General features: G+C 64.4%; 55 protein-coding genes, 1 tRNA gene and 1 pseudogene (2 of these 57 cut by a window edge). 26 read left to right on the forward strand and 31 right to left on the reverse strand.

From position 1 onward, the window contains the following. Both plsX and rpaB read right to left on the reverse strand, forming a co-directional pair. On the reverse strand, positions 1-255 hold the 5' portion of the coding sequence (gene plsX, locus ACJ0G7_RS08500) for a phosphate acyltransferase PlsX (RefSeq protein ID WP_407395729.1). It extends 1,056 nt beyond the left edge of the window; the window shows 255 of its 1,311 coding nt (coding positions 1-255); it begins with the start codon at positions 253-255; its stop codon lies off the left edge, out of view. Then, positions 236-982, reverse strand: a complete 747-nt coding sequence (gene rpaB, locus ACJ0G7_RS08505) for a response regulator transcription factor RpaB (protein ID WP_043693196.1) — start codon at positions 980-982, stop codon at positions 236-238. The genes plsX and rpaB overlap by 20 nt, the downstream gene beginning before the upstream one ends. A 90-nt stretch (positions 983-1,072) precedes the next feature. Here rpaB and radA point away from each other — a divergent pair, with 90 nt between their 5' ends. After that, positions 1,073-2,482, forward strand: coding sequence for a DNA repair protein RadA (radA, locus tag ACJ0G7_RS08510; protein WP_043693193.1), 1,410 nt, complete (start codon positions 1,073-1,075; stop codon positions 2,480-2,482). Here radA and ACJ0G7_RS08515 read toward each other — a convergent pair. Next, entirely contained in the window at positions 2,473-3,018 is a 546-nt protein-coding gene (locus tag ACJ0G7_RS08515; RefSeq protein ID WP_370594000.1) for a photosystem I assembly protein Ycf3, read from the reverse strand. The genes radA and ACJ0G7_RS08515 overlap by 10 nt on opposite strands. A gap of 92 nt (positions 3,019-3,110) precedes the next feature. Between ACJ0G7_RS08515 and ACJ0G7_RS08520 the strand changes: the two genes are divergently transcribed. From ACJ0G7_RS08520 to ACJ0G7_RS08530, 3 genes are read left to right on the forward strand one after another with little or no spacing between them, the layout of a single operon-like run. Then, positions 3,111-5,363, forward strand: coding sequence for a heavy metal translocating P-type ATPase (locus ACJ0G7_RS08520; protein ID WP_407395886.1), 2,253 nt, complete (start codon positions 3,111-3,113; stop codon positions 5,361-5,363). Then, entirely contained in the window at positions 5,363-5,992 is a 630-nt protein-coding gene (gene tmk, locus ACJ0G7_RS08525) for a dTMP kinase (RefSeq protein WP_407395733.1), read from the forward strand. Before ACJ0G7_RS08520 ends, tmk begins: the two co-directional genes overlap by 1 nt. Continuing rightward, complete coding sequence (locus tag ACJ0G7_RS08530; protein ID WP_407395735.1) at positions 5,989-6,945, forward strand: DNA polymerase III subunit delta'; 957 nt, start codon at positions 5,989-5,991, stop codon at positions 6,943-6,945. The genes tmk and ACJ0G7_RS08530 overlap by 4 nt, the downstream gene beginning before the upstream one ends. Position 6,946: 1 nt before the next feature. Here the strand turns inward: ACJ0G7_RS08530 and ACJ0G7_RS08535 are convergent, their stop codons facing one another. From ACJ0G7_RS08535 to ACJ0G7_RS08550, 4 genes are all read right to left on the reverse strand, one after another. Further along, a complete protein-coding gene (locus ACJ0G7_RS08535) occupies positions 6,947-7,735 on the reverse strand; it encodes a response regulator transcription factor (protein ID WP_043693183.1) in 789 nt (262 codons plus the stop codon). 281 nt (positions 7,736-8,016) lie between these two features. Beyond that, positions 8,017-8,088, reverse strand: a tRNA-Asn gene (locus tag ACJ0G7_RS08540). Between the two features lie 16 nt (positions 8,089-8,104). Beyond that, positions 8,105-8,794, reverse strand: a complete 690-nt coding sequence (locus tag ACJ0G7_RS08545; protein ID WP_043693180.1) for an ABC transporter ATP-binding protein — start codon at positions 8,792-8,794, stop codon at positions 8,105-8,107. Beyond that, entirely contained in the window at positions 8,784-9,047 is a 264-nt protein-coding gene (locus tag ACJ0G7_RS08550) for a hypothetical protein (RefSeq protein ID WP_043697040.1), read from the reverse strand. The genes ACJ0G7_RS08545 and ACJ0G7_RS08550 overlap by 11 nt, the downstream gene beginning before the upstream one ends. A 163-nt stretch (positions 9,048-9,210) precedes the next feature. Here ACJ0G7_RS08550 and psbD point away from each other — a divergent pair, with 163 nt between their 5' ends. Beyond that, positions 9,211-10,266, forward strand: a complete 1,056-nt coding sequence (psbD, locus tag ACJ0G7_RS08555) for a photosystem II D2 protein (photosystem q(a) protein) (RefSeq protein ID WP_043692195.1) — start codon at positions 9,211-9,213, stop codon at positions 10,264-10,266. A gap of 285 nt (positions 10,267-10,551) precedes the next feature. Then, positions 10,552-11,433, forward strand: a complete 882-nt coding sequence (locus ACJ0G7_RS08560; protein ID WP_407395738.1) for a hypothetical protein — start codon at positions 10,552-10,554, stop codon at positions 11,431-11,433. Here ACJ0G7_RS08560 and ACJ0G7_RS08565 read toward each other — a convergent pair. The 5 genes from ACJ0G7_RS08565 to ACJ0G7_RS08585 form a co-directional block, all read right to left on the reverse strand. Next, on the reverse strand, positions 11,361-12,725 hold the full coding sequence (locus ACJ0G7_RS08565; RefSeq protein WP_407395740.1) for a DUF2079 domain-containing protein: 1,365 nt from the start codon (positions 12,723-12,725) through the stop codon (positions 11,361-11,363). The two genes, ACJ0G7_RS08560 and ACJ0G7_RS08565, sit on opposite strands and share 73 nt — an antisense overlap. A gap of 46 nt (positions 12,726-12,771) precedes the next feature. Beyond that, positions 12,772-14,268: an ArnT family glycosyltransferase gene (locus ACJ0G7_RS08570; RefSeq protein ID WP_407395742.1), complete on the reverse strand. Its 1,497-nt coding sequence runs from the start codon at positions 14,266-14,268 to the stop codon at positions 12,772-12,774. Continuing rightward, a complete protein-coding gene (locus ACJ0G7_RS08575) occupies positions 14,265-15,395 on the reverse strand; it encodes a glycosyltransferase (RefSeq protein ID WP_043693174.1) in 1,131 nt (376 codons plus the stop codon). Before ACJ0G7_RS08575 ends, ACJ0G7_RS08570 begins: the two co-directional genes overlap by 4 nt. A 23-nt stretch (positions 15,396-15,418) precedes the next feature. After that, positions 15,419-16,969, reverse strand: coding sequence for an ArnT family glycosyltransferase (locus tag ACJ0G7_RS08580; RefSeq protein ID WP_407395744.1), 1,551 nt, complete (start codon positions 16,967-16,969; stop codon positions 15,419-15,421). Between the two features lie 307 nt (positions 16,970-17,276). After that, entirely contained in the window at positions 17,277-18,809 is a 1,533-nt protein-coding gene (locus tag ACJ0G7_RS08585) for a DUF2079 domain-containing protein (protein ID WP_407395746.1), read from the reverse strand. 318 nt (positions 18,810-19,127) lie between these two features. On the opposite strand from ACJ0G7_RS08585, the gene ACJ0G7_RS08590 reads away from it, so the two are divergent. From ACJ0G7_RS08590 to ACJ0G7_RS08610, 5 genes and pseudogenes are all read left to right on the forward strand, one after another. Beyond that, complete coding sequence (locus tag ACJ0G7_RS08590; RefSeq protein ID WP_407395748.1) at positions 19,128-20,699, forward strand: iron uptake porin; 1,572 nt, start codon at positions 19,128-19,130, stop codon at positions 20,697-20,699. A 207-nt stretch (positions 20,700-20,906) separates the two neighbouring features. Then, on the forward strand, positions 20,907-22,577 hold the full coding sequence (locus ACJ0G7_RS08595) for an iron uptake porin (protein WP_407395750.1): 1,671 nt from the start codon (positions 20,907-20,909) through the stop codon (positions 22,575-22,577). Positions 22,578-22,684: 107 nt separating this feature from the next. Continuing rightward, positions 22,685-23,654 (forward strand): annotated as a pseudogene (cysK, locus tag ACJ0G7_RS08600) (cysteine synthase A). After that, a complete protein-coding gene (locus ACJ0G7_RS08605) occupies positions 23,651-24,316 on the forward strand; it encodes a J domain-containing protein (RefSeq protein ID WP_043693154.1) in 666 nt (221 codons plus the stop codon). Before cysK ends, ACJ0G7_RS08605 begins: the two are co-directional and overlap by 4 nt. Further along, positions 24,313-26,382 carry a phospholipid carrier-dependent glycosyltransferase gene (locus ACJ0G7_RS08610; protein WP_407395752.1) on the forward strand — a complete coding sequence of 690 codons (2,070 nt, stop codon included), beginning with the start codon at positions 24,313-24,315 and terminating at the stop codon, positions 26,380-26,382. The genes ACJ0G7_RS08605 and ACJ0G7_RS08610 overlap by 4 nt, the downstream gene beginning before the upstream one ends. Here the strand turns inward: ACJ0G7_RS08610 and ACJ0G7_RS08615 are convergent. Beyond that, on the reverse strand, positions 26,361-26,612 hold the full coding sequence (locus ACJ0G7_RS08615; RefSeq protein ID WP_407395754.1) for an NAD(P)H-quinone oxidoreductase subunit O: 252 nt from the start codon (positions 26,610-26,612) through the stop codon (positions 26,361-26,363). The genes ACJ0G7_RS08610 and ACJ0G7_RS08615 overlap by 22 nt on opposite strands. Positions 26,613-26,708: 96 nt before the next feature. On the opposite strand from ACJ0G7_RS08615, the gene ACJ0G7_RS08620 reads away from it, so the two are divergent. Continuing rightward, complete coding sequence (locus ACJ0G7_RS08620) at positions 26,709-27,617, forward strand: TIGR01777 family oxidoreductase (RefSeq protein WP_043693148.1); 909 nt, start codon at positions 26,709-26,711, stop codon at positions 27,615-27,617. On the opposite strand, the gene ACJ0G7_RS08625 is transcribed toward ACJ0G7_RS08620, so the two are convergent. Genes ACJ0G7_RS08625 through ACJ0G7_RS08640 form a run of 4 tightly spaced genes read right to left on the reverse strand, consistent with a single transcriptional unit; the run spans position 27,565 to position 29,909 of the window. Beyond that, positions 27,565-27,837, reverse strand: coding sequence for a hypothetical protein (locus tag ACJ0G7_RS08625; protein ID WP_186484284.1), 273 nt, complete (start codon positions 27,835-27,837; stop codon positions 27,565-27,567). The genes ACJ0G7_RS08620 and ACJ0G7_RS08625 overlap by 53 nt on opposite strands. After that, the gene (locus ACJ0G7_RS08630; RefSeq protein WP_407395756.1) at positions 27,834-29,003 is read right to left on the reverse strand and encodes a lipid-A-disaccharide synthase-related protein; all 1,170 of its coding nucleotides are present in this window, start codon (positions 29,001-29,003) and stop codon (positions 27,834-27,836) included. Before ACJ0G7_RS08630 ends, ACJ0G7_RS08625 begins: the two co-directional genes overlap by 4 nt. 38 nt (positions 29,004-29,041) lie before the next feature. Further along, positions 29,042-29,461: a hypothetical protein gene (locus ACJ0G7_RS08635; protein ID WP_043693138.1), complete on the reverse strand. Its 420-nt coding sequence runs from the start codon at positions 29,459-29,461 to the stop codon at positions 29,042-29,044. Between the two features lie 55 nt (positions 29,462-29,516). Beyond that, on the reverse strand, positions 29,517-29,909 hold the full coding sequence (locus ACJ0G7_RS08640; RefSeq protein ID WP_043697030.1) for an iron-sulfur cluster assembly accessory protein: 393 nt from the start codon (positions 29,907-29,909) through the stop codon (positions 29,517-29,519). Between the two features lie 71 nt (positions 29,910-29,980). Here ACJ0G7_RS08640 and zds point away from each other — a divergent pair, with 71 nt between their 5' ends. The 3 genes from zds to ACJ0G7_RS08655 are packed head-to-tail and all read left to right on the forward strand — an operon-like array spanning position 29,981 to position 32,443. Then, entirely contained in the window at positions 29,981-31,447 is a 1,467-nt protein-coding gene (zds, locus tag ACJ0G7_RS08645) for a 9,9'-di-cis-zeta-carotene desaturase (RefSeq protein WP_043693134.1), read from the forward strand. Positions 31,448-31,449: 2 nt separating this feature from the next. After that, a complete protein-coding gene (locus ACJ0G7_RS08650) occupies positions 31,450-31,887 on the forward strand; it encodes an SRPBCC family protein (protein WP_186484281.1) in 438 nt (145 codons plus the stop codon). Between the two features lies 1 nt (position 31,888). Continuing rightward, positions 31,889-32,443, forward strand: coding sequence for a hypothetical protein (locus ACJ0G7_RS08655; protein WP_407395758.1), 555 nt, complete (start codon positions 31,889-31,891; stop codon positions 32,441-32,443). Here the strand turns inward: ACJ0G7_RS08655 and ACJ0G7_RS08660 are convergent. The 6 genes from ACJ0G7_RS08660 to ACJ0G7_RS08685 all read right to left on the reverse strand — a co-directional run bounded on the left by ACJ0G7_RS08660 (position 32,419) and on the right by ACJ0G7_RS08685 (position 37,944). Then, positions 32,419-33,216: a uroporphyrinogen-III synthase gene (locus tag ACJ0G7_RS08660; RefSeq protein ID WP_043693127.1), complete on the reverse strand. Its 798-nt coding sequence runs from the start codon at positions 33,214-33,216 to the stop codon at positions 32,419-32,421. The genes ACJ0G7_RS08655 and ACJ0G7_RS08660 overlap by 25 nt on opposite strands. Further along, positions 33,213-34,415 (reverse strand): glycosyltransferase, encoded by a 1,203-nt coding sequence (locus tag ACJ0G7_RS08665; RefSeq protein WP_407395760.1) that lies wholly within the window; start codon positions 34,413-34,415, stop codon positions 33,213-33,215. Before ACJ0G7_RS08665 ends, ACJ0G7_RS08660 begins: the two co-directional genes overlap by 4 nt. A gap of 34 nt (positions 34,416-34,449) precedes the next feature. Continuing rightward, positions 34,450-36,054, reverse strand: coding sequence for a glycoside hydrolase family 3 N-terminal domain-containing protein (locus ACJ0G7_RS08670; protein ID WP_407395761.1), 1,605 nt, complete (start codon positions 36,052-36,054; stop codon positions 34,450-34,452). Beyond that, positions 36,035-36,439 (reverse strand): 30S ribosome-binding factor RbfA, encoded by a 405-nt coding sequence (rbfA, locus tag ACJ0G7_RS08675; protein ID WP_043693119.1) that lies wholly within the window; start codon positions 36,437-36,439, stop codon positions 36,035-36,037. The genes ACJ0G7_RS08670 and rbfA overlap by 20 nt, the downstream gene beginning before the upstream one ends. Then, positions 36,439-36,645, reverse strand: a complete 207-nt coding sequence (locus ACJ0G7_RS08680; RefSeq protein ID WP_043693116.1) for a DUF751 family protein — start codon at positions 36,643-36,645, stop codon at positions 36,439-36,441. Before ACJ0G7_RS08680 ends, rbfA begins: the two co-directional genes overlap by 1 nt. Positions 36,646-36,711: 66 nt before the next feature. Next, positions 36,712-37,944, reverse strand: a complete 1,233-nt coding sequence (locus ACJ0G7_RS08685; RefSeq protein ID WP_407395762.1) for an AAA family ATPase — start codon at positions 37,942-37,944, stop codon at positions 36,712-36,714. A gap of 143 nt (positions 37,945-38,087) precedes the next feature. Here ACJ0G7_RS08685 and ACJ0G7_RS08690 point away from each other — a divergent pair, with 143 nt between their 5' ends. Next, positions 38,088-38,813, forward strand: a complete 726-nt coding sequence (locus tag ACJ0G7_RS08690; protein ID WP_043697021.1) for a glutathione S-transferase family protein — start codon at positions 38,088-38,090, stop codon at positions 38,811-38,813. Here the strand turns inward: ACJ0G7_RS08690 and ACJ0G7_RS08695 are convergent. Continuing rightward, positions 38,779-39,450, reverse strand: coding sequence for a DUF6816 family protein (locus tag ACJ0G7_RS08695; protein WP_407395763.1), 672 nt, complete (start codon positions 39,448-39,450; stop codon positions 38,779-38,781). The two genes, ACJ0G7_RS08690 and ACJ0G7_RS08695, sit on opposite strands and share 35 nt — an antisense overlap. Here ACJ0G7_RS08695 and ACJ0G7_RS08700 point away from each other — a divergent pair, their 5' ends adjacent. Next, the gene (locus ACJ0G7_RS08700) at positions 39,451-39,714 is read left to right on the forward strand and encodes a chlororespiratory reduction protein 7 (protein WP_407395764.1); all 264 of its coding nucleotides are present in this window, start codon (positions 39,451-39,453) and stop codon (positions 39,712-39,714) included. A 1-nt stretch (position 39,715) separates the two neighbouring features. Here the strand turns inward: ACJ0G7_RS08700 and ACJ0G7_RS08705 are convergent, their stop codons facing one another. Continuing rightward, positions 39,716-40,291 (reverse strand): shikimate kinase, encoded by a 576-nt coding sequence (locus ACJ0G7_RS08705; RefSeq protein ID WP_407395766.1) that lies wholly within the window; start codon positions 40,289-40,291, stop codon positions 39,716-39,718. A 52-nt stretch (positions 40,292-40,343) separates the two neighbouring features. Here ACJ0G7_RS08705 and ACJ0G7_RS08710 point away from each other — a divergent pair, with 52 nt between their 5' ends. The 4 genes from ACJ0G7_RS08710 (at position 40,344) to ACJ0G7_RS08725 (ending at position 43,648) form a co-directional block, all read left to right on the forward strand. Continuing rightward, positions 40,344-41,264 (forward strand): 6-carboxytetrahydropterin synthase, encoded by a 921-nt coding sequence (locus tag ACJ0G7_RS08710; protein ID WP_407395768.1) that lies wholly within the window; start codon positions 40,344-40,346, stop codon positions 41,262-41,264. Continuing rightward, positions 41,251-41,931 carry a RibD family protein gene (locus tag ACJ0G7_RS08715; RefSeq protein ID WP_253912842.1) on the forward strand — a complete coding sequence of 227 codons (681 nt, stop codon included), beginning with the start codon at positions 41,251-41,253 and terminating at the stop codon, positions 41,929-41,931. The genes ACJ0G7_RS08710 and ACJ0G7_RS08715 overlap by 14 nt, the downstream gene beginning before the upstream one ends. A 127-nt stretch (positions 41,932-42,058) precedes the next feature. Beyond that, positions 42,059-43,234, forward strand: coding sequence for a GNAT family N-acetyltransferase (locus tag ACJ0G7_RS08720; protein ID WP_407395769.1), 1,176 nt, complete (start codon positions 42,059-42,061; stop codon positions 43,232-43,234). Positions 43,235-43,243: 9 nt separating this feature from the next. Beyond that, complete coding sequence (locus ACJ0G7_RS08725; protein ID WP_043693097.1) at positions 43,244-43,648, forward strand: DUF4346 domain-containing protein; 405 nt, start codon at positions 43,244-43,246, stop codon at positions 43,646-43,648. A 32-nt stretch (positions 43,649-43,680) separates the two neighbouring features. Here the strand turns inward: ACJ0G7_RS08725 and ACJ0G7_RS08730 are convergent, their stop codons facing one another. Then, positions 43,681-45,255, reverse strand: coding sequence for a B12-binding domain-containing radical SAM protein (locus ACJ0G7_RS08730; protein WP_407395771.1), 1,575 nt, complete (start codon positions 45,253-45,255; stop codon positions 43,681-43,683). Positions 45,256-45,403: 148 nt separating this feature from the next. On the opposite strand from ACJ0G7_RS08730, the gene ACJ0G7_RS08735 reads away from it, so the two are divergent. Next, positions 45,404-45,496, forward strand: a complete 93-nt coding sequence (locus ACJ0G7_RS08735; protein ID WP_043693092.1) for a hypothetical protein — start codon at positions 45,404-45,406, stop codon at positions 45,494-45,496. On the opposite strand, the gene ACJ0G7_RS08740 is transcribed toward ACJ0G7_RS08735, so the two are convergent. Together ACJ0G7_RS08740 and rimO are read right to left on the reverse strand one after the other, a co-directional pair. Further along, positions 45,483-46,712, reverse strand: coding sequence for an MFS transporter (locus tag ACJ0G7_RS08740; RefSeq protein ID WP_407395773.1), 1,230 nt, complete (start codon positions 46,710-46,712; stop codon positions 45,483-45,485). The two genes, ACJ0G7_RS08735 and ACJ0G7_RS08740, sit on opposite strands and share 14 nt — an antisense overlap. Further along, positions 46,709-48,085, reverse strand: a complete 1,377-nt coding sequence (gene rimO / locus ACJ0G7_RS08745; protein ID WP_043693085.1) for a 30S ribosomal protein S12 methylthiotransferase RimO — start codon at positions 48,083-48,085, stop codon at positions 46,709-46,711. Before rimO ends, ACJ0G7_RS08740 begins: the two co-directional genes overlap by 4 nt. Before the next feature lie 85 nt (positions 48,086-48,170). Here rimO and ACJ0G7_RS08750 point away from each other — a divergent pair, with 85 nt between their 5' ends. Beyond that, complete coding sequence (locus tag ACJ0G7_RS08750) at positions 48,171-49,103, forward strand: vitamin K epoxide reductase family protein (protein WP_043693082.1); 933 nt, start codon at positions 48,171-48,173, stop codon at positions 49,101-49,103. Positions 49,104-49,110: 7 nt separating this feature from the next. On the opposite strand, the gene nadB is transcribed toward ACJ0G7_RS08750, so the two are convergent. The 3 genes from nadB to ACJ0G7_RS08765 form a co-directional block, all read right to left on the reverse strand. Further along, positions 49,111-50,772 carry an L-aspartate oxidase gene (gene nadB / locus ACJ0G7_RS08755; RefSeq protein ID WP_407395775.1) on the reverse strand — a complete coding sequence of 554 codons (1,662 nt, stop codon included), beginning with the start codon at positions 50,770-50,772 and terminating at the stop codon, positions 49,111-49,113. Positions 50,773-50,841: 69 nt separating this feature from the next. Continuing rightward, a complete protein-coding gene (gene psbU / locus ACJ0G7_RS08760; RefSeq protein ID WP_407395776.1) occupies positions 50,842-51,249 on the reverse strand; it encodes a photosystem II complex extrinsic protein PsbU in 408 nt (135 codons plus the stop codon). Between the two features lie 112 nt (positions 51,250-51,361). Continuing rightward, the gene (locus ACJ0G7_RS08765; protein ID WP_043693072.1) at positions 51,362-52,081 is read right to left on the reverse strand and encodes a DUF3120 domain-containing protein; all 720 of its coding nucleotides are present in this window, start codon (positions 52,079-52,081) and stop codon (positions 51,362-51,364) included. A gap of 97 nt (positions 52,082-52,178) precedes the next feature. Between ACJ0G7_RS08765 and ACJ0G7_RS08770 the strand changes: the two genes are divergently transcribed. The 3 genes from ACJ0G7_RS08770 to ACJ0G7_RS08780 all read left to right on the forward strand — a co-directional run. Continuing rightward, positions 52,179-53,042 (forward strand): undecaprenyl-diphosphate phosphatase, encoded by an 864-nt coding sequence (locus tag ACJ0G7_RS08770; RefSeq protein WP_043693068.1) that lies wholly within the window; start codon positions 52,179-52,181, stop codon positions 53,040-53,042. 19 nt (positions 53,043-53,061) lie between these two features. After that, a complete protein-coding gene (locus tag ACJ0G7_RS08775; RefSeq protein WP_407395778.1) occupies positions 53,062-54,459 on the forward strand; it encodes a TIGR03279 family radical SAM protein in 1,398 nt (465 codons plus the stop codon). A gap of 63 nt (positions 54,460-54,522) precedes the next feature. Next, on the forward strand, positions 54,523-55,255 hold the 5' portion of the coding sequence (locus ACJ0G7_RS08780) for a TolC family protein (RefSeq protein WP_071839698.1). It continues 1,022 nt past the right edge of the window; the window shows 733 of its 1,755 coding nt (coding positions 1-733); the start codon lies at positions 54,523-54,525; the stop codon falls past the right edge of the window.

Raw genomic sequence — 55,255 nt, forward strand, 5'->3', positions numbered from 1 at the left:
GTCTTCGATCTCCGCGGTGTCGTCGCCCCCCTGCAGGCGTCTCAGCGGATCGAACACCAGAGGTTGCAGAACGCTGCTGGCCACCGTTCCGGCGACGTTGCCGGCAGCGCTGGCGGAGCTGGTGGCTCCGTCCACAAGCGTGGTCACGGCGGCATTGCGCCGGTACCAGATCACCAGACGGCGGATTGCCCGCGGCCGGCTGTTCTTACTCCTGGGCCCTTCGGCCGGGGAGGAATCAGGACCCTTCGGAGCCAACGGAGTCGATGATGCGTTGGAACAGATACCCGGTTCCCCGAGCTGTGAGGATCAGCTCGGGATTGGCGGGATCGTCCTCCAGTTTGGAACGCAGCCGGGAGATATGAACATCCACCACCCGGGTGTCCACATGCCGCTCCGGGGTGTATCCCCACACTTCCTTGAGGATCTCGCCGCGGTTGAAGGGTTCGCCGGACCGGCTCACCAGCAGTTCCAGCAGGCTGAACTCCATGCCGGTGAGGCGGATCCGCTCGTCCCCGCGGAACACCTGCCGCTTGTTGGTGTCGATGCGCAGATCAGCCACCTGGATCACGCCCGAGTTGGGAATGCCCGCCACCTGCTCCTTTTCGACCCGGCGCAGCACGCAGCGGATGCGAGCCTCCAGCTCCTTGGGGCTGAATGGCTTCACCACGTAGTCATCGGCTCCCAGCTCAAGGCCGGTGATGCGGTCGGCCACATCACCCAGGGCCGTCAGCATCACGATGGGCACATCCGATTCCTTGCGCAGCTCCTGGCAGACGCCGTAGCCGTCCAGCTTCGGCATCATCACGTCGAGCACCACCAGGTCGGGGATGCAGTTGTGGAACAGTTCGAGAGCTTCGGTGCCGTCACAGGCTGTGACGACGTTGTACCCGATCATCGACAGACGGGTTTCCAGAATCCTGCGGATGGAAGCCTCGTCGTCGACCACGAGGATTGTTTCCTTGGTGGGGGCCGTGGTCGTCATAACGCCAGGGGCGCTTAGTGCTTCTGGACACAGATAAAAGGGCACACCCCCAATCTGTTCACCCAACAGCAACTTTCTTCATAGTTCTCAGTGCCCCGATCCAGCTCGATCTACGTCTGTCAGGCCTGTGGCGCCAAGGCGCGTCAGTTCTTCGGGCGCTGCCCGGAGTGCGGCAGCTGGAACACCCTGGTGGAGCAGAACCAGCCCAGCGGCGATGGCCGCCGCCGCCGTCAGGGTCCCGATCCGAAGCAGGCACCGGCAGCGCGGCGCTCAACCGCCATGGCCAGTCTCGACGACCAGCCTCTGCAACGGCTCGCCACGGGATCTCTCGAATTCGACCGGGTGCTCGGAGGCGGCCTTGTGCCCGGCTCTCTCGTGCTCGTGGGTGGAGATCCCGGCATCGGCAAGAGCACCCTGCTGCTTCAGAGCGCGTCGGCGATGGCCGCCCACAGCTCCGTTCTCTACGTGAGTGCCGAGGAGTCAGCTCAGCAGGTGAAGCTGCGCTGGCAGCGACTGGCCGGTGGTGCCTCCGATCTGCAGCTGCTGGCGGAGACCGATCTGGATCTGGTTCTTCAGGAGCTGGAGGCACTGCAGCCGAAGGTGGCGATCATCGACAGCATCCAGGCTCTGCATGACGCCGATCTCAGCAGTGCTCCGGGCTCGGTGGGTCAGGTGCGTGAGTGCGCCGCGGCACTGCAGCGGCTTGCCAAACGCCAGACCACGGCGCTTCTGCTGGTGGGTCATGTGACCAAGGAGGGGATGCTGGCGGGCCCGAAGGTGCTGGAGCATCTGGTGGATGCCGTGCTCACCTTCGAGGGGGATCGCTTCGCCAGTCATCGGCTGCTGCGTGCGGTGAAGAACCGCTTCGGGGCCACCCATGAACTGGGACTGTTCGAGATGCAGGCTCAGGGACTGGCGGAGGTGGGCAACCCCAGCGAGCTGTTTCTGAGTGATGCCCGCGCGTCAGGCGTGGCGACGATCGTGGCCTGCGAAGGCACCCGCTCTCTGGTGGTCGATCTGCAGGCCCTGGTGAACGTCACCAGCTATGCCAGTCCGCGTCGCACCGCCACAGGCATCGGAACCAACCGCCTCCACCAGATCCTGGCTGTGCTTGAGAAGCACATGGGCCTGCCGCTGTCGCGCTTCGACTGCTACCTGGCCGTGGCGGGCGGCTTGGATGTGGAGGAGCCGGCGGCGGATCTCGGTGTGGCCGCGGCCGTTGTGGCCAGTTTCCGGGATCTGACCCTGCCGGCCGGCACGGTGCTGATCGGGGAACTCGGCCTCGGGGGCCAGCTCAGGCCTGTCGGTCAGCTGGAGCTGCGCCTCCAGGAGGCGGCTCGTCTCGGTTTCCGGCGCGCGGTGGTGCCGAAGGGCAGCGGCCTCGGCGGCCTCGCGGCGGGTCTTGATCTGGCTCTGCTCGAGGCCGAGGGCGTCACCGAAGCGCTGGTGCTGGCTCTGGGTGACGCCGTGCAATCGGATGAGGCGCCGCCTCAGAAATAGACATCCACATTGCTGCGGCCGGTGGATTTCAGCCAGTTCTCGATGTCCAGGTAGCCACCGGGATTCAGGCGCACCGCCTGGGTCCAGACATCAGCCGCTTCATCAAACCAGCGGTCGGCCTCGTCTCTGCGGCCGTCCTCCTCGGCGATGCGGCCGCGCTTCTCGTAGATCAGGCCCATGTTCTTGAGGCAGGACGGCTGCTTCGGGTTCTCACTGAGGGCCTGGCGGTACGTGTCGATCGCCCGTTCCTCCTCACCGTTGGACATGTAGATGATCGCCATGTTCTTGAGGGTCTCTCCCCGGTCGGTGGGGTTCTCCTCCAGCTTCAGGCTCTCCTCGTAGTTCTCGAGAGCCTCGGCGTAATCACCATCGTTCTGAGCCGACAGTCCGTCCCGGTAGTAGACGTAAGCCTCCTTGGACCTGGGGTTGATCGGCAGCAGCTTGACGATCAGGTCCGCCATCACCGTGAAGCTCTTGTCGATGAAGTTGTCGTTGCGGTTGCTGCGGGGCACGGTGCACCAGCGGATGGCGTCCATCCTGACGTCGCCCGTGACGGACTTAGCGTTGACGTAACGATCGACTGACTGTGGGTACAGCACATCAGACCGTCGTTCTCGACGTGGAGGGGATGAAATGCGGTGGATGCGTGCGTTCGGTGGAGCGCACGCTTCTGGATCAGCCTGGAGTGCAGCGGGCGGATGTGAACCTTGTGAGCCGCGCCGCCTGGCTTGACCTGGCGGAGTCTGAGGGCAGTGTCGAGGCGGTGCTTCAGGCTCTGGCCGATCGGGGTTTCCCGGCGAGGGAACGCTCTCTCAACCAGCCTCTTGAAACGCCTGGTTCTGACGACTCTGCAGGTCAGAGCTGGTGGCGTCAGTGGCGGCAGCTGATGGTGGCTCTGCTGCTGCTGCTTCTCTCGGTGCTCGGCCACCTGAGTGAGGCCGGCCGACTCTCGCTGCCGGTGATCGGCAGCCTGCCGTTCCATGCCGCCCTGGCGACGGTTGCCCTGATCGGTCCGGGGCGCCCCATCCTGGTCGGTGGCGTGCTGGCGGCCCGTTCCGGAGCCCCAAGCATGGACACCCTTGTGGGTCTGGGGGTCGGCAGTGCCTATCTGGCCAGCCTCGTGGCTCTGTTCTGGCCGCAGGTGGGCTGGCCCTGCTTCTTCAATGAGCCTGTGATGCTGCTGGGCTTCGTGCTGCTGGGTCGCTTCCTTGAGGAGCGTGCCCGCTACCGCACCGGTCAGGCGTTGAAGCAACTGGCGCAACTTCAGCCTGAAACGGCCCGGCTGCTGCTGGACGATGGCGCCATCCGCGAGGTGCGTGTCGGGGCCTTGCGCCCCGGTGAACGGGTGCAGTTGCTGCCGGGGGACCGGGTGCCTGTCGATGGCGTTGTGATGCAGGGCCACTCGGCAGTGGACGTGTCCAGCCTCACCGGCGAACCGCTGCCGCTGGAGGCGGAACCGGGCACGGAGCTCGCCTCCGGCAGCCTGAATCTCGAGGCACCTCTGGCCATGGAGGTGCAGCGGGTGGGTTCGGAGACGGCTCTTGCCCGGATCATCCAGCTGGTGGAGCAGGCCCAGGCACGACGTGCCCCCATCCAGGGTCTGGCGGACCGGGTCGCCGGTCGTTTTTGCTATTTCGTCATCGGTCTCGCCCTGGCCGCCTTCCTGTTCTGGTGGCTGATCGGTGCCGACCTCTGGCCACAGGTGCTGGAGGCTTCCGCGCCGGGGATGATGGCGCATCCCATGCACCATGCCGGTCTCGGCAGCGGTGCCGAGACTCCGATCGGTCTGGCGCTGCAACTGGCGATCGCCGTGTTGGTGGTGGCCTGCCCCTGTGCTCTCGGACTGGCGACACCGACTGTGATCACGGTGGCCACGGGTCTGGCGGCCCGGCGGGGTTGGCTGTTCCGAGGCGGCGATGTGCTCGAGACGGCAGCTGGCCTGGACCAGGTGGTGTTCGACAAAACCGGCACCCTCACCCTTGGACGCCCCCTGGTGACGGCCATCCGGGCGGACGATCCCGAGCGGCTGCTTCAGCTGGCCGCGAGTCTCGAGCAGACCAGTCGTCATCCGTTGGCCCATGCGCTTCTGCAGGAGGCTCAGCGCCGGGAGATCCCCCTCCTGCCCGTGTCGCAGGTGCGCAATGTCACCGGCGAAGGCCTGATCGGCCGGCTTGAAGCCTGCGGTACGGAGGTGCGGGTCGGCAAACCCGAATGGCTGCAGGGAACGGGACTCTCCTGGGGTGAGGCGTTCACGACCTGGCAGGCCAAGACCGAGGGAACCCTCGTGGCCGTGGCCGAGGCCGACCGACTGCTCGGCCTGGTGCAGATCGAGGATCAGCTGCGTTCCGATGTGCTCACTGCGCTGCAGCAGCTCAGGAAGCAGGGCCTTCAGTTGGCGATGTTCAGCGGGGATCGGGAAGTCGCGGTCCGGCGTCTGGGCCAGCAACTCGGTTTTGCGGAGAGTGAGCTGGGTTGGCAGATGCGTCCGGAGCAGAAGCTGGCGCGACTGGAGCAGCTGGGGCGTCAGCGGCAGGTGGCGATGGTGGGGGATGGCATCAATGACGCGCCGGCCCTGGCGGCTGCGGATCTCGGCATCGCGATCGGCACCGGCACCCAGATCGCTCAGGACACGGCCGATCTGGTGCTGCTCGGAGATCGGCTCGACAATCTGCCGGAAGCACTGCGTCTGGCACGACGCACCCTGGGGAAGGTGCGTCAGAACCTGACCTGGGCCTTCGGATACAACCTGATCGCTCTGCCGATCGCGGCCGGGGCTCTGCTTCCCAGTCACGGCCTGCTGCTCTCCCCTCCGCTGGCGGCGTTGCTGATGGCCCTGAGTTCCGTCACGGTTGTGGTCAACGCTCTGGCGCTGCGTCCGTGATGCGGGGGCGTTTCATCGTCCTCGACGGCCTGGATGGCTGCGGGAAATCAACGCAGATGCAACATCTCTCGCACTGGTTGCCGGCCAGCGGGCTGATGCCACCCGGCGCCCGACTGATCGGCACCCGCGAGCCGGGTGGAACCGAGCTGGGCCGGGCGGTGCGGGAGCTGCTGCTGCAGACCTCCAGGGAGCGGGCTCCGGCTCCGACTGCGGAACTGCTGCTTTATGCGGCCGATCGTGCCCAGCATGTCGAGACTCTGATCCGACCTGCCCTCGAGCGGGGAGACTGGGTGCTCAGCGATCGCTTCAGCGGCTCGACCATGGCCTATCAGGGTTACGGCCGCGGCCTGGATCGCCGGTTGATCGAGCAACTAGAGGCGATCGCCACCACCGGCCTGCAGCCGGATCTCACGCTCTGGTTATCGCTTCCTCTGGCGCAGAGCATCCAACGACGGGAGGGATCCAGGCAGGACCGGATCGAAGCGGAAGGCCAGGCGTTTCTGGGCAGAGTCGCCGATGGATTCGCTGCGGTGGCCCGGCAGCGCGGCTGGAGTGCGGTGGCAGCCGACGGAACGGTGGAGCAGGTCAGCCGTTCCCTGGAACAGCTGTTGCAGGACCGGTTCGGGTGAGCGGGCTGTTCCAGGATCTGCTCGGACAGCCCCTGGCCGTCAACCTGCTCGCGTCAGCCCTGGCTCAGCAGCGGTTGGCGCCGGCGTACCTGTTCGCAGGCCCCGATGGGGTGGGGCGTCGCCTGGCTGCCCTGCGATTCCTGGAGGGGATGCTTTCGGAAACGGGCTCCAGTCCTCGCCAGCGCCGCCGACTGGAGGAGCGCAACCATCCCGATCTTCTCTGGGTGGAGCCCACCTTCCAGCACCAGGGACGTCTGCTCACCCGGGCGGAGGCTGAGGAGGCAGGAATCGGCCGCCGGACACCGCCGCAGTTGCGTCTGGAGCAGATCCGTGGAGTCAGCCGCTTTCTGGCTCGTCAGCCGGTGGAGGCCCGCCGGGGCATGGTGGTGATCGAAACGGCGGAGGCCATGGCCGAATCCGCCGCCAACGCCCTGCTCAAGACGCTGGAGGAACCTGGCCACGGCCTGATGATCCTCTTGTCGGCAAGTCCGGAGCGGCTGCTGAGCACCATCCGCTCACGCTGTCAGCTGATCCGGTTTCTGCGCCTCGATTCGGAGGCATTGGATCAGGTTCTCCTGCGCTGTGATGCCGTGGCGGATGATCCGCCGGAAATTACGGCGATGGCGGCAGGGTCTCCCGGAGCCCTGCTTGAGCATCGGCGGCACTGGCAAGCGCTTCCGGACGAGCTGCGACAACGGTTGCAGAACCCGCCCGATCAAGCCATGGATGCCTTGGCCCTGGCGAGGGATCTCTCAGAAGCTCTGGATGGTGAACAGCAGCTCTGGCTGATCAACTGGTGGCAGCAGCGTCTCTGGCGCGACGGCCGTGGTGCCGAGTCACTCGAGCGACTGGAGCGACTGCGGCGGCAGCTGCTGTCGTTCGTTCAGCCACGGCTCGCATGGGAGGTGGCCCTGCTGGATCTCGTCCAGCGGGGACCACAGCCTCCGGGCTGACTCAGGCGCTGGCCCGATCGCTTTCCTTCTTGCGATCCTCGCGAGCCATCGAAATCACATCCTGGAGCCCATCCAGCTGGCCACCGGTGGGAAGCTCCAGGCAATACCCGGCCCCATAAACGGTTTTGATGAACCGGGGCTTGCGGGGGTCGGGCTCGAGCTTGGTGCGCAGATGACGCACGTGCACGCGGATGGTTTCGATGTCGTCATCCGGCTCGTAGCCCCAGACCTCCTTGAGGATCAGGGAGGGAGCAACGGTCTGACCATGCCGCTGAAGCAGGCAGTGGAGCAGTTCGAATTCGAGGTGGGTGAGACGCACCGGGCTGTCGAACCAGATCGCTTCGAAGCGCTCGGGCACCAGGGTCAGGGGGCCGTAGCTGAGAATTTCGTGGTGGTTGCCGGAGCCCACCGGTGCTCTGTCGCTGCGGCGAAGCAGCGCTTTGACGCGTGCTTGCAGTTCTTCGAGGTCGAACGGCTTGGTCAGGTAGTCGTCAGCACCCGAGTTGAAACCGCTGACCTTGTCCTTGGTGCCGCCCAGGGCGGTGAGCATCAGGATCGGGATGCCGGCGGTTCGATCGTCCCGACGCAATCTCTGGCAGAGCGTCAGACCGTCCACCTTGGGGAGCATCAGATCCAGAAGGATCAGATCCGGGGTGTACTGAAGGGCAAGGGCCTGGCCCTTGATGCCATCGTCGGCCCGCTGCACATCAAAGCCGCTGTGTTCCAGATGGCCGCTGACCAGATCACGCATGTCGCGGTCGTCTTCGATCAGCAGGATGCAGGGCTTCATCGATTCGGCGGCGGCGGACGGAGGAATTGGTCGAGCGTGGGTCGTCTGGATCAACGCTGCGCCGATTCTCTCAAGGTTTTGAGGTGTGTGCAGATTTTGAGCTTTGGTGGAAGATCGCGATGAAATCCTGAAACTCTTCGCCTCTACTGGCTTTCCAGGGCTATACGGCGCATTTTTCGGTTCCGGTCTATTCAGGAAGTCTTCCGGTTCGGGCAACCCCGCGTCACGAAATTTCTCTGATTGTCAATAAAAAAGCCACAGCAGATGCTGTGGCTTCAAAGCTCCCCGGGCGGGATTCGAACCTGCGACCAATCGATTAACAGTCGACCGCTCTACCGCTGAGCTACCGAGGAATGGCTCCAGAAGAACTTACCTGCCAGACCTCCCGCCCTGCAACCGTCTGCGCAGCTCCTGGCCGGATGTCCAGGGACCGATCCGCCCTGCGTCCATGCGGGCTGCCGCATCGCAATGATCCAGCTCCTCGAGGCGGTGGGTGATCCACAGAGCCGTCAGGGGTTCGGGGCTGGATCGGCACAGATGCTCAACAGTGGTCAGCACCGTGCGCTGGCTTTCGGGGTCGAGAAGTGCCGTCGGTTCGTCCAGCAACAGCAGTCCGGCATCGCTGGCAAGGGCTCCGGCGATGGCCAGGCGCTGCTTCTGTCCGCCGCTGAGGGTGTGAATCGGGCGTGTCTCCAGTTCGCTCAGCCCCATCAGGCGAAGCAGGGAGGCCGCCCGTCGACGCTGATCGGAGACGGACGCCCCGGTCCGCATTCCCAGCAGCAGATCACTGCCGCAGCTGGGCAGCAGCAATTGATGATCCGGGTTCTGAAACACGAGGGCGGCGTGTCGACGTCGCATGATCCGACCGTCCTGCGGCTGCTGCAGCCCGGCGATCAGTCGGAACAATGTGCTCTTGCCGCTGCCGTTGCTGCCCACCAGCATCCACAGTCCCGGTCCGGGGATCGTGAGATTGCAGCTGTCAAGGGCGAGTTGTCCTCCTGGCCAGCGGTAGCTGACCTGATCGAGGACGAGTTCAGCGGTCGCCGGGTCAGGAATCAACGGAAAATCCCGGCCGTTTGCTGCCTCCGGTGGCCGACGCCTTCTCATAAAGCTGAACGGCGAGAACCTCACTGATCAGCACGGTCACTTTCTTCCCTTCCACTTTCTCGCAGGTGAGCTCCATCAAGCGGGGCTGACCCTGCTCAAGGGCCTGACGCACCTGCTGGTAGAGGGCTTCCGCATCGGCTTGTTCCTTGCGCTGCACCGAGACGGGGACGGGGCTCATGCGAAGAGCCAATTCAACGAGATACACGGGATTCGGGCAGGACGGACCGCCATCTTTGCGGACCAATGGCGCCTTGTGCTGCAACGGATTGGGTAGATCTACTCATCATTCGCGCTCTGGTTCGGAGAGCCGCCCCATTTCAGGAATCAGCCCCTAGGCTCGCTTTGTAACGCTCCATGAAGCAGATCTCATGACGATCGCTGTAGGACGCGCGCCTCAGCGGGGATGGTTTGACATCCTCGATGACTGGCTCAAGCGCGACCGCTTCGTTTTTGTCGGCTGGTCCGGCATTCTCCTCTTCCCAACGGCCTACATGGCCATCGGTGGCTGGCTGACAGGCACCACCTTCGTCACCTCCTGGTACACCCACGGCATCGCCTCCTCGTACCTGGAAGGCTGCAACTTCCTCACCGCAGCTGTCTCCACCCCCGCTGATGCGATGGGTCACAGCCTGCTGCTGCTCTGGGGCCCTGAGGCTCAGGGCGACTTCGTTCGCTGGTGTCAGCTCGGCGGCCTCTGGGCCTTCGTGGCCCTGCACGGTGCCTTCGCGCTGATCGGCTTCATGCTGCGTCAGTTCGAGATCGCCCGTCTGGTGGGCATCCGCCCCTACAACGCCATCGCCTTCTCCGGTCCGATCGCGGTGTTCGTCAGTGTCTTCCTGATGTACCCCCTCGGCCAGAGCAGCTGGTTCTTCGCGCCAAGCTTCGGCGTGGCGGCGATCTTCCGCTTCCTCCTCTTCCTTCAGGGCTTCCACAACTGGACCCTGAATCCTTTCCACATGATGGGCGTGGCCGGCATCCTCGGCGGCGCACTGCTGTGCGCCATCCATGGCGCCACCGTGGAAAACACCCTGTTTGAGGACGGCGAGCAGGCCAACACCTTCAAGGCGTTCGAGCCCACTCAGGAAGAAGAGACCTATTCCATGGTCACGGCCAACCGCTTCTGGAGTCAGATCTTCGGGATCGCCTTCTCCAACAAGCGCTGGCTGCACTTCTTCATGCTGTTCGTGCCTGTGATGGGCCTGTGGACCAGCTCCATCGGCATCATCGGCCTCGCCCTCAACCTGCGCGCCTACGACTTCGTGTCGCAGGAGATCCGCGCTGCAGAAGATCCCGAATTCGAGACCTTCTACACCAAGAACATCCTTCTGAATGAAGGTCTGCGTGCCTGGATGGCACCGGCTGACCAGCCGCACGAAAACTTCGTCTTCCCTGAAGAGGTTCTGCCCCGCGGCAACGCTCTCTGATTCGGTCAGGGTTGAAATCAAATCAAGTCAAAGGCGCCGCAAGGCGCCTTTTTTTGTGGGTGTGTCGTGCGTGCTGCCGCTGTGGAACTGGCTGCGCAAGCCGACTCGGAAGGTAAAAGAATGGTTAAATCTGGCTTAACGATTGATTAGGCCCTCTGCTTGGCAGTTTCCTTCTCTCGAGCGTCTGTTCGCCAGGCAGCGTCGAACTCAGCGGTGCCGTCGTCGCTCAGGGTGGAGGTCCTGTCTCGTGGGGCTGACGTTTTCGGTGGGCTGATCGGTGCGGTCTTGACCGTTCTTGGCCTTGTCAGCGCGGTTCAAGTTGTTCTTGGGCAGTCGTCGTTCTCTGGGCCGCAGTCCATGCAGGGATTGCTGGGGGTGGTTCTGTTGATGTCGGCGCTCCGGCGAGGCCTGTCGTCGTGGTTGCGCGATTTCAATCTTGATCCAAGTCGCTTCAGGAAGGTGTTCATGCTTCCGCTGGTGATGGCGCCTTGTTTGTTTGCCTATCGGGTGATTGTGCTGGATACAAAAAAAGAATTCCAGTCTTATCTCCGTACGATTTCTGAAGGAAGTGTTGTTGAGTGGGCTGGTTTTCTTCTGTTGATCGCATCGGCGTTCCTTGTGTGGAGAACGGCTTTGGCATGGGAACGCTCAACTGCGAAATGGGTCCTCTCGTCGCTGGCGGCAGGGTTGTTCTTGGTTGGAATGGAAGAGATGAGTTGGGGGCAGATGATCTTTAACTGGCAAACGCCGAAGCTCATGAGTGACGTCAATGTTCAGGGTGAAAGCAGCATCCATAATCTTTGGTTCATTCACCACCACACATGGTCGATCGCGGCTGTTGTGATGTCAGTGCTCTTCTGCCTTGCGATCATTGGGGCATGGGGGCGTCATTCCGGCTGGGTGCGTTCCCGCTCGCTGGCTGACATCCTGCTTCCTGTCTGGTGCACGGCCAGTTATTTCCTGATGGCTGCGATCATTTACTGGTGTGTTGTTGCTGCCAAGGCTGGGGTCGATTTCGAGTTTTTTCATACCCGTGAGCAGGAGCTGGGGGAATTGCTGTTCTATTCCGGGATCTTTGTTCATTCGGTGTATCTCTATCTCAAGCCCGGTGGTGTGAAGCCTTCTCGGGGCGTGATGCAAAGCCTGAGTTCCGAAGGCCAACGCTGACACGACCAGCCCTCCAGCAAAGCCTTATCAAGCAACTGTTGCTGAGCGGCGGTCGAAGAGCCCCAGCCTGGGTCGTTCGGGTTCAGCAGGATGATGTCAAATGTGGCTTCAGAATCAGCGATTCCCGCTTTGTTCTTGGGAAATGCCACCCGTTCGCGCTGGCTGAGGTGGGGCACGATGTAACTGGTGGTCAACACCTCGGCTGAAGCAGGAATCCTGTTGATGGCGGCGTCGACGTCGGAAAGCATGGCCAGCCGGTTCAGATAAGGACCTGTGAAGAACCAGGGCTTGGCCAGGGCCAGCCAGCAGAGCACGACCCAGCCCAGGAGGAAGGCGCGTTGGCGTCGGCCGACCTGAGGTGCGTGCGGCTGCCGGCTCACCGTGGCATCGATGGCCGCGACCACAGCCACCACCGCCAGCGGAAGGCTGTAGTGGTGCAGCAGGGTGCGATAGCTCGCAGACGCTGACAGCAGGTTGACCAGCACCAGGGGCATGCCGATCAGCAGCGTCGGCAGCGATCGCCGTCGCCAGAGCCAGATGCAGGGCAGGCAGAGCAGGAGCAGGTACTGGCTTCCTCCGCTCCAGTCGAGGCTCTGGAGAATCTGGAGGGGGCTGCCGCTGAGGTGGCTGAACATCCGGCCGGCGGCTTTGGGCCCTTCTCCATCGCGCAGCCATGGGTACAGCCAACGGCTCAACATCAACAACCAGGCGAGAGACAGGGCCGCTGCAGCACCGGCCCAGCGCCAGCGCCGGCGCCAGGCCAGGTCCAGGGCCATGCCACCGCTGATCAGCACGAGCCCATCACGGGCCCCGAGCATCAGCAGCAGCAGTGCCAGCCACAGGCGTGGCCGTTCTGCCCGTTCGGCCCAGAGCGCCATGGCGAAGGCGGGCATCACCCAGGTCTCCGGGTGGAAATCGAACAGGTTGGCGTTGAACACCACCGGTTGCAGCCACCAGAGGCCACAGATCAACCAGCAGCGCCGTTCCGGGAGGCCCGCCTGTCGGGCAAGCCACCAGATGGGCAGTGCCGTCAGGCTGAGCGCTAGGGCCTGACTGGCCAGCAACCACTGCACCGATGGCAGCAGGCGGTAGGCGCCACCGGCGATGTAGAGCATCCAGGCACCGTGGTCCGCCAGCACATGCACCTGCTCCATCGAGGAGATCGGCGGCAGTCCCCGGCTGATCAGCCAGGCCCACTGATCAAACAGACCCAGGTCATAGGCATTGCTTTGCAGGAGGCCATGGCGAGCCGCAGCGCTGAGCCAGAACAGCAATCCCACGCCAGTCGCCATCATCACGAGGCGGGATGGAACCCTTCTGCTGGATCCCGGGCCGGCTTCAGGGACTGGCGCTGATGGCATCAAGGGGGATCAAATAGGTCTGGCTGACGTCATCCACCCAGGCTTCCTGGCTGCCGGCAGCCAGGTTTCGCAGGGCACGCTGTCGGCCCTCCGACATCGGCCGGTACATTTTCTCCCAGCGGAAACTGCCCGCCAGGTGGCTGGCTCCCTGCTCCCGCCAGCTCTGAAGGCGTTCCGGATTCAGTTGTTTGCTGGAGATCAGCCAGCCCTGTCGTCTGGCCAGATTCAGCAGTGTTGGATCGGTGCTGGTGACGCTCACGATGCGGCTGCCCTCGGGCAGTTCCTGACGGATCCTCATGGCCAGTGGCATCCAATCCTGAACCTGGCGTTGTTCCAGGGCCCAGTAATCAAAGGACAGAACCGCCAGGCTGATGGCGAGCCAGAGGCTGATCAAGGCGGATGATTGCCAGCGTCGGCATCGCTGCTGCCACTGGTGCCAGCCCAGTCCCATCAAGGGGCAGGCGAACAGCAGCAGTGGCAACTGGTAGTACTCGTGAACACTGCTGGAGCGCATCGTGGCCAGGGTGCAGAGCAGAACCCCCAGCAGTCCGCTGATCGCCGTGCGTCCGTCTGGGCTGCGCCAGCTCAGCCAGATGCCGCTGAACAGGAAGGGCACCCCGGCGATGGCCAGCAACCGCAGCGCCACGCGCAGGCTCAGGTTGAACCAGTTGCCTGGATCCAGCAGCAGGCTGAGGCTGCTGCGATCGCTGCCGCCACCCCAGAACCCGAAGCTGAAGCCGCTGGTCAGGCCAAGTTGGTAAGCATGGGCGTACCAGGTCGCGATGGCAGCGAGGCTGGCGCCGACGTACAACCAGAAGCCGGGTGAGCGCAGCAGGCCCTTGGTGCGTCGCAGGATGTTCGTCTGTGTGGCTGCCTCAAGCTGCGGCTCGACATTCAGCTGCACCATCAGCAGCGGCAGTCCGAGCCACAGCAGTGGGATCACCTTGATCAATCCTGCGCATGTGAAGCACAGCCAGCTCAGCAGCAATGCCCAGACGGGCCCCTGGCGCCGCCAGTGGCTGTGAGCCTCGAGGCAGCCCGCGCCGCAGAGCAACAGCAGGGCCTCGGCCTGAAAGGTGCGTCCGTAATAGACCCCGAGCGGGGCGATGGCGAAGAACAACCCACCCCACCAGCCCGCCCGGGCGCCGAACCAGCGCCGTCCCAGTCGGATCACGAGCCAGATGGTCAGAGCGCTGCAGAGCAGCGAAAGCCCGCGACCCAGCCATTCCTGAACTCCGAACAGCTGATAGAGACGACTCACCAAGAATGGAAACAGCGGGAATTCCGATTCCACATAGCCCTCAGCGGCGCCGGCCCAGTCGATCTGGGGCAGCCAGATCGGTGTGTCTGACAGGGCGAAGTGGCGGGCCATGGCCGCTGTATCGGCCTGGCGCCAGCTGTGGACGCCGACAATCGGCATCCACAACTGAATCAGCCGCAGCAGCACACCGACCGTGATGGGCAGCCAGATCACGGCGTGTTCCAGACGAAGCGGGAGGACGCCGCGTAATTCCAGACGTAAACCACCACGATTCCCGCGAGCTGTGCCCAGATGGCGTGCTCATTCACCAGCGTGTAGAAGCTGGTGGCCAAACCGACGTTGGCCAGGGCGGGCAGCGAGGCGACCAGCAGGAACTTGAGCAGGCCGCGCAGCAGCCGGGTTCCCCTCTGGCGACGGTCCCGGAAGGTGAGGGCGTTGTTGATCAGGTAGTTCGAGCTGGCGGCGGTGATCACGGCGATCGGGAGTGCCTGCTGAAAGCTGAGTCCCGGCAGGCTCATCAGCAGAGCGGTGGTGATCAGCTGGACCAGCACACCGCTGGCGCCCACCAGTCCGAAGCTGATGGCGCGGCGCGGCAGCAACCGGAGGCTGGCCGTGTGCAGCAGGGACACCAGAAAATCCCAGAGGATGGCGCTGTCCAGTTTTGAGCTGCCGTGGCGTCGGGGCTGGAAGATCAGCGGGATCTCCCCGACCTTCAACCGCCCTCGGCTGATGGCCAGCAGTTCGTAGAGGAACTTGAACCCGTTCACATCCACCTGGCGCACCAGCGGCAGGCAGCGGCTGAGATTCAGGGCCATGAAGCCGCTCATGTAATCGGTCAGATGGCGGTAGCTGGCGGGCAGGCTTCGGCGCGCGAGGGCGTTGGCCAGGCTCGAGCCGTCGGTGCGTCGATCGCTGAGGCCGCGGATCTCCGACTGATCAAGAAAGCGACTGCCGGCCACCAGATCGAGATGCTGCTGGTCGAGCATCCGCAAGGCATCCAGCACTGAGGCGGGCTCGTGCTGACCATCGCTGTCCATCACGATCGCCCGCGGGTGAATCGCATCGATCAGGCCCTCTTTGATGGCGCTTGCCAGCCCTGAACGCCCCAGTCGATGGATGATGCGGATGCGTGGATCCCGCAGGGCCATGGCCCGGACCGTTTCCGTGGTGCCGTCGCTGGAGTCGTCATCCACGACCAGAATCTCCAGGGGCTCCTGTTCACTGAGCGTCAGCAGTGAACCGATCACCGAGGCGATCGAGTCTCCTTCGTTGAAGGTGGGCAGAACGATCGAGAGTCCGGCGGGCGACGTGGTCTCGACGGTCTGCTGCGTGGACGACACAACCCGCTGCAATCGGGGTCAGGCTACCGGCAGCGCGCCAGGGCCCAGTCGCCATCTCTGAAGGAAACCACGCAGTTCCCGCGTGATTTCCGGGTGAGGATCCAACCCGCATCACCGTTGCGTCTCCGTCGGATCCGCTGGCGGGCGTACCAGTTCAAGCTCGGCCGTTCGTCATATCCCTGCAGCTGGACCGGTTGCCCCGGGCTGAGACGACTCAGGGCTGCCACGGGGCGGACGGACCAGGTCTCATTCAGTTCCCAGAGCCACAGCGGCGAGCTGAACAGCAGAGCCAGAGCGATCACGCTGCCGCTCACCAGGCTGATCAGGCCGCGTTGCCGTTGCTGCCGCTGGGCAGACTGCAGCCACCAACCGCCACATCCCCAGCCCAGACCGGCTGCGATGGCCAGACCGCGAAAGGGAGCCAGCCCGGCCCCTGCCGGCGTGAAGCTCACAGCCGTCGCCATCAGCAGCAGCAGGCCCAGCAGCATCCACATCGCTGGAATGCGCAGCAACAGCCGGCGGAGGGGAACCTGCTGATCGGTGCGCTCCACCAGCCAGGTGAGCAGGGGGGCACTGACCAGGGCGAAGGGCAGCCAGAGGGGATGGCTGTACCAGGGGAGCTGGGTTTTCAGCGGCAGGATCGCTCCGGCCAGAACCACAAGGGTGGTGAGACACCAGCGTCCCCAACGGCTGCGACGCTCTTGCCAGGCCCAGAGCAAGGCAGGCGGAAACAGCAGCAGCCAGGGCCAGCCTCCTTCCAGCAGTTCGATCAGCGGGACGCGCCAGCGCAGGTCGCTGCCCTCACCGGCGTCGAGCAGCACCCGGCCAGCGCCGTCGCCCCCCCACATCCAAAGGGCGAGGGCCCCGCGGTTGTGGGCATGCCAGAGATGCCAGGCGATGCCGGGGAGAAGGCCAGTGAGAAGGCCGGTGACGGCGGCCCCGACCCGACACTGACGCCATTCCATTCCCAGGGCCGCCGCTGCCAGGGCGGCGGCGGCCATCGGTATCAGCAGAGGTGCCTTCAACAGCAGCATGGCGCTGCCCATCAGTCCGGCGGTCAGTCCCCACCAGCGGTCGCCGCTGCGACCGTTCAGGCTGGCGCAGGCCAGCCAGAGCAGAGCCATCGCCGAGAGCTGGCTGCCATCGAGCATGGCCAGACGTCCGTGGCGAGCGATCGGCAGCAAGGTGAGCAGGAGAGCTCCAGTGGCCAGGGCACTGCCGCGATCACCGGGGCGCAAGCGCCACTGCAGCAGGCCGCCGAGGGGCACCACCAGGCTGGAGAGCAGGGCCGGCATCAGTCGCACCAGGCCTTCCGGGGGAAGCTGGTCGCCTGGAGTCGACAGCTGGATCACTGCGCCGATCAGGCTGTGCAGGCCAGGGGCCTTGTTGAGATAAGGCTCACCCCAGAGGGTCGGCAGCAGAGCAGCTTCTCCCTGGCCTTGGCTGAGTTCCAGGGCCACCCGCGCCACGGTGCCCTCGTCGAAATCCCGCAACGGCTGATCTCCCAGACCGATCAGGGCGAGGCCGGCTGCCACCAGGGCCATCGCCAGCAGGCCGGGCCAGGGAACGCGCACGGAATCAGGGCATGAACGCATCGTCGCCCCGATGACAGGCCGATCTGGTTATTGTCTCAATGTTCGGGGTGCAGCTCTGTGAATGTGTCGGTCCTCCTTGAGTGACAGGTGCGTTCGAAGGCAGAGCCGGCATTCACAATCCTTCAGGAGGAGGTGTCCATGAGTTCCAGTTGTTTGACCCAGGGTCTGCTGATCGCGGAGAACGCCGGCTGAACGGCACCGTCCTCTGACTGATCATCCGGTTTCGCGGCAAGAGCGGACCCGGCGAGAGCCCCCGACCGGTTCACCGGTCGGGGGCATCGTTTTTTCAGAGATCGCGAGGATCTGCGGGCATGGCCCGGGAGAGGCGCTCGTCCAGAGCGGTTTCAAGGTCGGGTCGGCGCTGACCGTGCCGTTCCAGAACGACGACGCCATCGCTCAAAGCCTGCACGGCATAGGACGCGCGGTGATCGCTGATCCAACGCCGGCTGTTGCGCAGCTGACGCCAGTCGCCCCTGAAGGCCACGCCGTACCGCTCGAGCAGATCCAGATCAACGGCGATCCAGTCCACCGGATGGGCTGTCCTGTCGCGATCGAGATAGTCCGTCGTGAAGGGAAAGCGCACCAGCACTTCGCGCCTGGCCAGCAACGGCACCAGGGGGGTATTGGCGGCGGCGGTTGCCTCCGGCGGGATCACAGCCACGGCAGCCCGGGCTGCGATGCCGTGACGCCACTGCTGCAGCGGAGAGCTGTAGATCCAGGGGTGAATGCTGTCTGGAATGGCAAAAGAGAGGCTGCGGTGAGGGTTGCTGCTGATCGTGAGCAGCAGCGAGAGCGCCAGGCAGCAGCCCCAGGCCAGGCGGGTGCGGCGACCGGGCACCGGATCTCGGCGCCGTTGCCACCAGAACATGGATCCGAGCGCAAACCCCGGTACCACCAGCAGGGTGTAGCGGATGGTGATCGACAGAGGGTCATTGGCGCCCTGAGCCAGGAACAATCCCAGCAGGCAGGGCCCGGCCAGCAGAACGGTGTCGAGGCTCAGCAACGGGACGAACAGAAACGGCAGCGCATGCCCCAGCAGATACAGCAGTGTCTGACCTGGAGGGTCGATCAGTTGCTGCAGGAGCAGCAACGGCTGGCTGATGATCCGCTGGGCCACGCCGAGACTGCTGCTGCCCTCGTTGGCGCTGTCGCCGAGGTACTGGCCGAAGTTCTCGACCATGAACCGTTTGGCGTTGTCGTCTGAGAACAACGGCATCAGAAGGTTGGTGCAGATCAGCACCCATCCGCCGCCCCAGATGATCAGCATCAGCGCCATCGGCCAGCGTCCGCGGTGCCGGATCAGCACCCAGAGGCCCACCGCCACGAGCAGAACGCCCGTGTCCTCACGGATCAGTGGAATCAGCAGGGCGGACGTCGCGATCAACCATCGGCGTCGCTCGAGCACGCCCAGCATCAGGGCGAAGACGGCCAGGGGCAGCTGGCACAGATCGGTGAAATTGCCGAGTGTTGGTCCGATCAGGGCGTTGCCGGCGAAGTAGCCGTAGCCGATCCAGTTGGCGGTGCGTTCCGGGAGCTGCCGGCAGGCGAGGCGATGCAGCACCAGTCCTGCCGCTGTGATCAGTCCCACCTGGACGATGGGAAGCGCGGCACCGCCGATCAGTCCGAGCAGAGGAGCCCACAACAGCAGCGTGGGGGTGAAGTGTTGTCCCAGCCGTTCGTAATCCACGGATGGCAGCTCCCCGCCTTGCCCGACGCTGGCTGACAACTGAGACGACAGCGTGCTTTCAAAGGGATGCCCTTGAAGGGTGTTCCACAGCACCTGCTGGAAGATGCCTTGGTCGTAGCTGGCCAGCAGCACCTGGGATCTCCAGCCCTGCAGGGCCAGGCAGAGGAGGGCGAACAGGCCGGCTGCGATCTGGATGGAGCGCAGTTTCCGGGAACGGTTGATGGTGTCAGCGGTGGATGACGTGATCAGAAAAGCTGAAACGCAGAGTTTGTCTGTTCCCTAACACAAACATTTGTGAAGTTTTTGGTAGCGCAACGAACCATTTTTCGCAATTTCGGTAGCCGATTGCACATGTCGGCGTAAAGACCGGCACATTGTTACGTGGTTAACGCGAGGTAAACGGCACCATCCGTTTGGGACATTGTCCCCTTTTCCGTGTGAGGACCCACCATGAAGCTTTTCCAGCAACTGCTGGTGGCTCCGGCAGCTCTCGGCCTTTTGGCCCCGGTTGCCGCCCATGCAGCAGATTTTGATCTGTCCGCTGTTGCCGACTACTCCCCTTCCAAAAAGGAGCAGGTCACCAGCGTCACTCAATTTTCTGACGTCTACCCGACCGATTGGGCCTACCAGGCTCTGAGCAACCTGGTTGAGCAGTACGGCTGCGTTGCCGGCTACCCCAACGGCACCTTCCGTGGCAACCGTGCCATGACCCGCTACGAGGCTGCAGCGCTTCTGAACGCTTGCCTCGATCGCATCACTGAGATCACCGACGAGCTTCGTCGCCTGATGAAGGAGTTCGAGACCGAACTCGCCATCCTGCGCGGACGCGTCGATGGCCTTGAAGCCCGCGTCGGCGAACTGGAAGCCACCCAGTTCTCCACCACCACCAAGCTGAAGGGTTCGACCCACTGGGTGTTCGGTGCAGCCAAGTACCACGGCAAGCGCAGCGACTTCAACGCCGCGACCAACGGTGGTACCTCCTTCAGCTATGACCTGCGTCTGGCTCTGGAGACCAGCTTCACCGGCAAAGACAGCCTGGTGACGCGTCTGCGCTCCGGCAACATGAACAATATCTATGGCGGCGCCGGCGTTGGCCTGTTCGGCCAGGAATACGGAGTCGACACCGGCAATGCCGTGGTCATCGACCGTTTGTTCTACAGCTTCCCCGTCGGCGAAGACTTCACCGTTGTTGCTGGCCCTCGCGTCCGTATGGACAACATGCTGCCGGTGTGGCCCAGTGCCTATCCGTCTGACATGACGATGGACTTCTTCACCTACGCCGGTGCACCGGGTGCTTACAACCTGGCTCTCGGCGGTGGTGCAGGTGTGTGGTGGAAGCCCGGCGACTTCAGCATCTCCACCAGCTACCTCTCGGCTAACGCTGAGAGCAGCTGCCCTTCCACCGATTGTGAGTACGGCGGTGGTATCGGTACAGATGCTGCAGCCTTCAGTGCCACCACTCAGATCGCTTACGCGCCTGAGAACTGGGGTGTTGCTGCTGCCTACACCAAGGCATCCGGCACCAATGGTGTTGGCCTGTATTCCGGCAACGGCACCAGGGGCGCTGTTGCCCTGTCCCTCACCGACGGTCAGACCGACTCTTACGGTCTGAGCGCCTGGTGGATGCCTGAAGAGTCCGGCTGGATTCCCTCCATCAGCGCTGGCTGGGGCCTGACCGACATCTCGGACAGCACCCTCGGCTACGTCAAGAGTGCAACCACCCAGTCCTGGTACGTGGGTCTGGAGTGGAGCGATGTCTTCCTGGAGGGCAACTCCTTTGGTATCGCCACTGGTCAGCCCACCTTCATCACCGACATCGACGTCAACAACAAAGATGACGAAGATGACTACCTGGCAGGTGGCGGCTTCGCCTGGGAATTCTTCTACAAGTTCCAGGTCACCGACAACATCACTGTGACTCCCGCGATTCACTACCTGAGCAAGCCGTTCGCCAACACCCAGCGTGGCGACAATGGCCTCAACGCCATGAGCGGTCTGGTCAAGACCACCTTCAAGTTCTGATCCAACGTCGTTTGGAGCAGACCTGCAAGGTCAACCCCACCCACCGCTTCGGCGGTGGGTTTTTTATTGCCATACCGCCAGAGTTAAAAGGTTAAGAGGTAGTAATGGACACAAACTTTGGCGGCCTCCTGTTCAGAGTTTTCTCCCGCAAGTATTTTTTTAGAGGACTTCCTGTCCAAATCCCTCAATTTTGGTGTGAGGAATCTCATGAAACTCTTCCAGCAACTGCTGGTAGCGCCTGCCGCCCTGGGCCTCCTGGCCACTGGCGTCAACGCCGCCGACCTGAACATCAACGGTGTTTCCGACTACTCGGATACCGAAGAGCAGGTCACCAGCATCACCCAGTTCTCTGACGTTTATCCCACGGACTGGGCTTACCAGGCTCTGGCCAACCTGATCGAGCGCTACGGCTGCGTCGCCGGTTACCCCAACGGCACCTTCCGCGGCAACCGGGCGATGACCCGCTACGAGGCGGCTGCCCTGCTGAACGCCTGCCTCGATCGCATCACCGAGGTGACCGACGAGCTGCGTCGCCTGATCAAGGAATTCGAAAAGGAACTCGCCATCGTCCGCGGCCGCATCGACGGTCTTGAGGCCCGCGTCGGCGAACTGGAAGCTACCCAGTTCTCCACCACCACCAAGCTGAAAGGTAAGGCCAACTTCGTTCTGGGTGCCACCAAGGCCAAGGGCGACAACTTCAAGACCTCAGCCGATGCCGAGCGCGGCGAGCGCGATGCGTACAACGCTGAATACGGTGCCTTCTCCTTCTCCTATGACCTGCGTCTGGGCCTGAAGACCTCCTTCACCGGAAAGGATCTGCTGTTCACCCGCCTGCGCGCTGGTAACCAGGGCGACGACAGCGTCTGGGACGGCAATGGTGTTGCTTTGAACAAGCTCGACACGGCAGCCCCCGGCGGCAACGCTGTTGAGATTGATCGCCTGTACTACCGCTTCCCCCTGGGCAGCAACTTCAAGATCCAGGTCGGTCCTCTGACCCGGAACACTGAGATGATGGGCTACAAGGCTTCTGCCTACGCCAAGGGTGGTCAGAAAGTTCTTGACTTCTTCGGTGGCTCCCTGGGTGTTCCCGGTGTGTGGAACAAGGAGACCGGTGGTGGCTTCGGTGCCATCTACACCAACAAGAAGCAGGTCGAGAAAGGCGACGCCTACTGGACCGTTGCTGCGAACTACGTGTCTGACTCCGGTGAGGCCAATGACAGCAACCCCAACTCGGGTGGCTTCATGACCGACAATTCCGAAGCCAACTTCACAGCACAGGTGGCCTACGGCCACAAGAAGTGGGGTGCAGCTCTCGGCTACCGCTACGGCCAGTGTGGTGCCAAGTTCCGGACGGCTACCGAGTTCACCAAGGGCGACAAGTTCGGCACCCCTTGCACCGTGGACGATGCTGACGGGGTTGAGGTGCGCTCCGAAGCTTCCAGCAACAGCTTCTCCTTCAACGCCTTCTGGCGTCCTGAAGAGTCCGGCTGGATTCCTTCCATCAGCGCCGGTGTCGGCAAATCCTGGCTCACCGGCAACGGCGACTGGGAAGACGCCCAGGCCAAGCGCCGTTTCGCCAGCTGGATGGTCGGTCTGACCTGGAACGACGTGTTCCTGATGAAGAACGCCCTCGGCTTCGCCGTTGGTCAGCCTCAGTTCACCTACGTGGTGGACTACGACAACGACGACGACTTCGTGGCTGATGGCGGCTACGCCATGGAACTCTGGTACAAGTTCCAGGTGACCGACAACATCTCCGTGACTCCCGCCGTTTACTGGCTGTCCCGCCCCTGGGGTGATGACACCCAGAACTACAACGGCGACTACAAGTCCCTGGGCGTCTTCGGTGGCCTGGTTCAGACCGTCTTCAAGTTCTGATTCGCCGGCCTGATCTCGATCAGGCCTCGAATCTCTCCTCACGCAACCCAGAGCCCCCCGCCAGGGGGGCTTTTTTTGTGTGCCGCTCCCCGGCAAGCTGCCGTTGTATGGCCATCGCCCCTGACATCACCGCCCTGATCGGCGGCACTTCCGCTGGTGAGGCTCAACCGCCTTCCGGCGCAGTTCGGCTGTCGGGCTGAGCTGCTGGCCAAGCTGGAAAGCTTCAATCCCTCGGCGTCCGTCAAGGACCGCATCGCCAGCGCCATGGTGCTGGAGGCCGAAGCCAACGGCACGATCCAGCCCGGCCACACGGTGCTGGTGGAGCCCACCAGTGGCAACACCGGAATCGCCCTGGCGATGGTGGCTGCCGCGCGGGGCTACCGGCTCATCCTCACCATGCCGGATTCGATGAGCACCGAACGGCGGGCCATGCTGCGGGCCTACGGCGCAGAGCTGCAGCTCACCGATGGTGCCGAAGGCATGGCGGGTGCGATCGCCCTGGCCCGCGAGCTGGTGCAGGAGATTCCCGAGGCCTATCTGCTGCAGCAGTTCGACAATCCGGCCAATCCTGCAGTGCATGAACGCACCACTGCGGAGGAGATCTGGCACGACTGCGATGGTGTGATCGATGGCTTTGTGGCGGGGGTGGGCACCGGCGGCACGATCACCGGATGTGCACGCCTGCTCAAGCAGCGATCTCCGCAGCTGCGGGTGGTGGCGGTGGAACCGGCGGCCAGTCCGGTGCTCTCCGGTGGGCCTGCCGGCGCGCATCGCATTCAGGGCATCGGAGCGGGGTTCATCCCCGCGGTGCTCGAGCGCGAACGGATTGATGAGATCGTCACCGTCTCCGACGATGAGGCGATGGATGTCGGCCGTCGTCTGGCCCGCGAGGAGGGGCTCCTCTGCGGCATCAGCAGTGGTGCCGCCGTCGCCGCCGCTCTGCGCATCGGGGCGCGCTCCGACATGGTCGGTTGCCGGATCGTGGTGATGCTGGCCAGTTATGGCGAGCGTTATCTGTCCACGCCGATGTTCAGTTCCGGTTCGGTGCTGCCGGCGCGCCGGGATGGTCAGCTGTGAGGGATCCCTACGACGAGCTGGGGGTGAGCAGTCATGCGAGCGCCGAGGAGATCAAGGCTGCTTACCGGCAGCTCGTGAAGCAGCATCATCCGGATGCCGGTGGGGACGATCAGCGCATGCTGGCTCTCAATGCCGCCTGGGAAGTGCTCGGCGATGCGGAGCGGCGTCGGGCGTTCGACCGCAGTCGGGCGTCGCGAACGACGGCAGCGTCGCAGGATCTCAGCCAGGCCAGACGGGCCCATGGCCAGGGAGTCAGTGCCGATGATGCGCTTGTGGAATGGCTGCGACGGGTCTACAGCCCGATCGACCGTCTGCTTGGAGAGGTGATCAATCCCTTTCCGGCACAGCTCAAGGCCCTGGCAGCGGATCCCTATGACGACGCGTTGATGGAGGCCTTCTGCGCCTATCTGGAGCGCAGTGTTCAGAAGCTGGAACGGGTCAAGACGCTGTTCCAGACCCTGCCCACACCGGTGTCGGCGCGTGGGTTCGGCCTGAGTGTGTATCACTGCTTCTCCGAGGTGGAGGACGCTCTGCAGGAGCTGGAGCGCTACACGATGGGCTACGTGGACAGCTACCTGCGGGATGGTCGAGAGATGCTGCGCGAGGCGAAGCAGCGGCGCAAGCGGCTTCAGGATGAGCGGCGTCGGCTCGAGATTTCATGACGGTGCGCTGGCGTTTCTGGGCTGCGCTGCTTCTGATCTGGCTTCTGGCCACCGGTGCTGACCGCCTCTGGTGGGAGCTGCAGACCGGGCTTCCCGCATGGGATCAGGCCGACTATCTCAACAGCGCGCTGGATCACGGCCGTGCCATCGGGGTGCTTCCCGGCGGTGGTTGGCAGGGCTGGAATGCCTTGCTGGATCTCTCCCCCAAGATTCCGCCTCTGGCCTCTTTGGTGAACGGCAGTGTGATGGCCCTGAGTGGGGATGATCCCGCGGCTGCCGCCTGGAGCCTCAGCCTCTGGCATGGTCTGCTGCTGCTGGCGGTGGCCGGCTGGGGGCGCCGTTTGCAGGGCGACGGGCTGGCGCTGCTGGCCTGCGGCCTCACCGCGATCGCACCGGCTCTGCTGGATCTGCGCACGGATTATGTGCTGGAGATGCCCCTGGCAGCGATGGGGACCCTTGCGCTGTGGCGGCTGAGCTGCTGGTGTGATCCCAGGCGGGGTGGTCGCTGGGGCCAGGCGCTGCTGGCCACGGTCTGTGCGCTGGCGGCGGTGCTGATCAAGCAGAGCGCGTTGCTGCTGCTGGTACCGGCTGGTCTCTGGGCGGCCGGTGTCGCCGTTCGTCGCCGAGGGCGCTGGTTGCGTCAGGGGGTGCTGCTGCCCGTGCTGACGCTGCTGATGATCGGCCCCTGGTTGCGCCACAACTGGATCACCAGCCTCGGGGGGACGAACCGGGCGGTGTTCGAATCCGCTGCCCGGGAGGGGGATCCCAACCCCTTCTCGATGGAAAGCCTGTCGTTCTACCTGCGTCTGCTGCCGGAGCAGCTGGGTGTTGTTCTGTTGGTGGTGGGCCTGGCGGGGCTTGTGCTGTGGTGGCTTCAGCGCCATCGCTCTGCTGCCGATGAGGGTGGTGCGGATGACCCCTGGAGCTGGCGCTGGCTGGTGATCAATCTTGTGGCCGCCTGGCTGCTCACCAGCCTCAGTCCCAACAAGAGTGACCGCTACATCACGCCGCTGTTGCCCACCCTGCTGCTGCTGCTGGCCCGGGGCTGGTGGCAGTGGGGCCGGCTGCTGCGCCAACGCGCGTCCTGGGCGGCACCCGTGGCTCTGATCTCAGGGCTGCTCGCCTGCCTGCCGGCGGGCATGGCCTTTCAGCTGGATCGCTTCGAGGATCGGCCGCGGGGTCCGCTCGAGGCTCTCGTGCAGGCCGCGGGTGGCGGCGATCCAGCGCAGTCAGCGCGCACGTTGATCGTGGTGCCCAGCACCTCCGACCTGAACCAGCACAACGTGAGCTACTACGGCAGACGCCATGGCGGGCAGCTGGTGGGCCGGCAGATGGGCAGCAGCCGAGATGACGTGGGGCCAACCCTGCGGGCGGCGCAGTGGGTCGTGCTGGCGGAAGGGGGGCAGGGATCGGTGCGCAAGTCGGCCCGTCGCCTCGATGAAGCGGTGCGAACCAGTGGCGTGTTCAGGCAGGTGGGTGCATTCGAGCGGCCCAAGGGAGGTAGCTACTCCCTCTGGACACGGCGCAGCGATCGACCGGAGGGAGTCGGTTTCGCGGCACGCTTTCCAGCTCTCGCTGCGGGGCTGGCGGCCGGACCGGCCGGGCTGGAACCGGTGTTTGCCGCGGTGGGCCAGGAACACATGCTCGATGGCCACTTCAGTTACCGCGCCACGGTGCGCCGGCAGGCGGAACAGCAGCTGGCGCAGGATTCAAGCGATCCTCAACCCCACTGGAGCCTGGCGCTGCTGGCGGTGCTGGCCAACCGACCGCAGGAGGCGGCTGCTCATTTCGCGGCTCTTCAGACGTTGCTTCCCGAGAATCCATGGCCGGCTGCCTATCGCAGCGTGGTGCTGCTGGCCGGCTGGGATGCCTGGGCGGCGTCGTCTGTGGCGGATGCCGCCCATCAGCAGACACCGGATCCGTTGCTGCTTGCCCTGGGAGATCTCAGCGCCGTTCTTGGTGGGGCGGTGTGGCGTGCACCCGCTGCGATGCAGTCCCTGCCCGAGGCCATTGATCGCGTGGAAGACGCCCTGGCGCCTGTCGATCAGGAACAGGCCTCCAGCTGATCCATGCGCAGCCAGGTGTCGGGCACCGGGCGGTTCCAGCGCACCTGGCCGTGATCACCTTTCACGAGCAGCAGTTCCCCCGGCCCTTCGAAGATGTAGTCGGGCGCGGTGGGGTCGCTGGCGGCTGCTTCCAGGCTGCTGTCATAGGCCTTCCGGTTCACCCGCACCAGGGCTCCCTTGCGCAGGGCCGCCGGCTTGGCCTTCGCAGGGGCGGCGTCGGTGTCAGCCATCGTGAAGAGCAATGCTTGTCCAAGGCTAGAGCCCGTTCCCGCCATCACTGACGCGGGTCGCCCCACCTAGCCTCGCCGGGTTTCTCGCACTGCACCATGCGCCTGCTGCTTCTCGGCTGCACCGGTCTCGTTGGCCGGGAACTGGTTCCGATGCTGCGCCAAGCCGGTCATCAGCTGACTCTGGTGAGTCGTCAACAGCGCCAGGAGCCTGCTGCGGAGTGGCTGCAGCTGGATCCCGCCGACCCTCGATCCTGGCAGGATCAGTCGCTTCTGCAGGCTCTGTCGCAGGCGGAGGGCGTGGTCAATCTCGCCGGGGAGCCGATCGCTGAGAAGCGCTGGACGCCGGCCCATCAGCGCATCCTGGAAACGAGCCGTCTGGAGACCACCAGGCTGCTGGTGGAGGCGATTCAGGCGTCTCCCACACCGCCGCAGGTGCTCGTGAATGCTTCGGCCATCGGCTACTACGGAACCAGTGTTTCGCAGCGATTCGTCGAATCCAGCCCGGCCGGTGACGACTTCCTCGCCTCCCTTTGTCGCCGCTGGGAGCAGGCCGCCCTGGCTGTTCCGGATGGAACCCGCGCGGTGACCGTTCGCATCGGCATCGTCGTGGCCCCCGATGGTGGTGCCCTCGGCAAGATGCTGCCGGTGTTCCGGGCCGGCTTCGGTGGACCGATCGGCAGCGGCCGTCAGTGGATGAGCTGGATTCACCGCAGTGATCTGTGCGCTCTGATCCTTCGGGCGCTTGAGGATCCGAACTGGACAGGTGCTGTCAACGGTGTGGCGCCCCAGCCGGTGTCGATGACGGAGTTCTGTCGTGAGCTGGGCCGCAGCCTCGGGCGTCCCAGCCTGTTGCCGGTGCCAGCTCCGGTTCTGCAGGTGTTGCTCGGAGACGGAGCCTCGGTGGTGCTGGAGGGTCAGCAGGTCGGCTCCGAACGCTTGGAGACCCTCGGCTTCAGTTTCCGTTACCCCGATCTGCCGTCTGCACTCGCCGCTGCCACCAGCTGACGATCCCACTGATCAGCGCCGCCATGATCAGCAGGCTGATGGCTGGCGTGAACAGCGGCTGCCAGAGCTGCTGGAACAGATCCATGGCCCGATCCCGTCCCTGGCTCTGGGCGACCACAGCCACGGTGAAGAAAACGGCCCCGGACGCCACCAGCAGCACATTCAGCATCAGCAGTCGGTCGAGCCAGCGTTTCCAGAGCGGTTCCGTTGGGGCACTCATGACAGCAGCGCACTGATGGCAGCTGCCATCCTCCGACCACCGCCGGCCGCACCGAGGCGCCGTTCGGCCTCCTGCCTGCACTGGCGCTGCAGCTGCTGATCCGAGCGGCAGCGTTCGAGCAACTGCAACGCCAGCTGCGCAGACGCCTGGAGGTTGCCAAGGCTGCCGGCGTCCCCGGGGGCACAGAACACGGTGGGGCCCAGCAGACGCCGCTGCGCCTCCGCGAAGGCTGCGGTGAACTGCGGGCCGCGGCCCGGCAGCTGCAGCACCGGCCGGCCGAGCCCGACCGCCTGTTCCGCGGCGGTGCCCGCCATGCAGATCAGCAGATCACTGCTCTGCAGCAGCGCCTGAAAGGCATCGCGCCGCACGTGGATGGTGGCGCCATCGCGATGGATCAGTCGATCGCCGCTCTGCTGCCAGCCGGCGGAATCGGCGAGCCGGCCCAGGGCGTCCGCCTCCAGACTCGGCACCAGGGCCAGGTCCAGACTCAGCTCCCCTGACACAGGCAGCTGTTCGGCGACTGCCAGCAGCAGCCGCAGGTTCTCCTCCAGCTCCGGCCGGCGACTGCCCGGCAGCAGGCCGATGCGTTGCATTGCAGCGGGCAGCGGCGGCACCGGGGTCAGCACCGGATCCATGAAGGGATTGCCGAGAAAGCGCACCGGTCGTCTCAGCTGCTGACTGAGATCATCCGCCGTGAGCTGATCGCGGCTGAACACGGCCAGGAATCGAGGGGTCGCCAGCAGTTCAGCGCAGGGCCAGGGCAGTCGCAGGCGTCCTTCGTAATGGCTGGAGTACGCCACCAGATAGGTCGCCGCCGGACGTCTGCACAGCCAGGAGGCGATCACTGGAATCACATCTCCCACCACCACGATCAGATCGAAGCGATGAGCCCGGCGCAGCAGCCGCAGCAACTGCTCCAGCAGGTGGAACAGTTGTCCCTGCATCAGTTCCGTCAACCGTCCGCGCAGGCTGGTGTAGCCGATGCCGCCGGTGCTGAATTCGCGGGTGCGCCCCAGCAGGGGAATCCCTGCTGTTCGGTAGGAATTCCCCTGGCCAACCAGCGGCAGGGCCTGAACCTCATGGCCCTGCTCGGACAGAGCACGGCCCAGCAGAGCACCGGAGAGATCCTCGCCATGGCCGTTGCTGAGCAGAAGAAGACGCGCCATTCACCGCAACCAGCTGATGGGGACGGGGAGGTCGTGAGTCAGAGATTCAGCCAGGTCTTCACCTTCTCGAGGGAGGTCCAGTTCGGGCGACGCTGCAGGCCGTCGTCCAGGGCTGTTCTGAGCTCGTCCGAGATCTGCGGTGCCATCGTCAGCACCTGCTGCACCACCTGCACGTGCTCCCGCACGCCTTTGGATTCCGTCTCCAGCAGCGCCAGACTCAGATTCACCCGGGCCTGTGGGTCCTGAGGGTTGAGCTTCACGGCGAAGCGGGCTGAGCGCAGGGCGTCCTCCGGCAGGTCGCAGAGCAGCTGCAGCCAGGCCAGACAGGTCCAGCCAGCGGATTGACGGGGTGCCGCCTCGGTGATCCGGAGAAAGTCCGGCAGGATTTCCGCGGCGCTGGCCCCCGCCTGATATCGGGCCATCGCCTGCTCGAACAGACTCTCCTGGCTGGATTCCATCGACGGGCAGAGGGGTGGTCCTGTTCAGATTCCCATGCGGCTCAGACCGTTCGGCTCAAACGGCGAAGGAGCTGCCGCAACCGCAGGTCTGGGTGGCATTCGGATTGGTGAAATTGAAGCCTCCGCCGATCAGTGCGGTGCTGAAGTCGAGCTGCATGCCGTAGATGTAAAGCAGACTCTTGGGATCGCAGATCACCCGGAAGCTGTGGCCATCGGGGGTCTCGTAGTCGTAGGACTCGTCGTCCTCGAGGGTGTCGGAGGCGGGCACGAAATCCATCGTGTAACTCATGCCGCTGCAGCCGCCGGAGCGCACGCCCACCCGCAGCACCTTGTTGTCGCCCTGCTCTCCGCAGAGTCTCGCCAGCTGTTGCATGGCCGTCGCCGTGATCAGGATGCCCTTGCCGTCCCGGGCGGTGTGGGTCGGCGCATCGGTGGGGGTGGTGGTCATCATCGCCGCGGTCGCGTGCCCTCACTCTATGGAGCCTCATTCATAGAGTCGCATCAGTTGCGCGCAACCAGGTGCAGGTCGCGATAGTCGGTTCCGGTCTCGCGGGCCTGTCCGCTGCGGTGGATCTTGTGGAGGCCGGCCATGAGGTGAACCTCTACGAGGCCAGACCGTTCATGGGCGGCAAGGTGGGCAGCTGGGTGGACGAGGGCGGCAACCACATCGAAATGGGGTTGCATGTGTTCTTCTTCAATTACGCCAATCTCTTTGCGCTGATGCGCAAGGTGGGCGCGTTCGACAACCTGCTGCCGAAGCAGCACACCCATCTGTTCGTGAACAAGGGCGGCGACCTGCGGGAGCTGGATTTCCGCTTCCCGATCGGTGCACCCTTCAACGGGCTGAAGGCTTTCTTCACCACCCCTCAGCTCAGCTGGATCGACAAACTGCGCAACGCCCTCGCCCTCGGCACATCCCCGATCGTGCGTGGTCTGGTGGATTACGAGGGGGCGATGCGCACGATCCGTGCCCTCGACTCCGTGAGCTTCCAGGACTGGTTCGTCGGCCACGGCGGCAGCCCGGAGAGCATCCGCCGCATGTGGAATCCGATCGCTTACGCCCTGGGCTTCATCGACTGCGAAGCGATCTCGGCCCGCTGCATGCTGACCATCTTCATGATGTTCGCGGCCAAGACCGAGGCCTCCAAGCTGAACCTGCTCAAGGGGTCGCCGCATCGCTGGCTCACCGGTCCGATCCTGGAGTACATCGAGGCCCGAGGCGGCCGGCTGCATCTGCGTCATCGCGTCAAGCAGGTGATGTTCAGCGAGGCGGAGCATCCCGAAGTCACCGGCCTGCAGCTGGGCACTCCGGAGGGCGACATCACCGTCGAGGCGGATGCCTATCTGGCGGCCTGCGATGTGCCCGGAATTCAGAAGCTGCTCCCAGAGGCCTGGCGCCGCTTCCCTCAGTTCGAGGCGATCCACCAGCTTGAAGCGGTTCCGGTGGCCACCGTGCAGCTGCGCTACGACGGCTGGGTGACGGAACTGGGCGAGGAGCACGAGAGCCGCCGAAGGGATGTGGGCCAGCCGGCGGGCCTCAACAACCTCCTCTACACCGCCGATGCGGACTTCAGCTGTTTCGCCGACCTGGCCCTCGCCAGCCCCGAGGACTACCGCAAGGAGGGAGAGGGTTCCCTGCTCCAGTGCGTGCTCACGCCCGGTGATCCGTGGATCCCGAAGAGTGTTGAGGAGATCGTCGCCCACACCGACCGTCAGGTGAGGGAGCTGTTCCCTTCGGCTCGCCATCTCCAGCTCACCTGGAGCAACGTGGTGAAGCTGGCCCAATCGCTGTATCGCGAGGCCCCGGGGATGGAGCCCTACCGGCCTGAGCAGCGCACCCCGATCGGCAACTTTTTCCTGGCCGGCAGCTACACACGACAGGACTACATCGATTCGATGGAGGGGGCGACGATGAGCGGTCACCTGGCTGCCGCCGAGATTCTGCGCAGACCGGCGCAGCTGGCCACCAACGCAGCGGTGGCCTGACGATGGGACGCTGGCTGGAACACACCGTCACCACAGAGGTCCAGGCTCCAGTCGACCGGGTCTGGGCCGTGTGGAGTGATCTTGAGGCGATGCCGCGCTGGATGCGCTGGATCGAATCCGTGAAAACGCTGGATGATCCGGAGCTCACGGATTGGACCCTGGCGGCCCAGGGCTTTCGTTTTCACTGGAAGGCGCGCATCACCCAGCGGGTGGAGGCTCAGCAGCTTCACTGGGAATCCGTCGGTGGTCTGTCCACCAAGGGAGCGGTGCGCTTCTACCCGGAGTCCGTCGATCGCACCGTGGTGAAACTGAGCGTCACCTATGAGCTCCCGAGGGTCTTGGCACCGTTGATGGAGCCCAGCATCCTGGGGGGAATCGTCACCAAGGAGCTGCAGGCGAATCTTGACCGCTTCCGGGACCTGGTGGAAGAACGCGCCTGAGGTGAGAGCTCCTGGTGCTGCCGCCTGCCTGTTGATCGGCCTGGTGCTCACCGGTTGCGCTGGCGGAGAACCAGCCGACGTGTCTGTCTCCGAGCCCCCACGCCGACCCGCCCAGCCTGCGGTGGAACCGGATCCGCCGCGGTCGATCCCGGACCTCGGTCTGACACCGCTGCCGACGCCTCAGCAGGTTCAGGCTGCCGGTGGTGGCGGCCGGGTCGATCCCTTCGCAGCGTCGCTGGTTCCAGGGGCATCGGTTCAGTCAGGTCTTGGCACGGAGGCATCCGGTCTCTCGTCGGAGTCGGCGTCTGCCGATGCTTCCGGGAACAGCTCCGGAGTCACCCTCACCGGTGTGTTGCGGGTCGGTGGTCAGCAGCGGGCCCTGGCCCGGAGCGCTCTGGGAAGCGGTGTGCTCTGCATCGGCCGTGAGGGGCGTTGCGAGGGAGATCGCGGGTCGCTGCTGCCTCAGGGCTGGTCGGTGCTGGCCATCGACGTGCAGCGGGGGTGCATCCGGCTGGCACGCAACGGCGAGCCTCAGGCCCCGCTCTGCATGGCCTGAGAACAGGCTTCCACCAGCCCTTCGAGGTCGTGGCGTGTTGCCTCGGCATCCACGCGCCCGAAGTGCTTGTGGCAGCTGAGGCTTGTCTGGGGGCCGATGGAAATCAGCTTCACACCGTCGAGATGCCGCAACCAGGCTGCCCCCAGGTGCTGCTCCAGCAGCCTGGCCGTGTGCTGAGCGGTTTTACCGCTGCTGAAGGCGATCACTCCCACGGCCTGCTCGGCCAGAGCCCGGGCGGTGATCTCCGGCATCGCCTCCGGGCAGCGGGATTCATAGGCGGCCACCTCGACCACCCGAACACCCGCCTCGCCGAAAGCCTCCGCCAGAACGGTGCGCCCACCGCTCTGAACTCTCGGCAACAGGATCCGCAGGCCGTAACCGGAGACGGGGAAGTGCTCGATCAGGCTGTCGGCCACGAACTGGGGTGGCACGAAGTCCGCCGTTGCGCCCAGCTCCTCCAGCACCCGGGCCGTCTTGCGCCCCACGGCGGCGAGTCGCAGGCCGTCCGGCCGTCGCGACAGGCTGCGACCCAGCCGCTGCAACCGCTGATCCACCGCCTGCACACCGTTGGCGCTGGAGAAAACGATCCAGTGAAAGTTCTCCAGATCGGCCAACGCGTCATCGAGGGGGCCCCAGTCGTCGGGAGGGCCGATCACCAGGGCCGGCAGGTCCAGCACCTGCGCGCCGGCGGCTTCCAGCAGCTGACGGGCTTCTCCCTGCTGTTCGGCCGCCCTCGTCACCACCACGGTGCATCCCTGGAGTGGATCGCTCACGGCACAGGCTCCGCATCCAGTTTCACGATCGCGGATGCTTTGTCCCTCAACGTGCTGGCCTCCTGGCTGCGGCCCTGGTCCTGCAGCAACCTCACCGCTGTCCGGAAGCCGTTGCGAGCCCCTTCGATGTCGCCTCCCATCAGAAGTGCCACGGCATTGTTCTGGTGGCACTCGGCGTTGTCGGGATCCAGGCTCAGGGCACGGCGGTAGGCCTCGAGGGCCGAGCCGATGTCGCCTCGGCGGCGTTGCATCAGGCCGAGGTTGTACCAGCCCAGGGCCACTTCCGGAGCGCGCTGGGTGGCGGTCTGGGTGAGGCTGATCCCCTCTTCCAGGTCTCCCTGCTCCATCAGCCGTGCCGCCAGGTTGAGTCGGGCTCCGAGGCTGATGCGGGTGTCGAGGGGAATCGCGAGCGCTTCGCGGTAACAGGCGATGGCGCCCACAGGATCCGACGGGGTGATGGCAAGGCCCAGGTGGACCAGCAGCTCGTAGCGCTCGGCATCCTGCACGCCCTCCTGCTCCAGGCCGCGGCGCAGCAGAGGGATCGCCTCCTCATGACGTCCTTCGCTGATCAGCAGGCCGCCGAGCTTGGCGCTGGCATACGGGTTGCCGGGGCTGGCGTCCAGTTCGTCCTGCATCGCCTGCCGCAGACGGTTGGCCTTGTCGGTGCCCGCCAGCAGCTCCGGGCGGTAACCGTCATGCAGGATGGCTGGCTCGCTGCAGTCAGCGATGCGCCACTGAGGCTCCTCCTCCAGCAGCCCCTTGACGCTGTCGTCGATCATCGAGTGGTACGGCCGACTCCAGCGGATGGCAGGGTGGCGGCGGAACAGGCGGCTGACGCTGGAGTAAGGGGCCATGGCGGCACCCAGCTCGTAGCGCAGCAGGTTGATCACCAGCACATCGGGCTGGGCCATCAGCGCCCTGAGGCTGGGGATGACTTCAGGTCTCAGCTGTTCGTCGGCGTCCAGCACCAGGACCCAGTCGCCTTTGAGAAACTCCAGGGCCCGGTTGCGGGCCGGGGCGAAGTCACCGGGCCAGTCGATCCGCTCCACCCTGGCACCGGCGGCCTCCGCGATGGCGATGGTGGCGTCGGTGGAGCCCGTATCCACCACCACCATCTCGTCGGCCAGAGCGCTCACGGATGCCAGGCAGGCCGCGAGTCGGGCCTCCTCGTTGCGCACGATCATCGAGAGGCTGAGCATCACCGGCGGTTCGCTTGGCGCGAGGTTAAGGCGCTCAGTCGGTGAAATCCGCGCTGAATCCAGCCGCTGATTCCGGCAGCAGTTGCCCGAGGGCCAGTCGTTGCGCCACAGGCATCTGCCCCGGGCTGTAAAGCGCGGGAATCGTGGAATTCAGCAGGGGCTGCAGTTCCTCCCACAGATACGGGCTGCCATAGATGAGCAGACCCGCCAGCCGCTTCAACCGCTGCAGCTGGAGAACGGCAGCCCCCCAGGGTTCGCGGCTGTCGCGATCGCCTCGGAAGGGATTGCCGCGCAGGAACAGCTGCAGGAGCACCGGGCCATCACCAAGCCGTTCCAGGGCAAGGGGGCTTTCCGGTTGATCCTGCCAGGGGGAGACACCCTGCCCGTGGATCAGCACCGGACGGAACCCATGCGCCAGGGGCTGTGTGATCGCCGGGGCGCTGCTGTCGAGAGGCGGGCAGGGCAGAACACCATCCACCCGGATCAGATTGAGCCCCGCGGCAGGGCTGATCTCCCGAGCTGACAGGCGGATCAGAGAGCTCTCCACCAGTTGCTCCTCCAGAGCGAGGTCTGCGGCCGTGACCAAGGGTCCTTCGGATTCATCGCCCGGGGACACCCTGGCCAGCGCGGACCGTCGTCGTCGGATGGCGTCCTCAAGCCGCTGGATCGGAATGCGACCGCTGCGCAGGGCCTCCACCAGTCCATCGATGGCGGCGGAGGCATCGGCCGGCATCAGGATCAGATCGGCTCCGGCGGCGAAGGCGAGCACCGCCGCTTCGGCTGCACCATGGCGGGCCGCGATCGCCTCCATCACCAGGGCATCGGTCACCACCAGTCCGTCGAATCCGAGATCACGGCGTAAAAGATCCGTGAGCACCGCTCCGGAGAGGGTGGCCGGTTGCTGCGGATCCAGCTCAGGCAGCAGCAGATGGGCTGTCATCACGGCATCGATGCCGGCGGCGATCAGCCGTTGGAACGGCGGCAGCTCGATCGCGTCGAGGCGCTCTCGGTTGTGGGGGAGCACCGGCAGGTCCAGATGGGAATCGCTGCTGGTGTCGCCATGGCCAGGGAAGTGCTTGGCGCAGCCCAGAACGCCAGCCAGGCGCAGCCCGGCCTGGAAGGCCGCTGCCAGAAGTCCGGCGGTCTCCGGATCCTCACCCCAGGCCCGCACATTGATCACCGGATTGGCGGGGTTGTTGTTGACATCGCAGACAGGCCCCAACACCCAGTTGAGGCCGCAGCGTCGGGCCTGATCGCCGGTGCAGCGGCCGTAGCGTTCCGCCAGAGCCAGTGCCACTGACGGACGTCTCTGGTGCAGGCGCCCCAGGGCGAGAGGCGGCACCAGCCAGCTGGCTCCTTCGAAGCGCTGACCGACGCCCTCCTCCACATCGGCGCAGAGCAGCAGAGGCTGTGGTGCCCATGCCTGGAGCTGGTGGGTGCGCTGCCGCAGTTCGGCGGCGCTGCCTCCGAGCAGGATCACCCCTCCCACTCCCTGCTCCAGCAATCGCTGCAGGTCCGCATTGGTCAGTTCCCAGCGGGGGTAGCGGCGCTGGCGGTCCTCGAGGTGACCGCTGGCCCGCACCACCAGCAGCTCGGCGACTCGCCGCCGCAGTTCCGCCTCAGTCGGGCTGCTGTTCATCGCTTCCCGGAGGAATCTCGCCGCGTTCCTGACGTTCCCCCTCAAGGCGGTTCAGCAGGCCCAGCACGGAGGTGCCCTTCTCGATGCCGCGATCGAGCTGGAAGACCACCTCCGGCGACCGGCGCATCTGCAATCGTCGACCCAGCTCACCGCGCAGATAGCCGCTGGCGGCCTGCAGGCCTTCCAGCACCTGATGGCGGTCCTCCGGTTCGCCGAAGATGCTCACGAAGATCTTGCAGTGCTGGAGGTCGCCGGACACCTCCACTTCGGTGATGCTCACCATGCCCTGATGGACCCGTTCGTCACGGATCCCGTTGATCAGCAGTTCGCTGGTTTCTTTGCGGATCAGGGCCGCCACCCGTTCGACCCGCCGCCCCTGAGCCATCACGCAACCGGTGCTGCGTTCACCATGGCACGCAGCACCAGGGAGAGGGTGATGAAACCGCTGATCAGGGCTCCGATCAGAGAGACCGCAGTGACGGGATTGCTGCGGCGACGGGCCAGAGGCTCGGCCACGGAATTCATCACCCCGAGGGTGAAGGTCACCATGTAACGGGGATAGCGGGTGACGTTGAGAAAGAATTCCTTCATGCCGGAGTGAACGTGATGGCTCTGGAGAGAAACTGAACCGACATCAGTATTGAAACAGCCTTCGCCTCAGGCCGCAGCAGCGGTGGGCTCGGATGCCAATGGTTTGTGCATCTCCCGGATGGAGGTCTTGATTTCCAGGTATTCGGCAAGCTGCAGGAAATCGGTGCGAGGAACACTGCGTCCGAGCACTTCGTTGAAAGCCAGTCGCGGCATGCTGCCATCGACGATGTGATAACCCCAGTACAGAAGATTGTCATTGCGTCGGATGCGGGCGTCCTTTGGATCAATCAGCTGACAGTTGGAATCTTCCTTCTGGTAATCCCGGATGTGAGTCTCGAGGGCTGAAAGCAGCAATCGATTGCGTTTCGCGAAGGCGCCGTCATCGATGTAGCAATTGATCAGGGTGTGCAGGGCTGCGGTGTGGTTGATGCTTCGTATATGGCGGAAGGTGCGGGTGATCACATCGCCATTCTTGGCGATTCCAAGAGGGCTGAGAGTGGTGGGGATGAGGCAATGATCAAAGCGCCGGATGAATCGTGAAGGGTTCTCGCTGAGAACAGGTGAACAGTCACAGATCACGATTTTGACGTCCGGATATTGGCGTTCGTCCCATTCCTCAGCATTCAGCACGGTGATTGTGCTGCCGATGAAGCCTTTGCGATGGGCGGGCACATAGAGCGAAGCTGTTTCATCGTCAGATGTTTGATCTTCGATGAACAGCTTGCGCAGATTCCTGTCGGGATCCAGGTCCACCAGGATCACGTCGTAGCCCTGCAGAGCAAAGGCTCCTGCCAGGTGGGCCGCAACGGTGGTCTTGCCGACACCTCCTTTGCAGGTGAACACACCGATGTAGGTGATGGGCTGTTGCGAGTGGCAGTCGGAGAAGCCGAAGGATTCGTCGGCTGCCAGATCGTCTTCACCCAGAGGGTCGTAGTTCCAGCGGATGCCGTAGGGCGTTGATGTGCCCAGGCGCAGGTTGGAGGGGCGTTCGGTGCGAACGTGGGTGAGAGCGGGCTTGCTGAAGCCGCTCGTGGAAATCAGCCAGCCACCGCTGAGGTGAGAACACTGGTCGAGGTCCAGGAATTCAGTGAACTTGCAGACCTCGGCAATGTTCGTTTTGGCGCGGTGATTCTTGATCTGAACGGAGATATTCTCATCGTTTCGGTTGATCTCGAAGCCGTCAGTCTTGTTCTGCTCTGATGGGCTTGAAATCGTATAACCCAGCACATCGCATTGCTGAATGACGTGCTGACGCAGGCTCTCAATGTCTGCGAATTTTCCAGAACCTTCAGCCGCCATGAATTTGTGGCGATATCGAGGAAATATAAGGCGTTTTTTAAAGCTTGCGACCGTGGTCAGTCGTTTCGCCCAACGCATCCCGCGCGGTGCTGGCGAACATCGGAAGACACTGGCTACTGTGCCGATTCCTTCCGGTGGCCGCGATGCTGGAACTGCACCAATTCCGCCATTCCGCCTTTTGTCTGAAAGTGCGCATGGTGCTTCAGGCCAAGGGGCTCAGCTACCGCACCGTGGATGTCAGTCCCGGCATCGGTCAGCTGGCTGTGTTCCGCCTCTCCGGTCAGCGCCAGGTGCCGGTGCTTGTGGACGGCGACACGGTGCTGGCGGATTCCAGTGCCATCGCTCGGCACCTGGAGCAGCGCGATCCCGAACCGACTCTTCTCCCCTCCGATCCGCAGCTGGCAGCGCAGGTGCATCTGATCGAGGACTGGGCGGACACGACGCTGGCGGCTGCCGGCCGATCGGCGCTGGTTCAGGCCGCGGCTCTGGATCCGGAGCTGCGGGTGGCTCTGCTGCCAGACGATCTGCCCGATCCGGTGCGTTCCGCGATGGGGGTGATCCCAGGTGGCTGGGTGAGCACCGTTTCCGAACTGGTGAACCAGGGTGACCGGGCTGATCTGCTGTCCAGCCTTGAGCAGCTGTCCGCCGCCGTTCAGCACACTCCCTGGCTGGTGGGCACATCCATGACCCTGGCTGACCTGTCGGTGGCGGCTCAGTTGTCGTTGCTCTGTTTCCCGCCTTCCTCGGGCAGTCAGCTGGCCGGAAAGGGTGTCGCCGGGCTGCTGGATCATCCCAAGCTGCAGCCTCTGTTTCACTGGCGCGATCAGCTGGAGCTCAAGCTGATGGAGCGGACTCTGGAAGAGGTGTGAATCGGAGCTGGTAGTGGTGATGGGCAACAGCCTGATCGCGCAGGCTCTCTCCGGGAGAGGCGTATCGCCCTTGCCATTGTTCGGCGCAGATCTCATCTCCGCAGCGGTGGTACCTGCTCAGGGTTTCAATCCGACTCAGTCGCGGAGGTCCCGGCGCATGAAGGATCTGCAGCACCAGCTCGTCCGCCAGAAATGACGTCTGATCAGGGGTCTCCTGGCGTCGGCCGGTCACCGTGGTTTCCAGCCTCAGGTCTCCCTTGAGCCAGGCGATCTGGCGGTTGGCCGATTCCGGGTCGTCCTCCACCCGCAGCAGCTGCTCGCCGAGCAGGGCCCGACCGATGGCCATGGCATTGAAGCTGCGATCCCCCACCAGCCGATCGCGGGCATCAGGTGCAAACAGGGCCTGGTGGATCAGCGGTTCGTCGGCAGGTGCATCCAGATCGCGGCTCTCCACCTGCCACAGCCCTGAAAACCAGTCCGGATAGATGAGGTCGTCGCGGTTCGAAGGACGCGACAAGGGAGCCGGCAGACTCCAGTCCGGCCAGCTGTGGAGCCGTTCGTCCAGCGGCGTGGCCCATGCGGGTGAGTCGCTGAGCAGGATGGTGATGGCGATGATCAGGGCCAGAAGTCTCCGCAAATGTCCGACCCCCTGATCCGTGCCTGTGATGACTATGTGGTGCTGGAACCGGGCCAGCCGGAACGATTGCTCAGCGCCGCCGACACCCTGACATGGCTCACGGGCTGGTTGCGGAAGCTGGAATCGCTGCCAGCCGATCTGGCAGACCGTCCCGATCCGGCGGCGGCGGCGCAACGCCTGCTGGATACGGCCTGTGATCTGGAGATCAGCCCGGGCATGACGCTGCAGTGGTTTGCGGTGCGGTTGGAGCCGCCGGAGCGTTGATTCAGTTGTTGGATCGCTGGGTTGGATCTCGCAGCAGGCTTGGCAGCAACTGAAGAATTCCGTCGGCCACCACATCGGGTGGCTCCTCATCGATCACCACGGTGAGGTCGGCTTCGGCGTACAGCGGGCGTCGTTCATTCAGCAGCGCATCCAGGGCAGCCTCCGGGTTGGGGCGCTGCAGCAGGGGCCTCGCGGTTGTGTCAGCCCGAAGCCTTTTGAGCAGCTGTTCGCGGTCCACGTCCAGCCAGATCACGATGCCGCTGTGAAGCAGGCCCCAGTTCGCCGATTGCGTCACGACACCTCCACCTGTGGCCACCACGAGCGAGTGACGCTGACTGATGGCATTGAGCACCTGGGTCTCGATCGCGCGGAATCCCGATTCCCCGTCCTGTTCGAAGATTTCAGGAATGGTGCAGCCTGCGGCCTGTTCGATCACCGCGTCAGCATCCACGAATCCGTAGCCCAGGCGTTCGGCGAGCGGCCTGCCGGTGCTGGTCTTCCCGGATCCCATCATGCCCACGAGGTACAGGCTGCGGCCCCCAAGACGCTGCTTCAGAGAGGGGACGGATTCCGCCATGGCTCGATCAAGGGCATTAGCTCATTAGGATGCCCTGCGGCCGGAACGTCACATGACTGAAACGAAGTCACCTGCACGCCACGGCCAGGGTCGTGGTTGTGTGATCACGCGGAGGGCCTGCTTCAGTGCCAGCCACCGCTACTGGTTGCCCGAACTCTCGGCGGATGACAATGCGGCCCGGTTCGGACCCTGTGCCATCTCACCGGGCCATGGCCATAACTACGAGTTGATCGTTTCCATGGCCGGTGGCCTCGATGCCGACGGCATGGTGCTGAATCTCTCCGAGGTGAAGCACGCCATCCGCAGTGAGGTGACCGGTCAGCTGGACTTCCGCTTCCTCAACGAGGCCTGGCCGGAGTTCGATCTCTCAACCCCCGCCGGCTGTCTTCCCACCACCGAGGCGCTGGTGCGGGTGATCTGGCAGCGTCTCAGCTCCCACCTGCCGATCACGGCGCTGCGCCTCTACGAACAACCGGGCCTCTGGGCCGACTACCTCGGACATCCCATGGACGCCTTTCTGACCATTCGGACCCACTTCGCCGCTGCGCATCGTCTGGCCCGGCCGGAACTGAGCCAGGAGGAGAACGAGCGCATCTACGGCAAATGCGCCCGTCCCCATGGCCACGGCCACAACTATCTGGTGGATGTGACGGTGCGCGGTGCCATCGATCCCCGCACCGGCATGGTCTGCGATCTCTCAGCGTTGCAGCGGTTGGTGGACGATCTGGTGGTGGAGCCTTTCGATCACACGTTCCTCAACAAGGATGTGCCGTTCTTCGCCGACTGCGTTCCCACCGCTGAGAACATCGCTCTGCACATCGCCGATCGTCTCAGCACGCCGGTGAAGGCGATCGGAGCGCATCTGCACAAAATCCGGTTGCAGGAGAGTCCGAACAATGCCGCTGAGGTCTACGCCGAGTCGCCTCAGCTGGAGATGACCCCTGCAACGCTCGAGTCGGTTGCCACCGTCTGATGCGGCGACCGGCCCGCAACGGCCGCATGTTCGGTTGGTGCTGGCGGTCAGTCTCGATGGTCGGTTAGCTCCCCCCCAGGGAGGAGCGGCCCAGCTGGGCGGTCCTGGTGACCGGCGAGTGCTGGAGGAGGCTCTGGTCTGGGCGGATGCCTGCCTGATCGGAGCCGGCACGCTCAGGGCCCATCGCTGCACGGCACTCATCCGTGATCAGGATCTGCTGGAGCAGCGCCTCAGCGCAGGCCGCCCTGCCCAGCCTGCGGCGGTGGTGGTGAGTCGTGGACATGCCTTCCCAATCGAGTGGCGCTTCTTTCAGCAACCGCTGGAGCGCTGGTTGCTGGCCCCGTCTGCCGTGGAGAGGGGTTTTGATCGCTGGATTCCGTTGGGGCAATCATGGGACAAGCGACTGTTGACCCTGTCATCGCTTGGAGTGCAGCACCTTGTGCTGCTCGGAGGGAGCCGTCTGGCAGCTGATCTGCTTCAGGAGGACGCCGTCGAGGAACTTCAGCTGACCCTGGTGCCATCTCTTCTCGGCGGTGTTCACAGTTGGCTGCCGCAGGATGCACACGCTCTGCCAGGTTCACTCGGTTCGCCTCGCTCCTGGCGGTTGGACGAGGTCCGCCCGCTTCCAGGAGATGAGTTGCTGACGCGCTACCGGCGGATCCGTTGAAATCCGTGGCAGAGCTCCTTGCGTTCCGCGTTGATCGGATCCAAGAGAAAGAACAAGGCCAACGGCATCATGTTCTGAGCACCTTCCCGCGATCAGCGTTCCGGTCGGTCTCGTTAGCCTCACCACCATGGTTGCGCTCACCGCTCGCTGGCACCGGTCGATCCAGGAGATTCCGGAGCAGCACTGGCAGGCTCTGGTGGGGGCTGACGCCATCCCCTTCTACCGCTGGGGCTGGCTGGATGCTCTGGAAACCTCCGGCAGCATCGTGCCCGATCAGGGCTGGCAGCCGCTGCATCTCGCCCTTTGGCGCGGCGACACGCCCATTGCCGTCGCCCCTCTTTATCTGAAAGGCCACAGTTACGGCGAGTTCGTCTTTGATCAGACCTTCGCGCGCCTCGCCGCTGACCTGGGTCTGCGGTATTACCCCAAGCTGCTGGGGATGAGCCCCGTCAGTCCGGTGCTCGGTTACCGCTTCCATGTGCTGGATGGAGAGGACGCCGCGGAGCTCACCGCCGTGCTGATGCAGGCGATCGATGCCTTCTGCGAGCACAACGGAATCCTCAGCTGCAACTTCCTCTACGTCGATCCCGAGTGGAGGCCGCTCGCCGAAGCCGCCGGCTGTGCCACCTGGCTGAATCAGCAGAGCCTCTGGAGCCGTGGTGACGATCGCAGCTTCGATGACTATCTGCGGGGGTTCAATGCCAACCAGAGGCGCAACATCAAGCGCGAACGCAAGGCCGTCTCGCAGGCGGGTCTCACGGTGACCCCCCTGACGGGGGAGCAGCTGGACCTGCAGCTCATGAAGAGCATGCATGGTTTCTACGAGCAGCACTGCGCCCGATGGGGGCCCTGGGGAAGCAAGTACCTCGAAGAGCGCTTCTTCGAGACCCTGGCTGCCGACCAGCGCGATCAGGTGGTGCTGTTCTCCGCCCATCGCGGCGACCCGCATCAGCCGGTGGCGATGTCGATGTGCGTGCGGGATCAGCGCTCACTCTGGGGTCGTTACTGGGGCAGCGAGGAAGAAGTCGACTGCCTGCATTTCGAGGTCTGTTACTACGCTCCGATCGCCTGGGCGATTGAACAGGGTCTGGAGAGCTTCGATCCCGGCGCCGGCGGAAGCCACAAGCGCCGTCGCGGCTTTGTGGCCCGCCCCCACGCCAGCCTGCACCGCTGGTATCACCCCCGCATGGACGCTCTGATCCGTGCCTGGCTGCCCAAGGTGAACGGCCTGATGCTGGAGGAGATCGAGGCCATCAATGCCGAACTGCCCTTCAAGACGGAAGCGCCGGGCCTGACTTTGTAAGTTGAAGGAATGGTCATGACATCTGAACTCCCTGCGGTGGCCGAGGCGATCGATGGTCTCGATGAGAGCCTCTCCCAGCGCTTCATCGCGCTCGATCCCAAGGGCTATTTCCTGATCAAGGTTGATCGGGGAGCCGCTGAGCTGATCCTCGAGCATTACGGCAACACGATCGATGCCAAGGGACTGGCCCATGATCCTGAGACGGGAGAGGTGCTGAGCTGCCGCGGTGGCAGCCGTTCCCGTTCCCCATCAGCGGTGTTCCGCGGTCGCAGTGCCAAGGAGATCGGCATCCAGCTCACCGAAGGCGAGGGGCCTCATCCCCTCAGCCGTCTTGATCACGCTCTTTATCTCGGCCGTGAACTGCAGAAGGCTGAGCACTGCCTTCGCAGCGGAGTCGACTACGTCCAGGACTGATGTCCTGTTGGATCAGCGGTTCGGATGCCGGCTCAGACCGCTTGGAGTGACCTGGTCGTGCTGGGCTCTTCGGGAGGCAGCGACTCCAGCTGCTCGCGGATCTCACGCTGCACGATCGAGCGGTACTCGAGGAAGTGCTCGTTGTGGGCAAGCACCACCAGGAACTGTTCCAGCAGGGCAGGATTCTGGCGGGTCATGCCCAGCATGTATTTCCAGAAGCGTCCGCGGGTGTCCCGCTTGATGCCCTGGCGCCAGATCACGATGCTGAGCGCACGAAGGTCTGTCCAGGTGGGGAGTTTGGGGGCGGCCTTCCAGCGGGGAGCTCCCATCTTCAGGTAGTAGCTGTAAACCCGGTCCATGTAGGCATTGGGCTCATACAGGGCGCAGAACGCTTCGACGTACTCGTTGGCGATGTCCCGGATCGGTCGGGTGGGCTTGAAGTTGAGCAGGTTGGTCTGGTTCACGCCCTTGGCGGCTTCTTCGCCCTGGATCAGACGACCTTCCTTTTCCAGACGGGCCCACAGGGCTGTTTTCGGCAGGGCCTGCAGCATTCCCATCATCGCGGCGGGAATGCCGGTGCGGGTCACGAAATCAACGATGCGGTGGCCGGCACCATCCTTCTCACCGTCGAAACCGATGATGAACCCGGCCATCACACGGATCCCGTTAGCGGTGATCCGATCCACAGCCGCATCGAGTGGATTCCTGGTGTTCTGCACCTTGCGGGCGGTTTCGAGGCTCGACTCATCCGGCGTTTCGATGCCGAGGAACACGCTTTCGAAGCGTGCGTCGTGCATCATGCGCATCATTTCATCGTCATCGGCGAGGTCCACGGAAGCTTCTGTCGCGAAGCTGAAGGGATAACCACGCTCCTCCTGCCAGGTGCGGATCTCGGGCAACAGCAACTTGGCGTTGCGCTTGTTGCCGATGAAGTTGTCGTCCACCAGGAAGATGGAACGACGCCAGCCCAGGTCGTAGAGCGACTGAAGCTCTGCCACCAGCTGCTCAGGCGTCTTGGTGCGCGGTTTGCGGCCGTAGAGAACGATGATGTCGCAGAACTCGCAGTTGAACGGACAGCCCCGGGAGAACTGCACGCTCATGGAGTCGTAGGCGTCGAGCTGCAGCAGATCAAAGCGGGGAATCGGCGTTGCCGTCACATCCGGCTTGTCACCGTCCGACGTGAAGCGGCCGCTGGTTTCACCGCGCTCGAGTGCCTCCAGGAACAGAGGAAGGGTGATTTCGCCCTCATCGAGGATCTTGAAATCCGCTTCGTCGAGTTCGGGTGCGTCCGGGGTGGAGCTGGCGAATGGCCCGCCGACGGCCACGGGCAGGCCGCGCTGCTTGGCGCGGCCGATCTGCACGGCCATGTCGTCCTTCTGAACGATCATCCCGGAGATGATCACCAGTTCCGCCCAGTCCCATTCCGCATCCGTGACCTCGCGGACGTTGCGGTCGACCAATTTCATCTCCCACTGCTGGGGAAGCAGGGCCGCCACCGTCACCATCCCCAGCGGAGGGAGCAGAACCTTGCGGTTCACCAGCTCCAGAATCTTTTCGTAGCTCCAGAAGGTTTTCGGGAACTCGGGATAGATGAAGAGGGTGCGCATGGCGTCGGACGGATAGGGGAAAGATCCGGTCGGCCCGGTCGAGGGTCAACGGTGGTCCGATGACACGCGTTCGTTAACGAACCCTAAGCGCAATGCCGAGGACCCCGTCCAATCTCTGATCTAATGGTGGTCAGCTCCTTACTTGCACATGGGCATCGCCATCTATCTCGGTCTGGTCGGAACCGGTCTGGCCGTTGCTTTTGTGCTCACCAAGCTTCTGAAGGGGATCAAGCTGATCTGAGCGGTTCCAGCCGCTGGTCGGAGCGTCGCTGAATCCAGAGCAGTGCAAGAGCGGCACCGATCCCGCCGCTGATCGCGAAGGTGGTCGGCAGATCCGTGACCATCACGAGGGCGGCCGCCAGCAGTCCGCTCAACCCACCCCCGCCGAGAAAGGCGATCTGACTCAGTCCGGCCATGCGGCCGCGCATCACCTGGGGCGAACCGATCTGGCTGATCAGGTTGCAGCTGCTCAGCAACCCTGCCGTGCCGGCTCCGATCAGGAAGGCCATCGCCAGGCTGAACGCGACTCCCGGAGACCGGGCCATGCCCAGCTGGGCGATCGAGGTGACCAGTCCGAAGCCTCCCAGAGTCAGAAAAGGACGGCGGCAGAAACGGTCACTGTTGCGCTGCAGCACCACACCGCCGGCGATGCTGCCGGCAGCCAGCACGCTGGTGAACAAGCCGAGGTCCTGGGGCGAAGGACCGAGCACGCGCTCCGCAATCAGGGGAGCGAGTCCGGGATGGAAGAAATTCACCAGACAGAGCACGGCGGTCAGGCTCAGGACACCGCGAAGTGTGGATCCGCAGTCCTGCCAGGCATTGCTGAGGCTGGCCCGTTCACCCGGGGCGCTGCGCTGTTCCTGGTCACGCCTGGGCCGGAGCAGAAACATCACGCTGGCAATCGGCAGCAGATAGCTGGTGGCGTCGATGCCCAGGGCCCAGGCCGGACCGGTCGCGGCCACCAGCAGGCCGCCGATCGGCGGACCCACCAGTTTTCCCACGTTGAACACCACCGAGAAGCTGGCCAGATAGCTCCCCAGCTCCCCGGGATGATTCACCAGCAGCGAGCAGTACTTGTTGCGGGCTGTCTGTTCGTAGGCACCGGCGATTCCCACCAGCAGGGTGCTGCCGAGGAGCAGCAGCACCTGGGCTGTGCCATCCAGCAGCGGGATCGCAAGGGCCCCCAGGGCTGCCGCTGCCAGCAGCGCCCACTGCGAGCGCACCAGCACCCGTTCGCAACCGATGCGGTCGGTGAGCACGCCGGCGGGTCCGCTGATCGCAAGGGTTGGCAGCGAAAGAGCCGCGAAATTCAGAGCCAGCACCAGCGGTTCAGCACTGCCGTGCATGAGGATCCAGCCCTTCGCGGTGATGCCGGCGAAGGACCCGGCAGTGCTCACGCCGGAGGCGACCAGGAACAGGCTTCGCTGCTGTTCCAGCCGCAGGGGAGGAGCGGTCAAGCGTCGGCTCTTGCTGCCGCCACCATCGCCCGGGCTCCCACGATCTGTCCGTTCAGGTCGTAGATGTCGGCCCCTGTGATCAGCACCGGCACCATCGATCCCGGCCGGGCCTGGCGTCCGTCGTCACCGGGAAGCACCTGCACCTCGCCGTCCACCTCCGGTGCGAAGCGGGAGCAGCGTCCGACCATGGCGCCGGTCTCCGGGTTGTGCTGTTCGATCAGGACATCCACCGTGCGACCGACCCAGCGTTGGTTGCGTTCCTCGGAAATCGGCTGCTGCAGGGCCATGAGGGCATCCTTGCGGGCCTGGGCCACGTCCGGATCCACGCGGTCTGCCAGATCCGCTGCTGCGGTTCCGTCCTCCGGCGAGAAGGTGAACACCCCCACGTGGTCGAAGCGCTGACGCTCCAGAAAGGCCATCAGATGCTGGAAGTGCTCTTCGGTCTCGCCTGGGAAGCCAACGATCAAGGTGGTGCGCAGCACCGCATCCGGCAGCTGTTCGCGGATCTGATCCAGCAGCCGGTCGTTCACATCCGCCTGCCAGGGGCGGTTCATCGCCCGCAGCACCTCCGGGTGGCTGTGCTGCAGCGGCAGGTCCAGATAGGGCAGCACGTTGGCCACCTCGCGGTAGGCCGCCAGCACCTCCGGTGTCAGCCCGGTGGGATAGGCGTAATGCACCCGGATCCAGGGAATCTCCACCTCTCCCAGGGCCCGCAGCAACTCCGCCAGCTTCGGCTTGCCGTAGAGATCCAGGCCGTAATTGGTGGTGATCTGACTGATCAGGATCAGTTCCTGCACGCCCTGCTCCGCCAGTTGGTGCGCTTCGGCGACGATCGATTCGATCGGCCGGCTGCGTTGGTCTCCTCGCAGCTTGGGGATGATGCAGAAGGCGCAGCGGTAATCGCAGCCCTCGGCCACTTTCAGATAAGCCACGGACTGGTCGGTGGTGCGCAGCCGCGGCAGGTGCTCATCCCCGACGAAGCTCGGGACTGCGCTCACACGGTTCACCCGCTCGCCCGCCTCCACCCGCTGCAGCACCTCAACGATGTGCTGGTAGTCGCCGGTGCCGACGATCGCCTTCGCCTCCGGGATCGATTCCAGAAGTTCGTCCTGAAAATGCTGGGCGAGGCAGCCGGCGATGATCAGTTCCTTCCCCTGTTCCGCGAGGTTCACCAGGGTGCGCACCGACTCCTCCCGGGCGTCCTGGATGAAGCTGCAGGTGTTCACCACCACGACGGCCGCATCGTCTTCATCGGCGCTCACGCCGTAACCGGCGTTGGTCAGCAGCCCCAGCATGTGTTCGGTGTCGACCCTGTTCTTCTCGCAACCCAGATGCGCGAAGGCGACGGTCGGTTTCCGGGAGGTGCTCGTCATCACTGCGCCGCAGGGCCACTCTTCAGCCTACGGAGAGGCCTCTTCCCGGCGGAACTGTCAAACTTCCATCACCTGAAGTTCATGGATGGGAACCACCCGTCTCGTCAGCCGCCGCCGCCAGGACCCCGGCGCCAAGTGGGCCCGGATTGCCATGGCGGTGCTGGCCACCGTCGGTCTGATCGACACCGGTTCCATCACCCTCAAGCGCTGGGGGGTGATCGGTGATCTCACCTGCCCGATGGGGGCAGACGGTTGCGACAAGGTGCTCAACAGCCCCTGGGGCACGGTGGCAGATGGCATCCCGCTGTCATTGATCGGTGTTCTGGCCTACGGCGCCGTGCTGCTGATGGCCTTGCTGCCGCTGTTGCCAGGTCTGCAGGAGAACAAAGCGGATCTGTCCCGCCGCACCTGGTGGGGGTTGTTCGCCGTGTCCGTGGGAATGGCGGTGTTCAGCCTGGTGCTGCTGGGCCTGATGGTGCTGAAGATCCAGGCCTTCTGTTTCTTCTGCGTTCTTTCGGCCGTGCTCTCGCTGCTGCTGATGGTGCTCAGCATTGTGGGTGGTGGCTGGGAGGAACCTGGTCAGCTGCTGTTCCGCGGCATCCTTCTGGCCCTTGCTGTTCTGCTCGGTGGCCTGATCTGGGCCTCGGTGCTCGATCCCGAGCGTCCGGAGGCGGTCGCCAGCGGTGGCCCGGGAACACCACCGCTCGTCACCACGGTCAGCAACCCGTCCAAGCAGGCTCTGGCGGAGCACCTCACCGCCGGTGGAGCGGTGATGTATTCCGCTTACTGGTGTCCCCACTGTCATGAACAGAAGGAGCTGTTCGGCAAGGAAGCCGCCAAGGCGCTCAAGGTGGTGGAGTGTGCTCCCGATGGCCAGAACAACCAGGTTGATCTCTGCAAGAGCAAAGGTCTGCAGGGATTCCCCAGCTGGGAGATCAACGGCAGCATCGATTCCGGCGTGAAGCCTCTGGACAAACTCGCAGACCTCAGTGGCTACGAGGGGCCCAGGGAGTTCTGATCCCGCCTCAGGGCCGCACGTCCCGGGTGCGGATCCCCTGCGCCCGGGACTGACGGGAATGCCGCTGCCACTGGGGCAGTGGTCTGGGCGCGTCGGTGCGGAAATGGCCACCGCGGCTTTCGCGTCGGAACAGGCAGGCCTCGAGCAGAAGACGGCTGGCCAGCAGACGGTGGCTGACATCCAGAAGCAGATTCAGATCGCGGCGGCTGCTGTCTTCCAGTGCAAGGGCCTGATCGCCAGAGAGCGTGCGCAGTCGCTCAAGCAGAGGTTGATGATCCAGCCAGCGACGCTGCCGCTGCAGCTCTGCCAGAGCGTTCGTCATGCCTCGGACGCTGCGGTCCACCCCCGCCCGTCGCCAGCACAGCTGACGCAGCTGTTCGATCTGATCCATCAGTCCAGCGCTGGTTTCAGCGTGGCCCAGGGCGGTGGCGCAGCGATCCACATGGGGGGCGGCCTGAGGCCCCGCGACGGGACCGAGCTCGATCGATGCCATGCGTCCGGCGAACACCAGACATTCCATCAGCGAGTTGCTGGCCAGCCTGTTGGCGCCATGCACTCCGGTGCAGGCCACTTCGCCCACGGCGTAGAGGCCGGGGAGGTCGGTGGCGGCCTGCAGATCCGTGGCCACGCCCCCCATCCAGTAGTGGGCAGCGGGTGCCACGGGGATCGGACGTTCCAAGGGGTTCAGACCGTATTCACCGCAGCGATCCAGGATCGTCGGAAACCGTGCCTCGGCCTGCTGTTGGGGGATCGCCGAGAAGTCGAGCCACATCTGCTCGACGTTCTGGCGCTGCATGGCATGCACGAGGGCCCGGCTCACCTGATCCCGCGGGGCCAGGTCCCGTTGCGCCAGGTCGGCGACCGGGCTGCCCCCCTCGGCGTCCACAAGGACGCCTCCTTCACCCCGCACCGCTTCCGAGATCAGGAAGCAGGGGGCATCGTCCAGGCGCAGAGCGGTGGGGTGGAACTGCACGAACTCGAGATCCTCCACAGCCGCCCCTGCCTGCCAGGCCAGGGCGATGCCTTCGCCGCAGGCCTGGGCCGGGTTGGTGGTGTTGGCGAACAGGTGACCACCGCCCCCGCTGGCAAGCACCACGGCGCGGCAGCGGATCCAGTGCAGCTGATGACCGTCCAGCACCTGGATGCCGCAGCAGCGACCGTTCTCCACCAGCAGCTGGGTGACCCGAACGCCGCGGCGATGCTCCAACCCCTGGCGCTGCTCAACCCGCTCGCGCAGCACATCCACCAGGGCACGCCCTGTGCGGTCCTGCACATGCAGCACCCGGCGATGGCTGTGGGCCGCCTCCAGGGTGGTGGCCAGTGCACCACCAGCTCGGTCGAAGGCCATGCCGAGCTGCTGCAGCCGCTCGACGCACCCCGGTGCCTGATCCACCAGCAGCCGCACGGCATCACCGTCGCAGAGCCCTGCTCCCGCCCGCAGCGTGTCTTCGCCATGACAGAGAGCACTGTCCTCCGGCCGGGTCACCGCCGCGATGCCCCCCTGAGCCCATCGGCTTGAGGAGCGTCGTCCGGTGTTGCGGTTGAGCAGCAGCACCGATAGGCCCTGCGGCAGTTCCAGGCAGCTCATCAGACCGGCCGCGCCGGCCCCGATCACCACCACATCCCAGGGTCCGGGTGAGATGGGATCGACGCGTCGGGGATTCACCATCGGACAGGCAAAAAAAACCGCCGGGTCAGCCGACGGTGTCCTGGGGGAAAGTCTCGCCCGTCAGGGAGATCAGCGGTACTGACCGTCGTTGATCCGATCATCACCCTCGTTCAGAGCGATCGACGGAGGAGTCACCGTGAAGTTGTCGCGGTACTTGGCGAACAGCTCCCGCTGCCGCTCGCTCAGATCCAGATTGAGCACTTCATCAACATCGCTGTAGGGGCCGCCCAGCACGATCTTGCCGGCCATGGTCGGGTACATGCCGGGGAACTGCTGAAAGCGACGCACGGAGGAGTTGTTGAGGTCCACCTTCCCCTCGCGCTCAGCGATCTTGTCGTCCGCCACGTTGCGGATCTCGCTGCCCGAATACTTCTCGAGCAGGTCGTCTTCGGCATGGACGCTCGCCGGGAGGATTAATCCGGCCATCAGGCCTGCCATCACCACAAGGCCAGTCAGCCAGCTCAGCAGCCGCTTCATCACAACACTCCGGAGAAATTCGGAACGGTTCGTCCGGCAGAGCCGGTCCGGGAAGACTACAAGTCGGATTCCTTGCCGATCCGTTTGCTCCCGGCAGCTTTTGCAGTTCGTTTCACTCGATCAATCCGCTCATGCCCGGTTGAAGCACAGCGGCGAGCAGGAACAGTCCGTCCACCCAGAGGGTTGTGGTGAGCACAGCGGCAGCCATGGACCAGGTTTCCGAGGCCGGCACCGTGCTCTGGGATTTCCGATGCATCCAGCGGCCGAGCAGGAGCACCGTGATCGCCGCCAGCGAGAGAACGGTCAAGGGCAGCGGATGCATCAGCTGCATGCCGGCTTCGTGAAGAAGGGCTGGTGCCAGATCAAGGGGAGCTGAGACAACAGCTGGCCAGAAGGGCATGACGCCGGTGATCGCCATGGTCAGGTCCGTGCAGGCGGTGCCGAGCAGGGAGGCGAGGTAGAAGCCGGATGCGAGATGCCAGCGGCTGTTCAGCCCGGTGATGGCCAGGGGCAGGGCGAAGGCCTCGATGGGCAGATGAAGAACGGGATGGGAGCGGAGCCAGCCCCAGAAGAGGCAGCCCGCAAGCCAGCTGCCGCTGAAGCCCACCAGCAGGGCACCGATGTCGGCACTTCGGCCCTGCCGACCGTGCTGCAGCGGGATGCCGATGGCCAGCAGCACGACGGTGAACAGCACGGCTGAGAAGGGATGCAGACGCACCCAGGGGGCCTGCAGAAACACAGGCAGCACCACCATCAAGGCCGCGATCCGCTGCGTCGCAGGAACGACGGCGGTTCTGTCGGAGGCTGTGTTCTGCCAGGTGCCTCCGATCAAGATCCGTCCCCGTTGTCTGTGAAGAAAGTCACGAAACCTTAGAAGACATCTTCAGAGCCTGCGTCGGACATAACGTCACCCCGTCTGCGATGCCGTCATGACCGATCCGGCTGCTCCTTTGGGGTTGCTCGAGGCCTGCTGGCGCGATCTGGTGCTTGGAATCGTTCAAGGCCTCACGGAATTTCTGCCCATCAGCAGCACGGCTCACCTCAAGGTGGTGCCGGTGATGCTGGGCTGGGGCGATCCGGGCGTGTCGGTCACCGCCGCGATCCAGCTGGGCAGCATCGTGGCGGTGATCGCCTATTTCCGGGAGGATCTCGCCGGCGTCCTGAAGGGGATCGCCAGGGCCGTCCGGCATGGTCAGTGGCGGGAGCCGGAAGCTCGGCTGGGGATCGCGATGGCACTGGGCACGATCCCGATCCTTGCGGTGGGTCTGGCGATCAAGCTGTTCTGGGATGAGGGCTACGAGAACTCACCGCTGCGCAGTGTTCCTTCGATCGCGGTCGTCTCCATTGTCATGGCACTGCTCCTGGCCCTGGCTGAACGGATCGGTCCACGCCGCAAACAGCTGGGTGAGGTCTCCGGTCGCGATGGACTGGTGGTGGGTCTGGCACAGGTGCTGGCCCTGATTCCCGGGGTGTCCCGTTCCGGCAGCACTCTCACCGCCTCGCTCTTCGATGGCTGGCAACGTTCCGATGCCGCCCGCTTCTCGTTTCTGCTGGGGGTTCCGGCGATCACGATCGCCGGTCTTGTGGAGCTCAAGGATGCCTTCGCCGCGACGGGAGAGGCCGGCCCTCTGCCGCTGCTGCTCGGCATCGTCTCCGCCACGATCGTGTCCTGGCTGGCGATTGACTGGCTGCTGAAGTTTCTCCAGCGACACAGCACCTGGATCTTCGTGGCTTACCGGCTTGTGTTCGGCGTTGTGCTGCTGGTCTGGTGGTCCATTTACGGCGCACACTGAAGGAAACGCTCCCAGCTCCTTGTGGAATGAGCCCTCCGCCGGGATCGCGGTCTCGGCCCTTGATCCGGATTCCGTCTCCCGCCAGCCCCAGCCGGCGGTGGTGGATTCCGTCGAGCCCGGCTCGATTGGGGAGGAGCTCGGCTTCGAACCCGGTGATCAGCTGCTCAGCATCAACGGTGTGCGGCCGAGAGATCTGATTGATTACCGCTACCTCTGCGTCGAGGAGGAGCTTCATCTCGAGGTGCGTGACGCCGCGGGTGAGCTGCACCGGGTGGAGTTGGAGAAGGATGCCGACGACGGCCTCGGGCTTGGATTCACCGAAGCCCTCTTCGATGGGTTGCGTCAGTGCAACAACGGATGTCCGTTCTGCTTCATCGATCAGCAACCACCGGGGCGGCGCGGCTCTCTCTATTTAAAGGACGACGATTTCAGGCTCAGTTTTCTCTATGGCTCCTACCTCACCCTGACCAATCTCACCGAGGCGGACTGGCAGCGGATCGAAGCGCAGCGTCTCTCGCCGCTCTATGTGTCTGTGCACGCCACGGAACCGGAACTGCGGGCCCGTCTTCTGGACAATCCTCGGGCGGGTCTGCTGCTGGATCAGCTGGCCTGGTTCGCCGAGCGGGATCTGCAGATTCACGCCCAGGTGGTGGTCTGTCCTGGCCTGAATGATGGAGCGGCTCTGGACCGCACCCTGAGCGATCTGTCCCGTTTCGCTGGCGGTGAGTGGCCTGCCGTGCTCTCCGCAGCGGTCGTGCCGGTCGGTCTCACCCGTTTCCGTCCTGCCGATGACGGCCTGGTGCCGGTGGACCCCGCCTGTGCGAGGGATGTGATCGCTCGGGTGGAAGCTCGGCAGGGTCAGTACAGGACAGAGCTGGGGACCCGTTTCACCTGGTTGTCCGATGAGTGGTACCTGATCGCCGGGCTGCCGCTTCCGCCCCGGGATGACTACGAGGACCTCCCCCAGCAGGAGAATGGAGTCGGCAGCATCCGCGCCTTTCTGGAGGCCCTGGATCAGGCCACGACCGATCTGCCCGAGAGGGTGCCGCATCCCCGTCGCTGCAGCTGGGTGGTGGGCCGCATCGTCGAGCAGGCGCTCAAGCCTGTGACCGATCGACTGAACGGAGTCGACGGTGTCAGCCTGCTGCTGCACGGATTACCCAGTCCGTACTGGGGTCAGGATCAGGTGGTGACGGGATTGCTGACCGGCCGGGATCTGATCGACGGTCTGCAGGGGCGTGACCTGGGTGAGGAGTTGCTGTTGCCGTCCGTGATGCTGCGTCAGGGGCAGCCGGTCTTCCTCGACGACATGGATCTGGACACCCTGCGTGCAGCCCTGCCTGTTCCGGTGCGCGTTGTGGAGGGGGCGGCTGACATCGTGGCCTCCGTTCTCGGCCCCTCAGGCGAATCTTCCTAAGCTCCGGCGAGAGTATTGACCGCTGTGCATCGGATTTCCGCAGGTCGTGTTCTCATTGCGGGCATGCTGGTCACAGTTGCACTTCCTGCCTTCGGTCAGGACAAGGCGAGTGAAGAGACATCCGCCGGTTATCTCGTCGATCAATCAACGCTTCCGGATGCGATCACGCTGAAGGGAGCACGACCGAAGGCTGATCCATCGGAGATCCAACCGGCTGCCACGTCCCTGCCGGCGGATCTGCAACCCCTGCAAGCGCCTCCCAGCCTGGCGCTTCCCGATCAGACCGATCAGGTCAGCATCCATGAGCTGCGCCCGATCACCCTTGAAAATGCCCTCGAGCTGGCTGAAGTCAACAGCCCCAGGCTGAAGGCGGCCGCCAGTCAGGTGGACCAGGCCAAGTCGGCCCTTCGGGCGACGATTGCCTCCTGGTATCCCACCGTTGATTTCTCCGCCAACGGCCTGCCGGAGTACTTCAAGTCCTACACCTACCGGAACCCCGACTTCGTTCCGTCGACCACCATTCCCGAGGTGACCAATCCGCTCACCGGAGAGGTGATCCGTCCGGCACGGGAGCGTCGCGGCGAACCCCAGCGCTACGGGCGCGAATGGCGCGCGGACGTGAACCTGCGGGTTCGCTGGGACATCATCAATCCCTCCCGGGTACCGGACATCGCCGCTGCCCGCGATCGCTACGAGCAGGCAAGAGACAGCTATCTGATCGCTTTGCGTGATCTCCGCCTGGATGCAGCCACGGCCTATTTCCGACTTCAGGAATCCGACGAAGGCGTCCGTATCG

The organism is Parasynechococcus sp. (genome assembly GCF_045559935.1).
Taxonomy (GTDB): Bacteria; Cyanobacteriota; Cyanobacteriia; order PCC-6307; family Cyanobiaceae; genus Parasynechococcus.

Bases quoted from the DNA above. Each gene is read 5' to 3' on its own strand.
- rpaB (WP_043693196.1), bottom strand. From the start codon at position 982: ATGACGACCACGGCCCCCACCAAGGAAACAATCCTCGTGGTCGACGAC.
- ACJ0G7_RS08515 (WP_370594000.1), bottom strand. From the start codon at position 3,018: ATGGACGCCATCCGCTGGTGCACCGTGCCCCGCAGCAACCGCAACGAC.
- ACJ0G7_RS08520 (WP_407395886.1), top strand. From the start codon at position 3,111: ATGAAATGCGGTGGATGCGTGCGTTCGGTGGAGCGCACGCTTCTGGAT.
- tmk (WP_407395733.1), top strand. From the start codon at position 5,363: ATGCGGGGGCGTTTCATCGTCCTCGACGGCCTGGATGGCTGCGGGAAA.
- ACJ0G7_RS08535 (WP_043693183.1), bottom strand. From the start codon at position 7,735: ATGAAGCCCTGCATCCTGCTGATCGAAGACGACCGCGACATGCGTGAT.
- psbD (WP_043692195.1), top strand. From the start codon at position 9,211: ATGACGATCGCTGTAGGACGCGCGCCTCAGCGGGGATGGTTTGACATC.
- ACJ0G7_RS08565 (WP_407395740.1), bottom strand. From the start codon at position 12,725: ATGGCGACTGGCGTGGGATTGCTGTTCTGGCTCAGCGCTGCGGCTCGC.
- ACJ0G7_RS08590 (WP_407395748.1), top strand. From the start codon at position 19,128: ATGAAGCTTTTCCAGCAACTGCTGGTGGCTCCGGCAGCTCTCGGCCTT.
- ACJ0G7_RS08595 (WP_407395750.1), top strand. From the start codon at position 20,907: ATGAAACTCTTCCAGCAACTGCTGGTAGCGCCTGCCGCCCTGGGCCTC.
- ACJ0G7_RS08610 (WP_407395752.1), top strand. From the start codon at position 24,313: ATGACGGTGCGCTGGCGTTTCTGGGCTGCGCTGCTTCTGATCTGGCTT.
- ACJ0G7_RS08615 (WP_407395754.1), bottom strand. From the start codon at position 26,612: ATGGCTGACACCGACGCCGCCCCTGCGAAGGCCAAGCCGGCGGCCCTG.
- ACJ0G7_RS08620 (WP_043693148.1), top strand. From the start codon at position 26,709: ATGCGCCTGCTGCTTCTCGGCTGCACCGGTCTCGTTGGCCGGGAACTG.
- ACJ0G7_RS08625 (WP_186484284.1), bottom strand. From the start codon at position 27,837: ATGAGTGCCCCAACGGAACCGCTCTGGAAACGCTGGCTCGACCGACTG.
- ACJ0G7_RS08630 (WP_407395756.1), bottom strand. From the start codon at position 29,003: ATGGCGCGTCTTCTTCTGCTCAGCAACGGCCATGGCGAGGATCTCTCC.
- ACJ0G7_RS08635 (WP_043693138.1), bottom strand. From the start codon at position 29,461: ATGGAATCCAGCCAGGAGAGTCTGTTCGAGCAGGCGATGGCCCGATAT.
- ACJ0G7_RS08640 (WP_043697030.1), bottom strand. From the start codon at position 29,909: ATGACCACCACCCCCACCGATGCGCCGACCCACACCGCCCGGGACGGC.
- ACJ0G7_RS08650 (WP_186484281.1), top strand. From the start codon at position 31,450: ATGGGACGCTGGCTGGAACACACCGTCACCACAGAGGTCCAGGCTCCA.
- ACJ0G7_RS08665 (WP_407395760.1), bottom strand. From the start codon at position 34,415: ATGCTCAGCCTCTCGATGATCGTGCGCAACGAGGAGGCCCGACTCGCG.
- ACJ0G7_RS08670 (WP_407395761.1), bottom strand. From the start codon at position 36,054: ATGAACAGCAGCCCGACTGAGGCGGAACTGCGGCGGCGAGTCGCCGAG.
- rbfA (WP_043693119.1), bottom strand. From the start codon at position 36,439: ATGGCTCAGGGGCGGCGGGTCGAACGGGTGGCGGCCCTGATCCGCAAA.
- ACJ0G7_RS08680 (WP_043693116.1), bottom strand. From the start codon at position 36,645: ATGAAGGAATTCTTTCTCAACGTCACCCGCTATCCCCGTTACATGGTG.
- ACJ0G7_RS08685 (WP_407395762.1), bottom strand. From the start codon at position 37,944: ATGGCGGCTGAAGGTTCTGGAAAATTCGCAGACATTGAGAGCCTGCGT.
- ACJ0G7_RS08690 (WP_043697021.1), top strand. From the start codon at position 38,088: ATGCTGGAACTGCACCAATTCCGCCATTCCGCCTTTTGTCTGAAAGTG.
- ACJ0G7_RS08700 (WP_407395764.1), top strand. From the start codon at position 39,451: ATGTCCGACCCCCTGATCCGTGCCTGTGATGACTATGTGGTGCTGGAA.
- ACJ0G7_RS08705 (WP_407395766.1), bottom strand. From the start codon at position 40,291: ATGGCGGAATCCGTCCCCTCTCTGAAGCAGCGTCTTGGGGGCCGCAGC.
- ACJ0G7_RS08710 (WP_407395768.1), top strand. From the start codon at position 40,344: ATGACTGAAACGAAGTCACCTGCACGCCACGGCCAGGGTCGTGGTTGT.
- ACJ0G7_RS08720 (WP_407395769.1), top strand. From the start codon at position 42,059: ATGGTTGCGCTCACCGCTCGCTGGCACCGGTCGATCCAGGAGATTCCG.
- ACJ0G7_RS08725 (WP_043693097.1), top strand. From the start codon at position 43,244: ATGGTCATGACATCTGAACTCCCTGCGGTGGCCGAGGCGATCGATGGT.
- ACJ0G7_RS08730 (WP_407395771.1), bottom strand. From the start codon at position 45,255: ATGCGCACCCTCTTCATCTATCCCGAGTTCCCGAAAACCTTCTGGAGC.
- ACJ0G7_RS08735 (WP_043693092.1), top strand. From the start codon at position 45,404: ATGGGCATCGCCATCTATCTCGGTCTGGTCGGAACCGGTCTGGCCGTT.
- rimO (WP_043693085.1), bottom strand. From the start codon at position 48,085: ATGACGAGCACCTCCCGGAAACCGACCGTCGCCTTCGCGCATCTGGGT.
- ACJ0G7_RS08750 (WP_043693082.1), top strand. From the start codon at position 48,171: ATGGGAACCACCCGTCTCGTCAGCCGCCGCCGCCAGGACCCCGGCGCC.
- nadB (WP_407395775.1), bottom strand. From the start codon at position 50,772: ATGGTGAATCCCCGACGCGTCGATCCCATCTCACCCGGACCCTGGGAT.
- psbU (WP_407395776.1), bottom strand. From the start codon at position 51,249: ATGAAGCGGCTGCTGAGCTGGCTGACTGGCCTTGTGGTGATGGCAGGC.
- ACJ0G7_RS08770 (WP_043693068.1), top strand. From the start codon at position 52,179: ATGACCGATCCGGCTGCTCCTTTGGGGTTGCTCGAGGCCTGCTGGCGC.